The following is a 56582-nucleotide window of genomic DNA, read 5'->3' as shown; positions in this document are numbered from 1 at the left end:
AGACGGTCGAGCTGCAGGAGGAGGCGCGCCGGCTGCGCGGCGAGGCCGAGCAGTTGCGCGCCGACGCGGTCGCCGAGGGCGAGCGGATCCGCAGCGAGGCCCGGCGCGAGGCCGTGGGGCAGATCGAGGAGGCCGCGAAGACCGCCGAGGAGCTGCTCGCCAAGGCGAAGGCGGACGCGGACGAGCTGCGCACCGCGGCCACCAACGACAGCCAGCGGGTACGTACCGAGGCCATCGAGCGCGCCACGACGCTGCGCCGGCAGGCCGAGGAGACGCTGGAGCGCACGCGCAAGGAGGCCGAGCGGCACCGCGCCGAGTCGGTCGAGCAGTCCGAGGCGATCAAGGCCGAGGCCGAGCAGGCGGCGCGGGAGCTGCGCGAGGACACCGAACGCGGCGTCGCCGCCCGGCGCGCGGAGGCCGCCGACGAGCTGACCCGGCTGCACACCGAGGCCGAGGAGCGGCTCGCCGCTGCCGAGCAGGCGCTGACGGACGCCCGCGCGGAGGCCGAGCGGCTCCGCCGCGAGGCCGCCGAGGAGACCGACCGGCTGCGCTCCGAGGCCGCCGAGCGGATCCGTACGCTCCAGGCGCAGGCCGAGGCCGAGGCCGACCGGCTGCGCAACGAGGCGGCGGCGGACGCGTCGGCCTCGCGGGCCGAGGGCGAGAACATCGCCGTACGACTGCGTTCGGAGGCCGCGGCGGAGGCCGAGCGGCTGAAGTCGGAGGCCCAGGAGTCGGCCGACCGCGTACGAGCCGAGGCGCAGGCCGCGGCCGAGCGGCTGGCGACCGAGGGTGCCGAGACGCTGGCCGCCGCCCAGGAGGAGGCCGTCCGGCGCCGCCGTGAGGCCGAGGAACTCCTCGGTTCGGCGCGCCAGGAGGCCGACCAGGAGCGCGAGCGGGCCCGCGAGCAGAGCGAGGAGCTGCTGGCTTCCGCGCGCACCCGTGTGGAGGAGGCGCAGGCCGAGGCCGTACGGCTGGTCGAGGAGGCCGACCGGCGCGCGACCGAGATGGTCACGAACGCCGAGCAGACCGCGCAGCAGGTGCGCGACTCCGTGGCCGGGCTGCACGAGCAGGCGCAGGAGGAGATCGCCGGCCTGCGCTCGGCCGCCGAGCACGTCGCGGACCGTACGCGGACCGAGGCACAGCAGGAGGCGGACCGGGTCCGCGCCGACGCGTACGCCGAGCGGGAGCGCGCCTCCGAGGACGCGGCGCGTCTGCGGCGGGAGGCGTCCGAGGAGACCGAGGCCGCCAAGTCCCTTGCGGAGCGCACCGTTTCGGAGGCGATCGCCGAGTCCGAGCGGCTGCGTTCGGACGCCGCCGAGCACGCCCAGCGGGTCCGCACCGAGGCGTCCGACGCCATCGCCAACGCCGAGCAGGACGCATCGCGTACCCGGGCGGAGGCCCGTGAGGACGCGAACCGGATCCGTTCGGACGCGGCCACGCAGGCGGACACCCTGATCACCGAGGCGAGCGCCGAGGCGGAGCGGCTGGCGAGGGAGACGAACGCGGAGGCCGAGCGGGTCCGTGCGGAATCCGTGGCCAAGGCCGAGAAGCTGATCTCGGACGCGACCGGGGACGCCGAGCGGCTGCGTGCCGACGCCGCCGAGACGGTCGGCTCCGCGCAGCAGCACGCCGAGCACATCCGCAGCGAGTCCGAGCGCGTCAAGGCCCAGGCGGCCGCGGAGGCCGAGCGGCTCACGTCGGCCGCCCGCGAGGAGGCGGACCGCACGCTGGACGAGGCGCGCCAGGAAGCCAACAAGCGGCGTTCCGAGGCGGCCGAGCAGGTCGACACGCTCATCTCCGAGACGGCGTCCGAGGCCGACAAGCTGCTCTCCGAGGCGCAGCAGACCGCGCAGAAGACCACGGCGGACGCCGAGGCCCAGGCCGACACGATGGTCGGCGCCGCGCGGAACGAGGCCGAGCGGCTGGTGTCGGAGGCGACCGTCGAAGGCAACTCCCGGGTGGAGCGGGCGCGTACGGACGCGGACGAGCTGCTGGTCGGCGCGCGCCGGGACGCGACCGCGATAAGGGAGCGCGCGGAGGAGCTGCGCGACCGCATCACCTCGGAGATCGAGGAGCTGCACGAGCGGGCCCGCCGCGAGTCGGCCGAGACGATGAAGACGGCGGGCGAGCGCTGTGACGCGCTGGTGAAGGCGGCCGAGGAGCAGCTCGCCGAGGCCGAGGCGAAGGCGAAGGACCTGGTCGCGGAGGCCAACTCCGAGGCGAGCAAGGTGCGGATCGCCGCCGTGCGGAAGGCCGAGGGGCTGCTCAAGGAGGCCGAGCAGAAGAAGAACTCGCTCGTCGCCGAGGCCGAGAAGATCAAGGCGGACGCCGAGCAGGAGGCGCGGCGCACGGTCGACGAGGGCAAGCGCGAGCTGGAGGTCCTGGTGCGCCGCCGCGAGGACATCAATGCCGAGATCTCCCGTGTCCAGGACGTCCTGGAGGCGTTGGAGTCCTTTGAGGCCCCGTCGGGTACGAAGGACGGCGGGGTCAAGGCGGGAGCCGCAGCCGGCGCAACTCGTTCGGGTGGCAAGCCGTCAGAGGGGTAGCCATCAGCACCGATTCCGTGCTTGGCAAGACCCCTGACGGAGCCGCTGGCAAGCCCTCCGGCGGTTAGCCACCCAAAAGGAGTGTCATTCTCCAGATCAAACACGTATCCGCTCGATGACACACCGCTTTGACCCCTAGGATTCCCCCTATCACCTCACCGGTCTCATTCGACAGGAACCCCATGAGCGACACTTCCCCCTACGGCTTCGAGCTTGTGCGGCGTGGGTACGACCGCGCTCAGGTGGACGAACGCATTTCGAAGCTCGTCTCCGACCGTGACAGCGCTCTGGCCCGTATCACTGCTCTCGAAAAGCGCATCGAGGAACTCCATCTCGAGACGCAGAACGCCCAGGCCCAGGTCAGCGACGCCGAGCCGTCGTATGCGGGTCTCGGCGCGCGCGTCGAGAAGATCCTCCGCCTCGCCGAGGAGGAGGCGAAGGACCTGCGCGAGGAGGCCCGTCGCGCGTCCGAGCAGCACCGCGAGCTCGCCGAGTCGGCGGCCCAGCAGGTGCGCAACGACGCAGAATCGTTCGCTGCGGACCGCAAGGCCAAGGCGGAGGACGAGGGCGTCCGGATCGTCGAGAAGGCCAAGAGCGACGCCTCCCAGCTGCGTTCCGAGGCGCAGAAGGACGCGCAGTCCAAGCGCGAGGAGGCGGACGCCCTCTTCGAGGAGACCCGTGCCAAGGCCGCGCAGGCCGCCGCCGACTTCGAGACGAACCTCGCCAAGCGCCGCGAGCAGTCCGAGCGCGACCTCGCCTCGCGTCAGGCCAAGGCCGAGAAGCGCCTCGCGGAGATCGAGCACCGCGCGGAGCAGCTGCGCCTGGAGGCCGAGAAGCTGCGCACGGACGCCGAGCGCCGCGCCCGTCAGACGGTGGAGACGGCTCAGCGCCAGGCCGAGGACATCGTCGCCGACGCGAACGCCAAGGCGGACCGGATCCGTTCGGAATCCGAGCGCGAGCTGGCGGCCCTCACCAACCGCCGCGACTCCATCAACGCGCAGCTGACGAACGTCCGCGAGATGCTCGCGACGCTCACCGGCGCCGCGGTGGCCGCGGCCGGCACGCCCGCCGAGGACGAGCCGATCACCCGCGGGGTCCCGGCCCAGCAGTCCCGGTAACCCCGGACAGCCCGCGACACCGAGGCCCGCACCCCCGCCGGGGGCGCGGGCCTTCGCGCTGCGCACGCAAGGGGAGCGCCCTGCAGGGGTGCGAGGAACTGCGCGCCCGGTCCCCACGCCGTGCCGCAGGTCGCCCACGTCGGCGAGCACCCCCAGGGGCGCGGGCAACCGCGCGCCCGGCCACGACGCCGCCGCACCCGGCAACAGCGCACCCCTGGCAGGACAGACACCGCCCCCGCGCCCGGGCCGCCGCGGCCCGGCCGAAAAGGCACGCCACTCAAGTGGCAGGGCCCCCGGCCCCGACTAGGCTGACGGCATGATCGAGCTCGAGGGGCTGACCAAGCGATACGGCGAGAAGGTGGCGGTCAACAACCTCACGTTCGCCGTCAGACCCGGCATCGTGACGGGCTTCCTGGGCCCCAACGGCGCCGGGAAGTCCACAACGATGCGGATGATGCTCGGTCTTGACCGGCCCACGGCGGGCGACGTCCGGATCGACGGTCAGCACTACGACCGGCTCAAGGACCCGCTGTCGTACATCGGCGCCCTGCTGGACGCCAAGGCCATGCACGGCGGCCGCAGCGCCTTCAACCACCTGCTGTGCCTCGCGCAGAGCAACGGCATTCCGAAGGCGCGGGTGCACGAGGTGCTCGACACGGTGGGACTCACGGCGGTCGCCCGGAAGAAGGCGAAGGGCTTCTCGCTCGGCATGGGCCAGCGGCTCGGCATCGCGGGCGCCCTGCTCGGTGACCCGCGGATCCTGATGTTCGACGAACCGGTCAACGGCCTCGACCCCGAGGGCATCCACTGGATCCGCAATCTGATGAAGTCGCTGGCCGCGCAGGGCCGCACGGTCTTCGTCTCCTCCCATCTGATGAGCGAGATGGCACTGACCGCCGATCATCTCGTCGTCATCGGCCAGGGCCGGCTGCTCGCCGACACGTCCATGGCGGACTTCATCCAGCAGAACTCGCGGTCGTACGTCCGGATCCGCTCCCCCCAGCGGGAGCGGCTGCTCGATCTGCTGCACGATGCGGGGGTCACCGCCGTCGAGGCGGGCAACGGGACGCTCGAGGTGGACGGCGTGCCGGCGGAGAACATCGGTGAGCTGGCCGCGCAGCACCGGATCGTGCTGCATGAGCTGAGCCCCCAACAGGCTTCCCTCGAAGAGGCGTTCATGCAGCTGACCGCCGAGTCCGTGGAGTACCACGCGCACAGTGACACCCCGCTCGGGGCGGCCCAGGCACCGCCGCCGCACTCCGACACCCCCCTCGGGGCGGCTCCGGCGCCGCCACCGCCCGAGCGGCAGCAGTGGGGCAGCGACTGGAAGAAGGGCTGACCATGGCGGTGATCCAGGTCGTCAGGTCCGAGTGGACGAAGATCCGGTCCGTGGCGTCCACGGTGTGGACCCTCAGTCTCGCCGCGGTGGTGACGGTCGCCCTCGGCATTCTGATCTCGCTGCTGTCCAAGAACGACTTCGACAACATGAGCGAGAAGGACCAGCTCTCCTTCGACCCGACCTTCATCAGCTTCGCGGGGATGAGTCTCGGTCAGCTGGCGATGATCGTGTTCGGCGTCCTCGTCGTCTCGAACGAGTACAGCACCGGCATGATCCGCACCTCCCTCGCCGCCGTCCCGCAGCGCGGCACCTTCCTCTTCTGCAAGATCGCGGTGGCGACCGCACTGGCACTCGTGGTCGGTCTCATCACCAGCTTCGTCGCCTTCTTCCTGGGCCAGGCGATGCTCGGCTCGCACAAGGCCTCCATCGGCGACCCCGGTGTCCTGCGCGCCGTGATCGGCGGCGGGCTGTACATGACGCTCATCGCCCTGTTCTCGATGGCGGTCGCGACGATGCTGCGCAGCCCGATGCTCTCGCTCGGCATCCTGATGCCGTTCTTCTTCCTGATCTCCGCGATCCTGGGCAATGTCTCCGCCACCAAGAAGGTCGGCCAGTATCTGCCCGACCAGGCCGGCAGCAAGATCATGCAGGTGGTGACCCCGCTGGACGACGACACCCCGTACGGCCCCTGGGGCGGGCTCGGCATCATGGTGCTGTGGGTGGTGGTCGCCCTGATCGGGGGGTACGTGCTGCTCAAGAGGCGGGACGCGTAGGGCCGCCGGGCCCGGTCGGGACCTGCCCCACCGGGCGGTCACTCCCGAAGGGCGCCACGTGACGACGAAGGACCGAAGTCTCGCAGCCCTCGGCCTGGACGACGTGCCGGTCGAGCGGCCGCTCACGTATCCGGGCCGCCCCGCGCCGGAGCCCGCGCTCCTCGACGGTGACGAGCTGCTGCGGCTCGACGTACGGCCGCTGCGGCTCGGCGGGTGGCCCGTGGCGGACCACCCGGACCGGCCGTCGCTCGACGAGGCGCTGACCGCCCTCGGCCGGCCCGTCACCGGCCGCCGTCACCCGGTGGTCTCCGTCGGCTCGAACTCCTCCCCCGGACAGCTCGCCCACAAGCTCACCCGGCTCGGCATCGCGACGACCGTTCCGATGGTGCCGGTCCGGGTGCGGGGCATCGGGGTCGGCTGCGCGGGGCACATCAGCCCGGCGGGTTACGTGGCGGGGACGCCGTACATCGAGCGGACCGCGGACACCACCCTGGTCGTCTCCTGGCTGGACTCGACGCAGCTCAGGGCCCTCGACAGCACCGAGTTCCCCCGTTACCGGCGGGCGGTCCTGCCGGGTGACGTCTTCGAGCTGACGATGCCGTCCGGGGAGCGGCTCGGCGGGGCGTACATCTACTTCGGCGTGCGCGGGGTGCTCGCCGACGCCGACACCCGGCGGCCGGTCCCCGGCGGCGGCGACCAGTCCGAGCTGCTCGCCGGTCTGCTGAGCCGGTCGGCGCGGCTGCGGGAGCTGCTGGGCCCCGACCCGGCCGGCTGGACCCGCCGGATCCGGGCGGACGAGGCGCTGCGGGTGCGCGCCACGCAGGTCCTCGGCGAGGCGGGCTGGGTCCTGCCGCAGACGGATTTCCTGCCGTACGCCGACGAATCGGCCGCGCTGTGGTCCTACGACGACCTGCCCGCGCTGGACGGTTCGCTTCCGGATCTCGCCTGACCTGGGAGGACACGTACCTGTCAAAACAGGGGCCCCTCCGACCGCCTCGTCACCCACGTGACCTGCGTATTTTTGCCTTCTCTTGAGTGGAACCGTCAGCGCCCGGATATCCTCCTAACCCTTACGGGGGCGTGTGCCCCGTCGTCCTGAACCTTTCGATGGGTGCGGAGCATGATCGAGGCAGTCGGCCTGACGAAGCGCTATGGCGCCAAGACGGCCGTGTACAACCTTTCCTTTCAGGTGCGGCCCGGTGCCGTCACCGGCTTCCTCGGGCCCAACGGGTCGGGCAAGTCGACGACGATGCGCATGATCCTCGGCCTGGACAACCCCACCTCGGGGCAGGTGACGATCGGCGGCTACCCGTACCGCAAGCTGCCCAACGCTCCTCGTCAGGTCGGTGCGCTCCTCGACGCCAAGGCCGTGCACGGCGGCCGGCACGCCCGCAACCACCTGCTCTGCCTCGCCCAGCTCTCGGGCATTCCGGCCCGGCGGGTGGACGAGGTGCTGGGGGTCGTCGGACTGCAGGAGGTCGCGAGGAAGCGGTCCAAGGGCTTCTCGCTCGGCATGGGCCAGCGCCTCGGCATCGCCGCGGCCCTGCTCGGCGACCCCCAGGTGCTCCTCTTCGACGAGCCGGTCAACGGGCTCGACCCCGAGGGCATCCTGTGGGTCCGCAACCTCATGAAGTCCCTTGCCGCGGAAGGCCGTACGGTCTTCGTGTCGTCGCACCTGATGAGCGAGATGGCACTCACCGCCGACCAGCTCATCGTCATCGGACGCGGGCAGCTGCTCGCCGACATGAGCGTCCGGGACTTCATCTCGCACAACTCGGCCGACTTCGCCCGGGTCCGCACCCCGGACACCGAGCCGCAGCAGCGCGAGAAGCTGACGGCCTCGCTGACCGAGGCCGGGGGCCAGGTGCTGCCCGAGGTGGACGGCGCGCTGCGCGTCATGGGCCTGCCGCTGCCGCGCATCAGCGAGCTGGCGCACTCCGCCGACGTCCGCCTGTGGGAGCTGTCGCCGCACCAGGCCTCGCTGGAGGAGGCGTACATGCGGATGACCCAGGGTGCCGTGGACTACCGCTCGACCATCGACCAGAAGGCGGGCCTCCAGCAGCAGCTGCCGCCGGGTGCGGTGCCGCCGGTCCAGATGCCCGTCCCGGGCCAGGGCCAGCCGGGGTGGTACGCCCCGCCGCCGCCCCAGCACGGCGGGCAGCCGTTCGCCATGCCGCAGCCGGGGCCCCCGGCGGGCCCGTACGGCGGCCCGGCCGCGCCCGGCGCCCCTGCCACCGCCCAGCCCAACCCGTACGCGCAGCCCGCGCCCCAGGCCCCCGCGCAGCCCGCTCCGGCCCCCGCACAGCCCTCCGCGGCCCCCTCCGCCGCACCCGCCGCCGCTCCCGGCCTGACCAAGCGCGACAGCGAGGACCCCCGATGAGCACGCCCCAGCCCCCGATGCCGCAGCAGACCGCGCCCGCCCCCACCTGGCAGGCGGGACCCGGCACTTCGTACACCTCGCCGATCCCGGTCACCCGGACCCATCTGGGCCACGCGCTCACCTCCGAGTGGACGAAGATCAAGTCGGTGCGCTCCACGGTGTGGACGCTGGGCGTGTTCCTGGTGCTCGTCTTCAGCAGCGGACTGCTGGTCGCCACCCAGACCCGGGACAGCGACTTCGTCGACCTGCCGTACACGTTCACGGCCTTCATCGGCCTGATGCTGGGGCAGATCTGCCTGATCACCCTGGGTGTGCTCGTGGTCTCCTCGGAGTACGGCACGGGCATGATCCGTACGACGTTCACCGCGTCCCCGCAGCGCCACCGGGTGCTCGCCGCCAAGTTCCTGATCTACTTCGCGCTCGCGTTCGTCGTGTCCACCGGTTCGGTGCTGCTGATGGGCGCCGTCACCGCCGGGATGCACAGCGGACCGGAGGCCGGCGACGTGCCGTGGGTCGGCACGGCCTTCAAGGGCGGCCTGTACGTGTCCCTGCTCGGCATCCTGTCCCTCGCCGTGGGCTCGATGCTGCGGCACTCGGCGGGTGCGATCACCGCGATGCTCGGCCTGGTGCTGCTGCCCGCGATCCTGCCGGCCTTCCTGCTGATCTCCGAGTCCACCCGGAAGATCGGCGAGAAGATGATGGACTACAACGCGCCCAACTCGCTCGCGAAGATCTTCGGCGCGGACCAGGGCAGCAGCGGGACTCCTCAGCTGATCCTGCTCATCGTGCTCACCGTGGCCGCGGTGGCCGGCGCCTTCGTCCTGCTGGAGAAGCGGGACGTGTGACCCGCGCCGAGCTCGACCCCGCTAGAACTTCGGGGCGTTTCGGGACCGCTGCACCCGCGAGGTGCGGCGGTCCTTCGCGTTCCAGCACGCCTTGTGCCAGTGGCGCCGCTCGTCCACGCCCGAGTGCTCCGGCCAGGCCACCACGTGCGGAACGCCGGAGGGGATCATCTGGTCGCACCCCGGGCAGCGGTAGGTCTTGCCCTGGGCACTCGCGCCCGCGACATGGCGCACGCTCCACTCCTCGCCCTGCCAGCTTTCCGTGGACTGCCAGCCGCCGTAACGGCCGGACCGGTCCGCCTCCGCGCTCGGGCCGTACGAGCCGGCGCCCTTCGGACGGTTGCGACGCGGGGACACAGGACACCTCACGGAGCTATACAGGGAGCAGGAGCCGCGTCCAGCCTACGCGGCGCCCCCACGGGTAGGCGTACTCCAGCAACCCGCTCGGATCTCCGGCTGACCGGCCCATTCAGCAGACAATCCGCAAATCTCCCCGACAAGCCGTGACTTCGGCACGTGTCAGGGGGTTATGCCGGTGGGGAGCTTCGCGTCGGCGCCAAGGAGGCAGGAGTGCGATGCGCGTAGGAAGTTTTGTACTGGCGGCCCAGTTCCCGGGCCAGGGGCAGGGGGAGGCGCTGCACCGCGCGGTGCGGTCGGCCGAGGTCGCCGAGGAGGCCGGGCTCGACTCGGTCTGGCTGGCCGAGCACCACTTCGTGCCGTACGGGACGTGTCCTTCCGCCGTCTCACTCGCCGCCTTCCTGCTCGGCCGCACCCGGCGGATCCGGGTCGGCACGGCGGTGAGCGTGCTGCCCACCGCGCACCCGGTCGCGCTCGGCGAGCAGGCCGCGCTGCTGCATCTGACCTCCGGTGGACGCTTCTCGCTGGGCGTCGGCCGCGGCGGCCCCTGGGTCGACCTGGAGGTCTTCGGCGCCGGCCTCGACGCGTACGAGAACGGGTTCCCGGAATCACTCGATCTGCTGGTGCGCTGGCTGCGCCAGCCGTCGGTGGAGGGCACGGGCGAGCGGTTCCCCTTCCGTGAAGTCCCCGTCGTCCCCAGGCCGTCGGAGGATCTGAGCGGCGCGCCGGGCCCGGAGGTCGTCGTCGCCTGCACCTCACCCGCGAGTGTCCGGCTCGCTGCCGAGCGCGGTCTGCCGATGCTCCTGGGGATGCATGTGGGCGACGAGGAGAAGGCCGAAATGGTCGCACTGTGGCGGCGGTTCGCACGCGCCGCGGGCCGCCCGGCGGACGAGGTCTTCTCAGCCGCCCACGTCTCGGCGGGCGTCTGCCAGATCGCGGACCGCCGCGCCGACGCGGTGGAGACGCTGCTCAAGTCGATGCCCGGCTGGCTGAAGCAGGGCCTGGAGGCCCATGTGACGGTCGACGGCCGCGCCCGCTCCATGCGGGACCCGTGGGCGTACACCGAACTGCTCTGCGGACTGCACCCGGTGGGGACGCCGAGGCTGTGCGCCGACCGGCTCGCGGCGACGTCGGAGCGGACCGGCATCTCCCGCTTCGCGCTGCTGGTCGAGGGTTCGGGCGACCTGGCGGCGACAGAGGAGAACGTACGACGGCTCGGCGCCGAGGTGCTCCCTCACCTCGGCTGAGCGAACCGGTCGTGCGGGGAGCTTGCCGCCCCGTACTCATCGCACCTCCCGCGTAAGGAGCGGCAAGCCATGCGCCATCGCCGCGTCAGCAGTCCCGGAACTCCGGCGACTGGTTCAGCAGCTGGCTGCGGACCGAGGTGAAGCGTGCCAGCTTGTCGTCCACTGAAGCGTCCAGCGGGAACACCGCAACCCGGTGGCAGTTCTGGAAGGCCAGTCGCACTCCGAAGTGCCGCTGCAGCGCGCCGCGTATCGCGTCACTCGCCAGCGCACGCAACAGCTGGCCACGTGCCTGCTCGTCCGGTGGCGGCGTCTGGTTGTCGGCGAACGATCCGCCGTCCACCTTCAGCTGGGCCACCAGGGAGCTGATCATCTCCCATGCGTAGGGCAGGGAGGTCCGGACGCAGTCGACGAATTCAGCTTCGTCGACCTCGCCTCGCTCGGCCTGTTCGAGTAGGGCCGGTGAGACGTCGAGCGACATGGGTTCTCCTCTCGCACCCCCAGACCAACGGGGGTTGACGGACAGGGCGGGAGTCCGCGACATCAGACACGCTGCGTACACGCATCGCGACCTCCTGTTTATACGGTAGGCAACGGACGATGACGGCACCAGGAGAATGCCCACACAGCGGACTCCTGGTAGGGACACAATCGGCCACTGCCGAACAGGTGACTTCCAGGGACAAGAGGGGCAGTCCGGCGGGCTCGGGTGGCGGGGGTGACGGGTGGGCGAATCGCGTACAGCCGTGCCGGTCGAGTAGCGTTGCCCACCATGCGTCTCGTCATCGCCCGCTGCTCCGTGGACTACGCGGGCCGGCTCACCGCCCATCTCCCGTCCGCCCCCCGCCTGATCCTCGTGAAGGCCGACGGCAGCGTCTCCATCCACGCGGACGACCGGGCCTACAAGCCCCTCAACTGGATGTCGCCGCCCTGCACGCTGAAGGAGGGTTCCGGCGACGAGGAGGGTGTGTGGACCGTCATCAACAAGGCGGGTGAGAAGCTCATCATCACGATGGAGGAAGTCCTCCACGACTCCTCGCACGAACTGGGCGTGGATCCCGGCCTGATCAAGGACGGCGTGGAAGCGCACCTCCAGGAACTGCTCGCGGACCGCATCGAAACGCTCGGCGAGGGCTATTCGCTCATCCGCCGCGAGTACATGACGGCCATCGGGCCCGTCGACATCCTGTGCCGGGACGCGGAGGGCCAGACCGTGGCCATCGAGATCAAGCGGCGCGGTGAGATCGACGGCGTGGAGCAACTGACGCGCTATCTGGACCTGTTGAACCGCGACCCGCACCTGGCGCCGGTCCGTGGCATCTTCGCCGCCCAGGAGATCAAGCCGCAGGCCCGCGTCCTCGCCACCGACCGCGGCATCGGCTGCACGGTCCTGGACTACAACGCGCTGCGCGGCATCGAGGACGACAAGCTGCGGCTGTTCTGACCGGCGACTCCCATGACGGCCAGGAGGGCCGGGTCCGACAACGGACCCGGCCCTCCTCCCGTACGTGCGGACGTCGTGCCGTCAGATCACCGAGCCGCTGGGCGACTCGGCGGCGGGGCCGCTCGCCGGAGCGCTGGCGGAACTGCTGGTCGCGGGGCCGCTGGCGGAGTCCGAGGTGGACGGGGTGGTCGACGGCGAGGTGGACGGGGAATCCGACGGCGCCGGGCTGGTCGGGGGTTTGCTGGTGGGCGGCTTGCTCGACGGCGGCTTCGACGTCGGCGGCTTCGAAGTGGGCGACTTCGACGGCGTCTTCGTCGGCCCGCTCGTCCCCTTCGTCCCGCTCGGGTCGTCCGACGGCCGGCCACTGGAGGACGGCGTCGGGTCGTCCGAGGTGCCGTAGGTGCCGTCCGGGCCCGGATCGGTCGGCTCGCTGGACGCCCCGGCCTCGCCCGAGCCCTTCTTGGCCTTGTCCGCGCCGAGGCTGTCGTCGTTGGCGCCCTGGCTGGCCGACGGGTTCACACCGACCTTCTCGGCGGGATCGTCGGTGTTGTCGCCCGAGGTCATGCCGAGCGTGACCACCGTGCCGAGCACGGCGGCGAGCAGCGCACCCGACCCCGCGGCGACCAGATTGCGGCGGGTGCCGCTCACCAGCCGGCTCCCGATCCCGCCGGATCGCCGGACGGGTGCGGACGCGGCGGGCCGGTGGGTGACCAGGGTCGTCGGCTCGGGCGGTGCCGGCAGCGCGAAGCCGGCCGGTACGCCACCGGGCGGCGACGCCGACTCCTCGTACCGCGCGTCGGACACCTCCTCGCCCGCCGTCGTGCGCCCGCCGGGCAGCGCCGCCCCTGAGCGGTCGGCGACCAGCGCGAGGGCACGGCGGCCGGCGACGGTGCCGCGCTTGTCGGCGAGAGCGCCGCGCAGCCCGATGGAGGCCTCCAGCTCGGCGCGGGCCCGGTCCAGCTGGCCGCCACAGAGTGCGAGGACGCCCAGTTCGTGGTGGAAGTAGGCCTGATCCGGGACCTCGCCGGCGAGCTTGGACGCCTCGGCGCCGGAACGCAGCGCGCGCTCCCAGGCGCTCCAGTGCAGCCCGGCGGCGAACGCGGGCGCGGCCGTGCGGGCCAGCTGGACGGAGGGGCTCTCCTCGTCGTCGAGGGGGGCCGTGGTGAGCGGCACCAGCACGCTCAGCGCGGCGAGGACGGCGTCCGCCTCCGCGCAGACCCGCTCCGGGGTGACCGAGGGGTGCCCGGCCCACCAGGTGTAGTGCCGGGCCGCGCTGAGCGCCCGGTCGTCGATGTCGTCGGTGTATCCGGCGGTCTCCAGCTGGGCCTGTACGCCGGCCGCGAGCCGGTAGCGCGAGCCGACCGGCGAGACGAGCCCGCAGCCCGCCAGCTCGGCGAGCGCGGCGTCCGCGTGGGTGTCGCCCACGAGAGCCGGCAGGTGCGCCTGGTGGGGCACCTCGCCGCCGAGTGCGACCGCGAACCGCAGGGTGGCGCGCGCCGACTCGCTGAGCCGGGAGGCGAGCAGCGAGGCGGGTGCCGCACCCTCGGCCAGGGAGGGCAGCGGTACGTCGTGTCCGTCCTCGGCGTCGAAGGGCGCGTCGACGGGGGTGTCCTCGTAGTACCCGAACTGGTCGAAGGCGCCCGGGTCGGCGCGCAGCTGGTCGCGCTGCCGCAGCAGTGCGCCGGCCTGCACGAAGCGGAGCGGGAGTCCCTCGGACTCGAACCAGAGGTCGCCCGCCCAGTTCGACTCGTCCTCGGTCAGGACGCGGCCGACGGCCCGCTCCAGGAGTTCGAGGCTGCCGCTGCGGTCGAGCCCGCCGAGGAACACCTCTTCGAGGAGGGAGTCGGCGGACGGCGCGGCGACGTCGGGGGTCGCGGCGACCAGGAAGGCGCACTCGGGGGTGGCGTCGAGCAGCTCGTCGAGCGCGCTGCCGCCGAACTCCAGGTCGTCGAGGACGACGACCGCGCCGATCTCATGGACGAACCCGAGCAGTTCGTCCCGTTCGGGGCGGTGCCGGGGTGCGTTGTACACGGTGGCGAAGAGGTCGTGCAGCAGGTCGTTCGCCGTGCGCCGGTAGCCGCTGAGGCGGACGACACCGTCGGGCGCGAGGTCAGCGCAGTCGTCGGCGACGGCGTCCAGAAGCGCGGTGCGGCCCGAGCCGGCGGGGCCGGTGAGCCGTACGGAGCGGCCGCGCGCGAGGAGGCGCACGAGCCGCTCGCGGACCTCCTGGCGCTCCAGGAGCGGCAGGCGCGGCTGGGCGGGGCCGGGGGGTACGGGCGGATGGGCCGCGCGGGCCGGGTCGGCGCGCTCGGCGGCGCTGAACTTCGCCGGCCGCGCGGGCCGCTCCCCGGGCGGGCAGGTCTCTATCTCGCTGCCGTCGACGGGGTTGACGGTGAGCAGGAAGTCACCCGCGACGAGCTGAACGGTGCGGGCGAGCGTCGGTGTGGGCTGGCCGAAGTCGGATGTGAGCGCTTCGCGCGGCGGGCGCTGCCTAGGCGCCTGGCCGTCGTCGTGCCCGTACTCTTCGGGCCCCCGGTTGATCGGGTCCATGGTGTCCTAGCCCCCCAAAAGCGTCGTGTGCCGAGCCCCTCCCGGCCTTTGCACACCGCGCTGTCGCTTCTGGTCCGGTGCCCGCCTCAGGGTTGCAGACGGCGGGCAGCCGAACCCTAAACCTTCGCACAGTATCTATGCACGGCCGGGGTACCGCGCCGCCCGAGACGTCACAGCTTCGTGAGGATTGGGCGCGACGCACGGTTCGCGCGTCGTGTCGGACCGTGGCGGACCGGGTCAGACCCGGGGCAGCGATTCGACCCCGATGCCGCCTTCGATCGCCAGGATCCGGTGCAGCCGGGTGGCCACCAGCAGGCGCTGCATCTGTGGCGGTACGCCGCGCAGCACGAGCCGTCGGCCGCACCGCCCGGCCCGTCGGTGGGCTCCCATGATGACGCCGAGTCCGGTGGCGTCCCAGGAGTCCAGCTCGGACAGGTCGAGCACCAGATCGCCGACTCCGTCGTCGACGGCCGAGTGCAGGACCGTACGGGCGTCCGCCGCGCTGCGGACGTCGAGGCGGCCCCCGACGACCAGCTCGGCGTGGTCGCCCCTGATGTACATATGCGCTCCCCGAGAGTGCGTCTCGTACTCTGCGTCAGTCTGCCTATGCCTGTGTGCACCGTCTGACTGCCCCAGGGGCGCAGAGGTTGCCGTCTGTAAGCGAACCGATACCCAATTCACCCTGGCGGGTGATGGCCGAGAGGGCCGTACGGATTTCAGTGCTTGTAGAAGCCCTGCCCGCTCTTGCGTCCGATGTCACCGGCGTCAACCATCCGGCGCATCAGCTCGGGCGGTGCGAACTTCTCGTCCTGGGACTCGGTGTAGATGTTGCCGGCGGCGTGCAGGAGGATGTCGACGCCCGTCAGGTCGGCGGTGGCCAGGGGTCCCATGGCGTGGCCGAAGCCCAGCTTGCAGGCGAGGTCGATGTCCTCGGCGGTGGCCACGCCCGATTCGTACAGCTTGGCCGCCTCGACCACGAGGGCCGAGATGAGACGGGTCGTCACGAAGCCGGCCACGTCACGGTTCACCACGATGCAGGTCTTGCCGACGGACTCGGCGAACTCCCGCGTGGTGGCGAGGGTTTCGTCGCTCGTCTTGTAGCCGCGCACCAGCTCGCACAGCTGCATCATCGGGACCGGCGAGAAGAAGTGCGCACCGACGACGCGCTCCGGCCGCTCCGTCACGGCCGCGATCTTCGTGATCGGGATGGCGGAGGTGTTGGAGGCGAGGACGGCGTCGTCGCGGACGATCTTGTCGAGCGTCCGGAAGATCTCGTGCTTGACTTCCAGCTTCTCGAAGACGGCCTCGACGACGATGTCGGCGTCGGCGGTCGCGTCGAGGTCGGTGGTGGCCGTGATGCGCGCGAGCGCGGCGGCGGCGTCCTCGGCCGAGAGCCTGTCCTTGCTCACGAACTTGTCGTACGACGCCTTGATGCCGTCGGTGCCACGGGTCAGCGCCTCTTCGGTGACGTCGCGCAGCACGACGTCCCAGCCCGCCTGCGCGGATACCTGGGCGATACCGGACCCCATGAGTCCGGCTCCGATGACGGCGAGCTTCCGTGCCACTCCGACTCCCCTTAACACGCTGTTCAAAATGCCTCTTCGGCGGACCCTAGCGCTCGTGAGGTCCGCTGTGACCGGTAAGTAATGCGCGTCACGTCTCATCTGACGGACATCACACCGGCACGGCTCATTGCGCCGCCCGTACGGCGTAGTTGAGGACCTTCTCGCTCATGAGGTCCTCCATGTCGTCGAGAAGCGCGAGTACTTCACGTGACACTTCGCCCGGATTGCGACCCGCCATCATCTCCCGTCCGATGACGGCCATGACCGTCTGGTGGACCCAGTTGATCTGGCCCGCGATCAGACCGGGCAGCGGATCGCCGTCGGGCGCGCCGGTCTCCTCGCGCAACGCCTGTTCCAGGTTCTCGAGGACCTCCTGGCCGATCGCCCACAGCCGGGAGCGGAGCGCGGGGGCGTCGTGGATGACCCGCATGAAGCGCGCGTAACCAGGCATCAGGCCGAGCCGGGGCGAGACCGCTTCGAGTTCCTCGCGCAGTTCGCGCAGTACGGCGGCCGCGGCCGACTCGCCCTTCTCCCGGCCGCGCACCCAGCGGGCGAGCCGGAGGACGACGCCCCGGCTCTGGTCGAGGAAGAGGTCCTCCTTGGCCGGGAAGTAGTTGTAGACGGTGTTCACGGAGACGTCGGCGGCGTCCGCGATCTCCGCGATGGTCACCGCGTCGAAACCGCGCTCCAGGAACAGACCCGTGGCCACGTCCGAGATGTACTGCCTGGTCTGCCGCTTCTTCCGCTCCCTGAGCCCTTCTGCCATGCCCTCATCGTAGCTTTGCTGGGCCCACTGAAACTTTGGGGTCATTGCAAATTTTCAGGGACTCTGTTTTTCTGGGCGCATGCCAATCATCAGTACGGCCGGACTGGCGCGTACCTTCCAGACGAAACAGGGCCCGGTCGAGGCGGTGCGGGGCGTCGACCTGACCGTCGCGCCGGGCGAGATCCTCGGCTTCCTCGGGCCGAACGGGGCGGGCAAGACGACCACGCTCCGGATGCTCACGACGTTGCTGGCACCCACCGGCGGCGCCGCCACGGTGGCGGGCCACGATCTGGCCACGGATCCGAACGGGGTACGGCGGGCCTGCGGTTACGTGGCCCAGTCGGGCGGCGTCGACCCGCACGTCACCGTGCGGGAGGAGCTGGTGACCCAGGGACGGCTGTATCGCCTCACGAAGTCCCGGGCCATCGAGCGCGCCGCCGAGCTGGCCCGCGATCTGGACCTGGCCGAGCTGCTGGACCGCCGGACCGCGGCCCTCTCCGGCGGCCAGCGCCGGCGGCTCGATATCGCGCTCGGGCTGACCCACCGCCCGCAGGTGCTGTTCCTCGACGAACCGACCACCGGTCTCGACCCCGGCAGCCGGGCCGACCTCTGGGACCTGGTCCGCCGGCTGCGTGACCGGCACGGCACCACCGTCTTCCTGACCACCCACTACCTCGACGAGGCCGACGCCCTCTCCGACCGGCTCGTGATCGTCGACAAGGGAGTCGTGGTGGCCGAGGGAACCCCGTCCGCCCTGAAGCTGGCGCACGGCGGCTCGATCGACGCGACGCTCCAGGACACGTTCCTCGCCGTCACCGGCCGCGTCCCGGCGCCGGCCGACTCCACCCCCGTAGCCGTATAGGAATCCGATGCTTCTCCGGCCGTACAGGAATCCGATGCTTCTCCACGACACCGCGCTGATCTTCGGGCGCTACGCCCGCCAGACCCTGCGCTCCAAGTTCGCGATGCTCTTCGGCGTGCTGATGCCGCTGCTGTATCTGCTCTTCTTCGGCCCGCTGCTGACGGACCTGCCGCTGGGCTCGGGCAGCTCCTCCTGGCAGCTCCTGGTACCCGGGCTGCTGCTCCAACTCGGCTTGTTCGGGGCCTCGTTCGCCGGTTTCAGCATCATCATCGAACAGGGCCAGGGCGTGGTGGAGCGGATGCGGGTCACCCCTGTGAGCCGGCTCGCGCTGTTGCTCGGCCGAGTGCTGCGCGACGCCGCCCTCTTCGTCTTCCAGGCGGTGCTGCTGGTCCTGGCGGCGCTGGCGATGGGGCTGCGCGCGCCGGTCGCCGGCATCCTGATCGGCTTCGCCTTCGTGGCGCTGCTGACGGTCTCGCTCGCCTCGCTGTCGTACGCCCTGGCCATGCGGGTCCATACGCCGCAGGAGTTCGGGCCGGCCGTCAACGCGCTGACCATGCCGTCGATGCTGCTGTCCGGTCTGATGCTCCCGATGACGCTGGCCCCCGGCTGGCTGGACGTGCTCTCGCACTTCATGCCGTTCCGCTATCTGGTGGACGCGGTGCGGGACGCGTACACCGGCCAGTACGCGACCACCGCCATGCTGTACGGGGTGCTGGTCGCCGTCGGCTTCGCGGCACTCGCCGTGACGGTCAGCACACGTGTCTTCCGGACGGCCGGAGCGTAACTAGGCTGGCCGCATGGTCAATCTGACGCGCATCTACACCAGGACCGGCGACCAGGGCACGACGGCCCTCGGAGACATGAGCCGCACCGCCAAGACCGATCTGAGGATCTCGGCGTACGCGGACGCCAACGAGGCCAACGCGGTGATCGGCACGGCGATCGCGCTCGGCGGGCTCGACGAGGAGATCGTCAAGGTCCTCACCCGCGTCCAGAACGACCTGTTCGACGTGGGCGCGGACCTGTCGACGCCGGTCGCCGAGAACCCGCAGTTCCCGCCGCTGCGCGTCGAGCAGTTCTACATCGACCGGCTCGAGGCGGACTGCGACCGCTTCAACGACCAGCTGGAGAAGCTGCGCTCCTTCATCCTGCCCGGCGGCACGCCCGGCGCGGCCCTGCTGCACCAGGCCTGCACGGTCGTCCGCCGGGCCGAGCGCTCCACCTGGGCGGCGCTGGAGGCACACGGCGAGGTGATGAACCCGCTCACCGCGACCTACCTCAACCGGCTGTCGGACCTACTGTTCATCCTGGCCCGCACGGCCAACAAGGGGCCCGGGGACGTGCTCTGGGTCCCGGGCGGGGAGCGCTGACCCCGGCCCCGCCTTCGGCTTCTTCGGCCAGATCAGATAGGTGAGCGCGATCACCCCGTGACTGCCTGCCGCGCGCAGCGCCCCCCGCTGGAAGCCGCGCAGCGACTCGGCGCCGCCCTCGCCGACGTACCAGATCGCAGCCTGCAGAAGGGCGCAGGCGACGGCCGGCCCGGCCCTCCTGGAAGCCCTCACGCGACGGGAACGCGAGGTGCTCTCCTGCCTGGGTCAGGGGCTCTCCAACGCGGAGATCGCGGCCTCCCTCGCGATGGCGGAGGCGACCGTGAAGACCCACGTCAGCCGGCTGCTGGGGAAGCTCGAGCTGCGCAGCAGGGTCCAAGCCGCCGTCCTTGCGCAGGAGTTGGGCGTCCAGCCCGTCACGGCCGGCCGCGCGGGCCCGCCCGAACCTCAGTGGTCCAGACCTATTGACCTGTGGTCCAGACCTTTCTATTCTCGCCGCACTGCGCTTAGCCATGCCCACGACATCCCCGCGCCCCGAAGGCGACTCAAAAAGAGGAGAGGCAGCATGCGCTTCAGACACCGAGCCAGGCAGAGAACAGTGGCGGGGCTCACCACCCTGCTGCTCCCGCTGGCCGCGCTCGTCGGCCTCGCGAGCCCGGCCCACGCGGCCACCACGGCCACCGCCACCTACTCCAAGACCCAGGACTGGGGCTCGGGCTTCGAAGGCAAGTGGACCGTCAAGAACACCGGGACCACCAGCATCAGCTCCTGGACGGTCGAGTGGGACTTCCCCTCCGGTACGACCGTCACCTCGGCCTGGGACGCGGACGTCACCAGCTCCGGCACCCACTGGACCGCCAAGAACAAGTCCTGGAACGGCGCCCTCGCCGCGGGCGCCTCCGTCTCCTTCGGCTTCAACGGCTCGGGCACGGGCTCGCCCTCCAACTGCAAGCTCAACGGCGACAGTTGTGACGGCACCACGGTCCCCGGCGACGCGGCTCCCTCCGCGCCCGGCACCCCGACCGCGTCCGCCATCACCAACACCTCGGCGAAAATCTCCTGGAGCGCGGCCACCGACGACAAGGGCATCAAGAACTACGACGTCCTGCGCGACGGCGCCAAGGTCGCGACCGTGACGACGACTTCGTACGCGGACACCGGCCTGACCGCCGGCACCGACTACTCCTACACCGTCCAGGCCCGGGACACCGCCGACCAGACCGGTCCGGCGAGCGGCGCGGTCCGGGTGCACACCACGGGCGGCGGTACGACTCCCCCGCCGACCGGCTCCAAGGTCAAGCTCGGCTACTTCACCGAGTGGGGCGTCTACGGCCGCAACTACCAGGTCAAGAACCTGGTGACGTCCGGCTCCGCCTCGAAGATCACGCACATCAACTACGCCTTCGGCAATGTCACCGGCGGCAAGTGCGCGATCGGTGACTCCTACGCCGACTACGACAAGGCCTTCACCGCCGACCAGTCGGTCAGCGGCGTGGCCGACACCTGGGACCAGCCGCTGCGCGGCAACTTCAACCAGCTGCGCCAGCTGAAGGCCAAGTACCCGAACATCAAGGTCCTCTGGTCCTTCGGCGGCTGGACCTGGTCCGGCGGCTTCGGTGAGGCCGCGGCCAACCCGGCGGCCTTCGCCCAGTCCTGCTACGACCTGGTCGAGGACCCGCGCTGGGCGGACGTCTTCGACGGCATCGACATCGACTGGGAGTACCCCAACTCCTGCGGTCTGTCCTGCGACACCAGCGGTGCCGCGGCCTACAAGAACCTGATGAGCGCCCTGCGCGCCAAGTTCGGTTCGAACAACCTGGTCACCGCCGCCACCACCGCGGACGGTTCCTCCGGCGGCAAGATCGACGCCGCCGACTACGCGGGCGCCGCGCAGTACGTCGACTGGTACAACGTGATGACGTACGACTTCTTCGGCGCCTGGGCGGCCCAGGGCCCGACGGCCCCGCACTCCCCGCTCACCTCGTACAGCGGCATCCCGACGGCCGGGTTCACCACGGCCGACGCCATGGCGAAGTTCAAGTCGAAGGGTGTCCCCGCGAGCAAGCTGCTGATCGGCATCGGCTTCTACGGCCGCGGATGGACCGGCGTCACCCAGGACGCCCCGGGCGGCACGGCGACCGGGGCCGCGGCAGGCACGTACGAGCAGGGGATCGAGGACTACAAGGTCCTGAAGACGTCCTGCCCGGCCACCGGCACGATCGCCGGCACGGCGTACGCGCACTGCGGCACCAACTGGTGGAGCTACGACACCCCGGCCACCATCGGCTCGAAGATGTCCTGGGCCAAGGACCAGGGCCTGGGCGGCGCGTTCTTCTGGGAGTTCAGCGGTGACACCAGCAACGGTGAACTGGTGAGCGCCATCAACAGCGGCCTCGGCTAGGAGTTACGCGACGTTGACGCTCCCCCCGGACTTCGCCGGGGGGGGAGCCCCACCCAGCGAGTGGATGTGGCCTCTCAGGCGACATTCACTCGCTGTCCGGGCGGGGCCGCCTCGAGCCACGCGAGAAAACCGGTCAGCGCGTCCTCGCTCATCGCCAGTTCAAGACGCGTACCCCGGTGCAGACAGGTCAGGATGGTCGCGTCGGAGAGCAGGGCCAGCTCCTCCTCGCCCTCCGGAGGGCGGCGGCCGGCCACCTCGATCGCCGAGCGCTCCAGGACGCGGCGCGGGCGGGGCGCGTAGGAGAAGACGCGGTACCACTCGATGCGGTCGCCGTTGTAGCGGGCGACACCGTAGCTCCAGCCCTTGCCGTTCCGCTCGCTCTTCTCGGGGACGTCCCAGCGGAGGCTGCAGTCGAACGTTCCGCCTGAGCGCTGGATCAGCCGGCGGCGGAGGCCGAAGACGAACAGCCCCACCACCACGAGCGCCACTACCAATCCGCACACAGTCAGAGCGAGGACCATCGACACCGACCTCCTCGTCTCCTAGGTAAAACAGGTAACGGAACGGAAAAAAGCACCCGCATCGCCTCAGCCGCGACCCGGTCTGGATTGCTCCAGTCCCGGCCGCGGCTGAGTCATTACATGGGGTCCGGCGTCAGCGCGCCGACACCGCACGCAGGCGGACGTCCGCACGACGCTCGGCGGAGGCATCACCCTCCGCCTTCGCGCGCTCGAGCTCCCGCTCCGCGCGCTGGACGTCGATCTCGTCCGACAGCTCGGCGATCTCGGCCAGCAGCGACAGCTTGTTGTCCGCGAACGAGATGAAACCGCCGTGCACCGCCGCGACGACCGTTCCACCATCACTCGTACGGATGGTCACCGGGCCCGACTCCAGCACACCGAGCAGCGGCTGGTGACCGGGCATGACGCCGATGTCGCCGGACGTGGTGCGCGCGACGACCAGGGTGGCCTCGCCGGACCAGACACTGCGGTCCGCGGCGACGAGCTCGACGTGCAGCTCAGCAGCCAAGGTGGGCTCCTCGGGTCACCACCCGGCTTTGCTGCCGGGTGTTGGGTCAAAGTCTAGTAGGCGTACGAAGAGGGGCGGGACGCACCCGCCCCTCTTCGATGAAGCAGTGCTCGATCAGAAGCGCTGGTTCAGGAGACGCCGAGCTCCTTGGCGTTGGCCTTGAGGTCCTCGAGGCCACCGCACATGAAGAACGCCTGCTCCGGGAAGTGGTCGTACTCGCCGTCGATGATCGCGTTGAAGGCCGCGATCGACTCCTCCAGCGGGACGTCCGAACCGTCGACGCCGGTGAACTGCTTGGCGGCGTGGGTGTTCTGGGACAGGAAGCGCTCCACGCGACGGGCACGGTGGACGACGAGCTTGTCCTCCTCGCCGAGCTCGTCGATACCGAGGATCGCGATGATGTCCTGGAGGTCCTTGTACTTCTGCAGCACCGTCTTGACGCGCATGGCGGCGTCGTAGTGGTCCTGCGCGATGTAGCGCGGGTCCAGGATGCGGGACGTGGAGTCCAGCGGGTCCACGGCCGGGTAGATGCCCTTCTCGGAGATCGGACGGGAAAGCACCGTCGTCGCGTCGAGGTGGGCGAACGTGGTGGCCGGGGCCGGGTCGGTCAGGTCGTCCGCGGGGACGTAGATCGCCTGCATCGACGTGATCGAGTGACCACGCGTCGAGGTGATGCGCTCCTGCAGCTGACCCATCTCGTCGGCCAGGTTCGGCTGGTAACCCACCGCGGACGGCATACGGCCGAGCAGGGTGGAGACCTCGGAACCGGCCTGGGTGAAGCGGAAGATGTTGTCGATGAAGAACAGCACGTCCTGCTTCTGCACATCGCGGAAGTACTCCGCCATGGTCAGACCGGCCAGGGCCACGCGCAGACGGGTGCCCGGGGGCTCGTCCATCTGACCGAAGACAAGGGCGGTCTTGTCCAGAACACCGGACTCTTCCATCTCCGCGATGAGGTCGTTGCCCTCACGGGTGCGCTCACCGACGCCCGCGAAGACGGAGACGCCCTCGTGGAGGTTGGCGACACGCATGATCATTTCCTGGATCAGCACGGTCTTGCCGACGCCGGCACCACCGAACAGACCGATCTTGCCGCCCTTGACGTACGGGGTGAGCAGGTCGACGACCTTCAGGCCGGTCTCGAACATCTCGGTCTTCGACTCGAGCTGGTCGAACGCCGGGGCCTTGCGGTGGATGGACCAGCGCTCGCCCTCGTACGTCTCGTCGACGTTCAGCACCTCACCGAGGGTGTTGAACACCTTGCCCTTGGTGAAGTCGCCGACCGGGACGCTGATGCCCGAGCCGGTGTCGGTCACCGTGGCCTGGCGGACCAGACCGTCGGTGGGCTGCATCGAGATGGTGCGGACCACGCCGTCACCCAGGTGCTGGGCGACCTCGAGGGTCAGCGTCTTCTTCTCGCCGGCGTTGGCCGGGTCGGCCACCTCGACGTGAAGGGCGTTGTAGATCTCCGGCATCGCGTCGACGGGGAACTCCACGTCGACGACCGGGCCGATGACCCGGGCGACGCGGCCCGTGGCAACGGCCGTCTCAACAGTGGTCGTCATTACTTGTCACTCCCCGCGGTCGCGTCGGCAAGGGCTGCGGAGCCACCGACGATCTCGCTGATTTCCTGGGTGATTTCGGCCTGGCGGGCCGCATTGGCAAGGCGGGAGAGCGAGGTGATCAGGTCTCCCGCGTTGTCGGTCGCCGACTTCATCGCGCGGCGGGTGGCGGCGTGCTTGGAGGCAGCCGACTGGAGCAGCGCGTTGTAGATACGGCTTTCGACGTACCGCGGCAGCAGGGCGTCCAGGACGTCCTCCGCCGACGGCTCGAACTCGTACAGCGGAAGGATCTCGCCCTTGGGCGCGACCTCTTCCGCCACCTCTTCGAGGCGAAGGGGCAGCAGGCGGCTGTCGAGGGCCGTCTGCGTCATCATCGAGACGAACTCGGTGTAGACGATGTGGAGTTCGTCCACGCCGCCGTCCGCCGTCTCCTTCTCGATGGCCTCGATCAGCGGAACCGCGACCTTCTTGGCGTCCGCGTAGCTGGGCTCGTCGGTGAAGCCCGACCACGACTCCGCGACCTTGCGCTCACGGAAGTTGTAGTGGGCCAGACCACGGCGGCCGACGATGTACGTGTCGACCTCCTTGCCCTCCGCCTCGAGGCGGGCGGTCAGCTGCTCCGCCGCCTTGATGGCGTTGGAGTTGAAGGCGCCGGCCAGTCCGCGGTCGCTCGTGAGGAGCAGCACCGCGGAACGGCTCGCCGTCTCCGCCTCCGTGGTCAGCGGGTGCTTGGTGTTCGAACCCGTTCCGACCGCCGTGACCGCGCGGGTGAGCTCGGTCGCGTACGGCGTGGAGGCCGCCACCTTGCGCTGCGCCTTGACGACGCGCGAGGCGGCGATCATCTCCATCGCCTTGGTGATCTTCTTGGTCGCGGTGACGGATTTGATGCGACGCTTGTAGACCCGGAGCTGGGCTCCCATGAGTCAGGTCCCTTCCGTCGTCACTTGCCCGAAGCGGCAGGGGTGTCCTCGCCGAGGAGCTTGCCGTCCGACGTCTCGAACTGCTTCTTGAAGTCCGCGATGGCGTCGGCGATGGCCTGGAGCGTGTCGTCCGACATCTTGGCGCCCTCCTTGATGGAGGTCATGAGGCCCTGCTCCTTGCGGTGCAGGTACTCAAGGAGCTCCTTCTCGAAGCGGCGGATGTCGTTGACCGGTACCTCGTCCATCTTGCCGGTGGTACCGGCCCAGACGGAGACGACCTGGTCCTCGGTCGGCATCGGCTGGTACTGCGGCTGCTTGAGCAGCTCGACCATCCGCTGACCGCGCTCCAGCTGGGCCTTCGACGCGGCGTCCAGGTCGGAACCGAAGGCGGCGAACGCCTCCAGCTCACGGAACTGGGCGAGGTCCACGCGGAGCCGGCCGGACACCTGGCGCATCGCCTTGTGCTGCGCGGAACCACCGACTCGGGAGACGGAGATACCGACGTTCAGCGCGGGACGCTGACCGGCGTTGAACAGGTCCGACTCCAGGAAGCACTGGCCGTCGGTGATGGAGATGACGTTGGTCGGGATGAACGCCGACACGTCGTTCGCCTTGGTCTCGACGATCGGCAGACCCGTCATCGAACCGGCGCCCATCTCGTCGGAGAGCTTCGCGCAGCGCTCCAGCAGACGGGAGTGCAGGTAGAAGACGTCACCGGGGTAGGCCTCGCGCCCCGGCGGACGACGGAGCAGCAGGGACACGGCGCGGTAGGCGTCGGCCTGCTTCGAAAGGTCGTCGAAGATGATGAGGACGTGCTTGCCCTCGTACATCCACTGCTGACCGATGGCCGAACCGGTGTACGGCGCCAGGTACTTGAAGCCGGCCGGGTCGGACGCCGGGGCGGCGACGATGGTCGTGTACTCGAGCGCGCCGGCCTCTTCCAGGGCACCGCGCACGGAGGCGATGGTGGAACCCTTCTGACCGATGGCGACGTAGATGCAGCGGACCTGCTTCTTCGGGTCGCCCGAGCGCCAGTTGTCGCGCTGGTTGATGATCGTGTCGACGGCCAGAGCGGTCTTGCCGGTCTGCCGGTCGCCGATGATCAGCTGACGCTGGCCACGGCCGATCGGGGTCATCGCGTCGACGGCCTTGTAGCCGGTCTCCATCGGCTCGTGCACCGACTTGCGGTCCATGACCGTGGGGGCCTGCAGCTCGAGGGCGCGGCGGCCGGACGTCTCGATCTCGCCGAGGCCGTCGATCGGGGTGCCGAGCGGGTCGACGACGCGGCCGAGGTAACCCTCGCCCACCGCGACGGACAGGACCTCGCCGGTACGGGTGACCGGCTGGCCCTCCTCGATACCGCTGAATTCACCGAGGACGACCGCACCGATCTCGCGCTCTTCCAGGTTCAGCGCGAGACCGAGGGTGCCGTCCTCGAACTTCAGCAGCTCGTTCGCCATGGCCGAGGGCAGACCCTCGACCTTGGCGATACCGTCGCCGGCGACGGTGACCTTACCGACCTCCTCGCGCGAGGCCGCGTCCGGCTTGTACGACTGGACAAAGTTCTCCAGCGCGTCCCGGATCTCCTCCGGCCGGATCGTGAGCTCCGCCATCTGGGTTCCCTGCTCTCCTTGTTGGGCCCGAAGTTTTCTTGGGGGGTCTGGGGTCAGCCCCCAGGAATCCTCTGCACGGCCCAACCAGGGCCGTAAGCACTGCGTTCTTGCGTATTGAGTTGCTGCTAGCCCGCCATGCGGCGACTTGCGTCCTCGATCCGGTCCGCGATCGAACCGTTGATGACCTCGTCACCGACCTGCACCCGGATCCCGCCGAGGACCTCGGGGTCCACGTCGAGGTTGAGGTGCATCTGCCGGCCGTAGAGCTTCGCCAGAGCGGCGCCGAGGCGCTGCTTCTGTCCGTCGCTCAGCGGTACCGCCGAGGTCACGACGGCGACCGTACGGTCCCGGCGCGCGGCGGCCAGCTTGGAGAGGGACTCCAGTCCCGCTTCCAGGCTACGTCCACGCGGCGCGGTCACCAGGCGCGTCACCAGACGCTCGGTGGCGGCGTTGGCCCGGCCGCCGAGCAGGCTGCTCAGCAGCTCGCCCTTCGCGGCCTTGCCTGCGGTGCGGCTGGTCAGCGCGGCACGCAGCTCGGTGCTCGAGGTGACGATCCGGCCGAACCGGAACAGCTCGTCCTCGACGTCGTCGAGCGCACCGGCCTGCTGCGCGGCGGTGAGGTCGGCGGTGTTCGCCAGGTCCTCCAGCGCGTCCACCAGGTCGCGGGGCTGCGACCAGCGGGAACGCACCAGGTCCGACACCAGTTCGGTGGTCGTGCCGCTGACCTGGCCGCCGAACAGGCGCCCGGCCAGCTCGGCCTTGGCCTCACCGGGCTGCGCCGGGTCGGTCAGGACCCGACGCAGCGACACCTCGCGGTCGAGCAGCGCGGTGACGGCGGCCAGCTCGTCGGCGAGCTGCGCCGCGTCCACGGACGTACTGTCCGTCAGCGCGTCGACACGCTCACGTGCGGCTGCCAGGGCCTCGCGGCTCGCTCCGTTCATCGCGCGGCCTCGGCCTTCTCCTCGAGCTCGTCGAGGAAACGGTCGATCGTGCGGCTCTGCCGGGCGTGGTCCTCGAGGGACTCACCGACGAGCTTGCCGGCCAGGTCGGTGGCGAGCTTGCCGACGTCCTGACGCAGCGAGGACGCGGCGGCCTTGCGGTCGGCCTCGAGCTGCGAGTGACCCGCGGCGATGATTTCCTCACGCTGCCGCTGGCCTTCCGCACGCATCTCGGCGATGAGCGTGGCGCCCTGCTCCTGCGCCTCCTGGCGCAGACGCGCGGCCTCGTGCCGGGCCTCGGCGAGCTGAGCCTTGTACTGCTCAAGCACGCTCTGGGCCTCGGTCTGAGCGGCCTCGGCCTTCTCGATACCGCCCTCGATGGCCTCGCGACGCTGCTCCAGAACCTTGTTGATGTTCGGAAGCAGCTTCTTGGCGAGGAAGCCGAAGACGATGACGAAGGCGATCAAGCCGATGACAAGCTCGGGGATCGGCGGGATGAGAGGGTTTTCCTTCTCGGCCGCCAGAATGAGCAGCTGGCTCATTTCAGTGCCTTTCGTCTAGTGGGCTGTCGTGAATCCGACGTCACACGCCGTAGACGAACGGCATAACCAGACCGATGAGGGCGAGCGCCTCACAGAAGGCGAAGCCGAGGATCTGGTTGGCGCGGATCAGACCGGCGGCCTCGGGCTGACGGGCGAGGGCCTGGGTGCCGTTACCGAAGATGATGCCGACGCCGACGCCAGGACCGATGGCGGCGAGGCCGTAGCCGATGGAACCGAGGGAGCCGGAGACGGCGGCGAGGGTCTCAGTGGCAGCCATGCTGATTCTTCCTTCTCTGTACGGACCGGCGGGGGTTGGCCACCGGACGCTTGGGGGGTTTTGCAGGAGGGTTGGCTCAGTGGTGCTCGGCGAGCGCGCCCTGGATGAAGGTGCAGGTCAGGAGCACGAAGACGTACGCCTGCAGGGCCTGGATGAAGAGCTCGAAGGCCGTCATCACGATCACCATGATGAAAGAGACGCCGGCGTAGGCGATGCCGATGCCGTTCAGCAGGTACCAGCTGGCGATCGTGAAAAGCAGCAGCAGGGTGTGACCCGCGAACATGTTCGCGAAGAGTCGCACCGCGTGCGTGAAGGGCCGGACGATCAGGTTCGAGAGGAACTCGATGAACATGGCCAACGGGAGAACCGGGCCGAGCGACTTGTCGTATCCGGTGAAGTTCTTGAACGCACCGACGAACCCGTGCCGCTTGAAGGTCAGCGAGACCCAGAGGATGTAGACGATCGCCGCGAGAACCGCGGGATACGAGATGATCGCCGTCACCGGGAACTGGGCGACCGGCACGATCGACCACAGGTTCATCATCCAGATGAAGAAGAACAGCGTGACGACGAGTGGTACGTACTTCTCGCCTTCCTTCTTCCCAATCGTCTCGTAGACGACGCCGCGGCGTACGAAGTCGTAGCCCGCCTCGGCGACCATCTGGAGCTTGCCCGGGACGACCTTCGGCTTGCGGAAGGCGGCCCAGAAGAACCCGACGATGATGATCGAGCCGAGCAGCGCCAGCAGCATCGTCTTGTTGAAGTACACGTTGCTGTCCCCGTCGCCCCAGAGGGGTTCGAACAGGAACGAGTGCAGGCCGGGAGCCGGGAAGCCACAGCCGTCGAAGATGTGGCAGTCGGTCTCGAAGGCGAGCACCTGCGTCGGGTCAGCACTCACCGCGGGCTCCTTCAGCGTGGCGCATAGGTACGGCAACCTCGTTGTGTCGGCGCGGCGCGCAGCCGCGGTTCGGCACTGGACTGGTGTTTCGGATGTGGGGGCGGCTGTCGGGCATCAAGCCTCGCGTTTGAGCAGGCGTCAGCTCAGATGCCCGCGCCCGCGATGCCGCAGTTGGCACCGGACGATAGCAGGATCTCCTGGGCGCCTTTATCCCGGCCCTACCCCTCACGACGAGTGCCCGGTCTTTTCGGGCTTGTCGCCCTTCGAGGAGTCGGGTTCGACATAGAGGATCTTGGCCTTCATGAAGGCGCGCGCCTGTGCGCCGATCCACGCGAGGGTGGCGGCGACGAGCGTGATGGCGAAAGCCTTGGGGTTGAACAGCGATGTGTTCTTGAACGCGGCGACGAAGATGAACAGCAGAAGAATCTGCGCCGCGTAGAGCATGAGGCCCATCGCCTGGAACAGGTGCGGAAGCGATTTGGCAGTGCGCTGCAGTACGTAGAGCCCGATGCCCATGAAGAGGATCACGACCAGCGTCGCGACGAGCGCCCCGATCGCTCCCTTGCCACCCGCGACCACACCGCTGACGACGGCGGCAATCGCGCCGACGGCAGCCGTGGGTACGGCAGCCTGAAGGAGAATCCGGACGTCATTGGACGGCATGGCGGCAACTCCGCTTGTAAGGGGGGCGTGTCGTCATGGACGAGCGTAGTCCCGGGATGAGAGAGAACCTCACGCCAAGGGACCCTCGCACTACGGTCCTTCGGCTCTGTCCCGGGTTCTCGTGAACCGTATCACAAACTATTTGATGAGGTCTTTACCTGGTTGGTGTGCCAACTGTCACACATGAGAGTGAAGCTGCGCGTCTGTGCACCGCGGGGGTCAAGTTGTCTGATATTGGGGCGGTTTGCCATCGCCGTCTCTTGCAAGATTCTTACCTTGCGTCAACGTGAGGAGCCGGCCCCGCGCCTGTCCGCCAACCGCGAACGAGCGCCAACTGCCGTCGCCCCATTGACTCCTGAGACCCCCGCCGCGACCGGAGCACGGTGCTCCTCCTCGCTCGGCACACGGACCGCGGACGGTACGCCGTCCCCCAGGGCCTCCGACTCGCCCTGGCCGCCACGGCGGTAGCGGGGCGGCACGAAACGCTCGGCCCAGCGCGGGGTGCGCGGAGTGAAGCGCGGCAGCAGGAGCAGTACGAGCCCGACCGCGCTGAATCCCATGATCCCGAGCACGATCCACATGGACGCCGAGTTGACCGAGAAGGCGAGAGCGCCGAAAGCGATCACCGCCGACCAGAAGTACATGATCAGGACGGCCCGGCTGTGCGAGTGGCCGACCTCCAGCAGACGGTGGTGCAGATGTCCGCGGTCGGCGGCGAACGGCGACTGTCCGCGCCAGGTGCGCCGCACGATGGCGAGCACCAGGTCGGCGGCCGGCACCGCGATGATCGTCAGCGGGAGCAGCAGCGGGATGTACACGGGCACCGTCTGGTGCACGGTGTTGCGCTCCGAGCCGGAGAACAGGTTCATCGCGTCCGGGTCGATCTGCCCGGTGATGGAGATCGCGCCGGCCGCGAGCACCAGCCCGATCAGCATCGAGCCGGAGTCGCCCATGAAGATCCGCGCGGGGTGCATGTTGTGCGGCAGGAAGCCCAGGCACATGCCCATCAGGATCGCCGAGAAGAGCGTCGCGGGGGCGGCGGCCTCGATGCCGTAGCTGTACCAGATGCGGTACGCGTACAGGAAGAACGCGGCGGAGGCGATGCACACCATGCCGGAGGCGAGGCCGTCGAGGCCGTCCACGAAGTTCACCGCGTTGATGGTGATGACGACGAGCGCCACGGTGAGCAGGGTGCCCTGCCACTGGGTCAGCGCGACCAGGCCGACACCCGGGATCGGCAGCCACAGGATCGTCAGACCCTGCATGACCATCACGCCGGCGGCGATCATCTGCCCGCCCAGCTTGATCAGGGCGTCGATCTCGAACTTGTCGTCCAGGACGCCGATCAGCCAGATCAGCGCGGCTCCGGAGAGCAGGGCCCGCGGTTCGTTCGAGTTGGCGAAGACCTCGTTCAGGTTCTCCAGGTGATCGGCGACCAGCAGGCCGGCGCAGAGCCCGAAGAACATGGCGATCCCGCCGAGTCGCGGAGTGGGTTCCCGGTGCACGTCACGTGCCCGGATCTCCGGCATGGCTCCGGCCACGATCGCGAACTTCCGTACCGGCCCTGTCAGCAGATACGTCACCGCGGCCGTGATGCAGAGCGTCAGCAGGTATTCACGCACGGGCTTCCCCACAGGTCTCGCTGGCCATCTCAGCCCCACACCCTAGCTTCGCGCGCATATGAGTGAGGACATCCGGGTAGCGACGATGGTTGCACGAGAGACTGTGGGCGTGATCCCGGCCACCCCTCGCTAGCCGGGATACGGCGGAAATCCGCCGGTCAGCTCCCGCACTTCGTCACGTGCGCGCTTCCCCTCGATCTCGTCACGCAGCACACCCCCGAAGAGTACGGCGATCCGCGCCATCTCCGTCGCGCCCATGCCCTGGGTGGTGATCGCCGCGGTGCCCAGGCGCAGCCCCCGGGCGTCTCCATGGGGCAGCGCGCAGGTGTCGAGGACCATGCCGGCGGCGGCGAGCCGGCCGCGCGCGGTGCGTCCGTCGACGCCGAGCGGTGCGGGGTCCACGGTCAGCAGATGGGTGTCGGTGCCGCCGGTGGTGACGCCGAGCCCCTGCCCGGCCAGCGCCTCGGCGAGCACCCGCGCGGAGGCGACCACCTGATGGGCGTACGCCGTGAAGGCCGGTGTTGCCGCCTCGCCGAACGCGACCGCCTTCGCGGCGATGGTGTGCATCTGCGCGCCGCCCTGCGTGAACGGGAAGACCGCCCGGTCGACCCGCTCCGCCAGCTCGGCGCCGCACAGGATCATCCCGCCGCGCGGGCCGCGCAGCACCTTGTGGGTGGTGGCACAGACGACATCGGCGTACGGCACCGGATTGGGCGCCGCTCCCCCGGCGACGAGCCCGATGGGATGGGCGGCGTCGGCGATGAGATAGGCGCCCACCTCGTCGGCGATCTCCCGGAAGGCCGCGTAGTCGATGTGCCGCGGATAGGAGATGGAGCCGCACACGACGGCTTTGGGGCGGTGGACGCGGGCGAGCGCGCGCACCTGCTCGTAGTCGATCAGGCCGCTCTCCGCGTCGACGCCGTAGCCGACGAAGTCGAACCAGCGGCCGGAGAAGTTCGCGGGCGAGCCGTGGGTGAGGTGGCCGCCGAAGGGCAGGCCCATCGCGAGCACGGTGTCGCCGGGGCGCAGCAGGGCGGCGTACGCGGCGAGGACGGCCGAAGACCCGGAGTGGGACTGCACGTTGGCGTGTTCCGCACCGAAGAGGCCCTTGGCGCGGTCCACGGCGAGGCGTTCCGCGACGTCGACGATCTCGCAGCCGCCGTGGTGCCGGGCGCCGGGGTAACCCTCGGCGTACTTGTTGGCGAGGGGCGACCCCAGGGCGGCGAGGACGGCCGGCGAGGTGAAGTTCTCGGCGGCGATCAGCTGCAGCGTCGTCGACTGCCGGTCGAGCTCGCCCAGCAGGATCTCGGCGAGTTCGGGGTCCTGGCGACGCAGGGCATCCGCTTCCAGTGTTTGTGTGACCGGCATGGTGGACTCCGGACCTCGGCGGGGGGTGCGCTACGTCCAATGTAGAACCGCGACCGCCCGGGCGCCCGGTGTTACGTCCGTGCAGGTACACCCGTCAGGCCGGCCGCACCGGATGGCCGCGGCCGGATCACGTCCGTGCCGGCACACCCGTCAACGCCGTCACCACCGGATCCAGCGCTTCGTTGATCTCGTCCCCGATCGAGCGGAAGAACGGCAGCGGGGCTCCGTACGGGTCGTACACCTCGTCCGCCTCCGCGGTCGGCGCCAGCAGCCAGCCGCGCAGCGCCGCGGCGGCCCGCACCAGGGCGCGGGCCCGCTCGATCACACCGTCCTCCAGGGGCGGCAGAGTGGCTGGATCTATGGCCCTGACGAGGCGGGTGAACTCCTTCAGGGTGAAGGTGCGCAGGCCTGCCGAGTGGCCCATGGAGATGACCTGGGCCCGGTGGTCGCGGGTGGCGGTGAGGACCAGGTCGGCCCGGATGACGTGCTCGTCGAGGAGTTCGCGGCCGACGAAGCCGGAGGCGTCCGCGCCGAAGTCCGCGAGGACGGTCTCGGCGTTGGCCTCCATGGGCGCGCCCTCGTGTCCCCAGGTGCCCGCGCTCTCCACGGTCAGACCGCCCCACGTCGGGTCGCCCAGCCGGTCCGCCAGGGCATGGCGGGTCAGCCGCTCGGTGATCGGCGAGCGGCACACGTTGCCGGTGCTGACGTGGAGGATGCGGAAGGACCCCCTGGGGGACCCGTTGGCCCCCGTGATCCCCGTGCCTATGCCACGCCCCGCGTCAGGGGCTGTCAATTCGCCACCTCGAGGTCGGGTACGACCTTCCGCAGCTCCTCGGCCGACAGTGCCCCCTCGCGCAGCAGCACGGGCACCCGGCCGGTCACGTCGACGATCGAGGAGGGCACGATGCCCGGGGTCGGGCCGCCGTCGAGGTAGACGGAGATGGAGTCGCCGAGCATCTCCTGCGCGGCGTCACAGTCCTCCGGCGAGGGGTGGCCCGTGAGGTTGGCGGAGGAGACGGCCATCGGGCCGACCTCGGTGAGCAGTTCGATGGCGACCGGGTGCAGCGGCATGCGCACGGCGACGGTGCCCCGGGTGTCCCCCAGGTCCCACTGCAGGGACGGCTGGTGCTTGGCGACGATCGTCAGCGCGCCCGGCCAGAACGCGTCGACGAGCTCCCAGGCCATCTCGGAGAAGTCCGTGACGAGCCCGTGCAGCGTGTTCGGGGAGCCGATCAGGACGGGGGTGGGCATGTTGCGGCCCCGGCCCTTGGCGTCGAGGAGATCGGCGACGGCCTCCGAGGAGAACGCGTCGGCGCCGACGCCGTACACGGTGTCCGTCGGCAGCACCACGAGCTCGCCACGGCGGACGGCGGAGGCGGCCTCGCGCAGACCCGTCGTGCGGTCGGTCGCGTCGTTGGTGTCGTATCGCCGTGCCATCTAGCGGGCCTCCTCGTACACGTACTGCTGGCTTGAAGTAACGGTGGGCGTGCTCACGGCATCGCCCTGCGTGCGGTCGCGAACCGCGGCCGGTTGTTGAGGTCCGGGTGATCGGCCGCGTCGGCCCAGCCCCGCTCCTCGGTGAAGATCCACGGCACCTGTCCGCCCTGGGTGTCGGCATGCTCGATGACGACGACACCGCCCGGGCGCAGCAGGCGATGTGCGGTGCGCTCGATGCCCCGGATCAGGTCGAGGCCGTCCTCCCCTGAGAACAGGGCGAGTTCGGGATCGTAGTCCCGGGCCTCGGGCTGGACGTACTCCCACTCCGTGAGCGGGATGTACGGCGGGTTGGAGATGACGAGGTCCACATGGCCGTCGAGGTCGGGGAAGGCCTCCAGGGCGTCTCCCTGGCGCAGGTCGACCCTGGACCCCTCGACGTTCTTGCGCGTCCACTGGAGGGCGTCCTCGGACAGCTCCACGGCGTGTACCCGGGAGCGCGGGACCTCCTGCGCGAGGGCGAGCGCGATGGCGCCGGAGCCCGTGCACAGGTCCACGATCAGCGGTTCCACGACGTCCATCGCGCGGACGGCGTCTATGGCCCAGCCGACGACGGACTCGGTCTCCGGCCGGGGCACGAACACCCCTGGCCCGACCTGGAGTTCCAGATAACGGAAGTAGGCCCGCCCGGTGATGTGCTGGAGCGGCTCGCGGGCCTCGCGGCGCGCGGTCACCTCCCAGTAGCGGGCGTCGAAGTCCGTGTCCTTGACGGTGTGCAGCTCGCCCCGCTTCACGCCGTGCACGAACGCGGCGAGCTCCTCCGCGTCATTGCGCGGCGAGGGCACGCCGGCGTCGGCCAGCCGCTGGGTGGCCTGGGCCACTTCCGCGAGCAGCAGGTTCACGCTGGTCCTCCGGGGGCTGAGCTGTTGTCGTCGTACGGCTACGACTGTTGTCCACGTGCCTGGTCGGCGGTACGGCTCTTACGCGGCGGCGAGCTTGGCAGCCGAGTCCGCGTCGACGCACGCCTGGATCATGGCGTCGAGGTCCCCGTCGAGCACCTGGTCCAAGTTGTACGCCTTGAAGCCGACGCGGTGGTCCGAGATGCGGTTCTCCGGGAAGTTGTACGTACGGATCTTCTCGGAGCGGTCGACGGTGCGGACCTGGCTGCGGCGGGCGTCCGCGGCCTCCCGCTCCGCTTCCTCCTGGGCCGCCGCGAGGAGCCTGGAGCGCAGGATACGCATCGCCTGCTCCTTGTTCTGCAGCTGGCTCTTCTCGTTCTGGCAGGAGGCGACGACTCCGGTGGGAATGTGCGTGATGCGTACCGCGGAGTCCGTGGTGTTGACGGACTGGCCACCGGGGCCCGACGAACGGTAGACGTCGATGCGCAGGTCGTTCGCGTGGATCTCGACGTCGACCTCCTCGGCCTCGGGCGTGACCAGGACGCCGGCGGCGGAGGTGTGGATCCGGCCCTGTGACTCGGTCGAGGGCACGCGCTGCACCCGGTGCACTCCGCCCTCGTACTTCAGGCGGGCCCAGACGCCCTGTCCCGGCTCGGTGGCACCCTGGCCGCCCTTGGTCTTCACGGCGACCTGGACGTCCTTGTAGCCGCCGAGCTCGGACTCGGTGGAGTCGATGATCTCGGTCTTCCAGCCGACGCGCTCGGCGTAGCGCAGATACATGCGCAGCAGGTCACCGGCGAACAGCGCCGACTCGTCGCCGCCCGCGCCCGCCTTGATCTCGAGGATGACGTCCTTGTCGTCGCTGGGGTCGCGCGGGACCAGCAGCAGGCGCAGCTTCTCGGTGAGCACCTCGCGCTGCTTCTCCAGGTCCTTGACCTCGGCGGCGAAATCGGGGTCGTCGGCGACGAACTCCTTCGCCGTCTCGATGTCCTCCCCGGTCTGCTTCCAGGAGCGGTACGTCGCGACGATCGGGGTCAGCTCGGCGTAGCGCTTGCCCAGCTTGCGCGCGTTGGCCTGGTCGGCGTGGACCGACGGGTCAGCGAGCTTCGTCTCCAGATCGGCGTGCTCGCCGATGAGTTCCTCGACCGCCTCGAACATCTCCGGCTCCAATGGGCTGTCCCGCGGCTCGTCAGGAGCGTGGGGACGTAGGTACTACGACGAATGGGGGCTGCACCGCAAAGCGCCGGTCCCGATGCCCCCTGCGCGGGGGCACCGGAGACCGGCGCTGTGGGCTCGCTACTTCTTGGCAGCGGCAGCCTTGCCGAAGCGGGCCTCGAAGCGGGCCACACGGCCACCGGTGTCGAGGATCTTCTGCTTGCCCGTGTAGAACGGGTGGCACTCGGAGCAGACCTCGGCGCGGACGGTGCCGCTGGAGATCGTGCTGCGGGTGATGAACGACGCGCCACAGGTGCAGCTGACCTGCGTCTCGACGTACTCGGGGTGGATGTCGCGCTTCAAGGTGTCTCCTAGTTTCGGGAGGGCGCCGGGTCGCCGCCGCGGATTGCGGGAGCGTGAACCGGAGCCGACGTACCAGTCTGCCAGGACTGGCGTCATCCCCCAAAACCGGGGGGACGGATGATCTATTCCCGACGCGGGTCCGAGGACGGTCCGGCGGGAGTCCTACGAGGGTCCGCCGGCGGTCCGACGGAGGCGCGCGCGGCTCAGCCGGAGCTGACGACGCCCTTCGCGTCACCGCCGGCCGTGCCCTCGGTGGCCGCCTTCGGGATCGCCCGGTCGTTCTTGAGCGCGTCCCAGACCAGCTGCGCCTTGGACTTGTCGACCAGGACGCGGTTGGCGTTCGCACTGTCGTACTGGACCGGCATCGTCACCATGTTCATCTTCGACGAGCTGATGCCCTTCAGGCCGCTCGCGAAGGACGCGAGGTCCTTGACGGAGGCGAGGTCGGAGTCGGTGGTGACCGTCTTCGTCGCCGTGTCGGCGAGGTCGTACAGCTTCTTCGGGCTGGTCAGCACGCCGAGGTCCTTGACCTGGTTGACCAGGGCCTTGATGAACGCCTGCTGGAGCTGGATGCGGCCGAGGTCGGAGCCGTCGCCCACGCCGTGCCGGGTGCGGACCAGGCCGAGTGCCTGCTCGCCGTCGAGCGTGTGCTTGCCGGCCTTCAGGTTCAGATGGCTGTCCGGGTCGGCGATGTCCTTGGTGGTGGTGATGTCCACCCCGCCCAGGTCGTCGATGAGCTTCTGGAAGCCGCTGAAGTCGACCTCGACGTAGTGGTCCATGCGGATGCCGCTCATGGACTCGACGGTCTTCACCGCGCAGGCGGCGCCGCCGGTGGAGTACGCCGAGTTGAACATGACGCTCGACGCGGCGTCGTGCGTGGTGCCCTTGGAGTCCGTGCAGGAGGGCCGGTCGACGAGGGTGTCGCGGGGTATGGAGACCACGCTGGCCTTCTTGTGGCCCTCGTAGACGTGCACGATCATCGCCGTGTCCGAGCGGGCGCTGCCGTCGTCCGTACCGCCGCCGAGCTGCTTGTTCGTGCCGGAGCGGGTGTCCGAGCCCAGGACGAGGATGTCCTCGGAGCCGTTGTCGACGTTCTGCGGCCGGTCACTGCCGAGTGCCTGGTTGATGTCGACGCTCTTGATGTTGCCGTTGAGCTTGAAGTACACGTAGCCGACACCGGTGCCGCCCAGGACGACGACGCCCGCCGCGGCCCAGGCCGTGATCAGCAGGGCCTTGCGGCGCTTGCTGCGGGTCTTGCGACGGCGGCCCTTCGCGCGGCGGCGCGGCCCGGTGGTACCGGGTTCGGGCGGTGTGCCGGGTTCCGGCATGCTCTCGGCAGACATGTGCTCCTCAGTCCTCGTTCGGTCGGTTACCCCCTGCTTTCAGGGCTAGGCCCGGTCGGGCCTTCGGCCCGGTCCGTCGTGACGCGTACGGCTCCATGGTCACTCCGTACGGTCAGACGGCGAAACTCGGAAAAGGGTTGCACAACGCCGCATGTCCGCCGGGTATGGCGGTGGCCACGCAGCGTGATCACGAATCCGCGCGAAACGGCGCTCACCTGCGATTTCAGGCCACCGAGCCGACCCCCCGACGACCCGCCCCGCTCGTCATCCCTGTGGCACAGATCTCGGTCATGGCCTTACCGGTGGTCTTGTCCGGCCGGCACGCCGAGGGCCGCCCCCCATGAAGCGGGAGCGGCCCTCGGCGTGGATCAGCAGGGAAAGCGTCAGTCGTTGCCGTTGCCCGGCGACGGCGTCGTCTTCGCGATCTGCATCAGGAACTCGGCGTTCGACTTCGTCTGCTTCATCTTGTCCAGCAGCAGCTCGATGGCCTGCTGCGAGTCGAGCGCGTGCAGCACCCGGCGCAGCTTCCAGACGATCGCCAGCTCCTCGGGGTTGAGGAGGATCTCTTCCTTACGGGTACCGGACGGGTCGACGTCCACCGCGGGGAAGATGCGCTTGTCGGCGAGCTTCCGGTCGAGCTTGAGCTCCATGTTGCCGGTGCCCTTGAACTCCTCGAAGATCACCTCGTCCATGCGCGAGCCGGTGTCGACGAGCGCGGTGGCCAGGATGGTCAGCGAGCCGCCGTCCTCGATGTTGCGCGCGGCACCGAAGAAGCGCTTCGGCGGGTACAGCGCGGTCGAGTCGACACCACCGGACAGGATGCGGCCGGAGGCCGGGGCGGCGAGGTTGTACGCACGGCCCAGACGCGTGATCGAGTCCAGGAGCACGACGACGTCGTGGCCCAGTTCCACCAGACGCTTGGCGCGCTCGATGGCGAGCTCGGCGACCGTGGTGTGGTCCTCGGCCGGGCGGTCGAAGGTCGAGGAGATGACCTCGCCCTTGACCGACCGCTGCATGTCGGTGACCTCTTCCGGACGCTCGTCGACCAGGACGACCATCAGGTGGCACTCGGGGTTGTTGTGCGTGATCGCGTTGGCGATCGCCTGCATGATCATGGTCTTACCGGTCTTCGGCGGGGCCACGATCAGACCGCGCTGGCCCTTACCGATCGGCGACACGAGGTCGATGATGCGGGTGGTCAGCACGCCCGGGTCGGTCTCCAGACGGAGCCGGTCCTGCGGGTAAAGGGGCGTCAGCTTGTTGAACTCCGGGCGGCCGCGGCCGGATTCGGCGGCCATGCCGTTCGCGGAGTCGAGACGGACCAGCGCGTTGAACTTCTCGCGGCGCTCGCCGTCCTTGGGCTGGCGGACCGCACCGGTGACGTGGTCACCCTTGCGCAGGCCGTTCTTGCGGACCTGGGCGAGGGAGACGTACACGTCGTTCGGGCCCGGCAGGTAGCCGGACGTACGGATGAACGCGTAGTTGTCGAGGATGTCCAGGATTCCCGCGACGGGGATCAGCACATCGTCGTCGGCGACCTGCGGCTCACCGGCGGCGAACTCGTCACGGCCGCGACGGCCCCGACGGTCCCGGTAGCGCCCGCGACGGCCGCGGCGGCCGCCCTCGAAGTCGTCGTCGTCCTGCGGGCCGTTGTCACGCTGCTGCCGGTCCTGGCGGTCCTGACGGCCGCCGCCCTGCTGCTGCCGGTCCTGGCGGTCCTGACGCTGCTGGCCGCCACCACCCTGGCCCTGCTGCTGCTCGTCGCCCTTGCCACGGCGGTCGCGGTCACGGCCACCGCGGTCTCCGCGGTCACTCCGGTCCCCGCGCTGGCGGTCGCGACGGCCCTGCCGGCCGTCCTCGCCGGCGTCGCCCTTGGCGTCGACGGACGCCTCGGTCCGGGTGTCGTTCTTCGCCTCGGCGGCGACCGTCTCGGGGCTGCCCGCCTCGGCGGTGGCCCGGCGCCGGCGGCGGTCACCCGCGGGGGCGTCGTCTCCGCCACGCTCGGCTTCGCTCGCGCGGGCGGGGCCGCCGGCCGGCTGGCCGGGAATGTCGATCTGCTGCTGGGCCACGGCCTTGTCGGCCTTCTCCGCCTGCTTGTCGGCGGTCTTCGCGGCGGGCGCGGCCTCGTCACCCGTACGGGCCTTGGAGGTGGCCCGGCGCTTCGGCTTGGTCTCGTCGGCGGTCTTGGCCGACGCGCCCGAAGCGGCCTGGGAGCCCCCGGCCTGCGCCTCCTTGATGACCTCGATCAGCTGGCTCTTGCGCATCCGCGCGGTGCCCCTGATGCCGAGGCCGGATGCGACCTGCTGCAGCTCGGCCAGCACCATGCCCTCGAGGCCGGTACCGCGGCGCCGCCGGGAGCCGGCACCGGTGGCAGGCGCGGAGGCGTCCGTGGCGGGCGCGGCAGCGGTCTCCTCGACACGTGCGCCCATCAGATCGGTGGTGTCGCTCACGAAGGGTCCTTCCCTGGAGCGGACGTCGGCCTGTCTGGCTCGGCGACCGGTTGTGCTGTCCGGCTTTGGTCCTGTCTCTGTGGACCGTGCCGGGGCGGTGGTCCGCCTAAGCGGCGGAAGAAATATCTGGTGATGACGATTCCTGAGGCGTGGCACGGAGTGTCTGTGTCACGTGGCTCGGTCACGCCGGTTCCGGAGCGTGCTCGGCAAACCGCTCAGTGTCCTCGTACGACGTACGCAACACAGTGCGGCTTGGGAGGCTCCCGGAAGAATGGTTGTCCCGGACGGGGACGTGAAGCACCTCGCCATGGCTGGGGCAGGTGCAGACTTGAGGTTAACACTACCGGATCCAACAAACATTCCCCCTCTCGAAATCCGGCAACCGTGGCTCCTAATGCACGCTGACAGGCGCGAGCGGCAGCACGCTGGCCCCCTCCACGTCGAGGTCCAGCCGGTTGGCCGCCCAGCCCTGACCGGCGAGATCGGCGACCTTGTCGGCGCTCGCCTCGTCGACCAGTGCCAGCACCGTGGGTCCGGCGCCGGAGATCACCGCGGGCACCGAGTCGGCCCGCAGCCGCTCCACCAGAGCCGCGCTCTCCGGCATGGCCGGGGCGCGGTAGTCCTGGTGCAGTCGGTCTTCGGTGGCGGGCAGCAGCAGCTCGGGGCGCCTGGTGAGGGCCTCGACGAGTAGTGCGGCGCGGCCCGCGTTGGCGGCGGCGTCGACGTGCGGGACGGTGCGCGGCAGCAGTCCCCGGGCGGTCTCCGTGAGGACCGGCTTTCCGGGTACGAAAACCACCGGAACGATGGAATCCGCGGGGTCCAGCCTGATCGCGCGGGCCGCGCCGCCCTCCATCCAGGAGAGCGTGAAGCCGCCGAGGAGACAGGCCGCGACATTGTCGGGGTGTCCCTCGATCTCGGTGGCGAGCTCCAGCAGGGCCGTGTCGTCGAGCCTGCTGTCACCGCCTATGGTCACGGCGCGCGCGGCGACGATGCCGGCGCAGATGGCGGCCGACGAGGAGCCGAGGCCGCGGCCGTGCGGGATGCGGTTGGCGCAGACGATCTCGAGGCCGCGCGGCTGTCCGCCCAGCAGGTCGAAGGCGGTGCGCAGGGAACGTACGAGCAGGTGGTTCTCGTCGCGCGGGAGGGTCTCGCCGCCCTCACCCGCGATGTCGATGTGCAGCCCGGAGTCGGCCACCCGGACGACCACGTCGTCGTACAGCCCCAGTGACAGGCCGAAGGCGTCGAAGCCCGGGCCGAGGTTGGCACTGGTGGCGGGGACGCGCACCCGGACGGCGGCGGCGCGGAACGCTGGACCGGCCATCGCTCGATGACTCTCCTTGAGCTGCGTGATGTGCGAGATTTCCGAAGAACTGCGAGACGTACGAAGACCCGGAGGCCGCTATGACGGCGCGGCACCGCGGCATATGCGGCGGGCGGGTTCGGTACAGCCTATCGAAGGAAGGTTCTGTGGCGACATAGGGCGCACGGGAGGCGCACGATGCGTGTCGTAAGCCCCCTGTGCACCCCCCGTCGGGTGTTCCCTCGTTATGCGAGACCGAGGCGTTCGGCGGCGGTGACCGCGTCCACCGGAACCGTCACCGGCTGCGGGGCGCCCGCGACGGCCCAGTCCGGGTCCTTGAGCCCGTTTCCGGTGACCGTGCAGACGATCCGCTGGCCGGGGTCGACCAGGCCGCGCTCGGCGGCCTTCAGCAGACCGGCGACGGACGCGGCGGAGGCGGGCTCCACGAAGACGCCCTCCTGCGCGGCCAACAGCCGGTAGGCGCGCAGGATCTCACGGTCCGTCACCTCGTCGATGAGGCCCCCCGATTCGTCCCGCGCGGCCAGCGCGAACTTCCAGGACGCCGGGTTGCCGATGCGGATCGCGGTGGCGATGGTCGACGGGTCCTTGACGACCTCGCCGCGCACGATGGGCGCGGAACCGGAGGCCTGGAATCCCCACATGCGGGGGGTCCGCGCGGCGATCCCGTCGGCGGCGTACTCGGTGTAGCCCTTCCAGTACGCGGTGATGTTGCCCGCGTTGCCCACCGGGAGGACGTGGATGTCGGGCGCGTCGCCGAGCATGTCGACGATCTCGAAGGCGGCCGTCTTCTGGCCCTCGATGCGTACCGGGTTCACCGAATTGACCAGCGCGACCGGGTAGTTGTCGGAGAGCGCGCGCGCCAGCGTCAGGCAGTCGTCGAAGTTTCCGTCGACCTGGAGGATCTTCGCGCCGTGGATGAGGGCCTGGCCCATCTTGCCGAGCGCGATCTTGCCCTGCGGCACGAGGACGGCGGAGACCATCCCCGCGCGGACGGCGTAAGCGGCCGCGGACGCCGACGTGTTGCCGGTGGAGGCGCAGATGACGGCCTTCGCGCCCTCCTCCTTGGCCCGGGTGATGGCCATGGTCATACCGCGGTCCTTGAAGGACCCCGTCGGGTTGGCGCCCTCCACCTTGAGGTGGACCTCGCAGCCCGTGCGCTCGGAGAGAACCTGCGCGGGCACGAGCGGCGTACCGCCCTCGCGGAGCGTCACGACCTCCGTGCTGTCGGACACCGGAAGCCGGTCCCGGTACTCCTCGATGATTCCGCGCCATTGGTGGGTCATTGCTGGTTACTCTCCTTCAACCCGCATGATGCTGGCGACACCCCGGACGGTGTCGAGGCTGCGCAGCGCTTCGACGACCCCGTTGAGAGACGCGTCGGACGCTCGATGGGTGACGACGACGAGAGAGGCCTCACCGTCCTTGCCCTGCTGCCGCACGGTATCGATGGACACCCCGTGCTCGGCGAAGACGGTGGCCACCTGGGCGAGAACACCCGGTTTGTCGGCCACGTCCAGACTGATGTGGTAGCGCGTGACGACCTCGCCCATGGGGCTCACCGGAAGCTGCGCGTAGGCGGAGTCGCCCGGTCCGGTCGCTCCGCTGAGCCGGTTGCGGCATACGGCGACCAGGTCACCGAGGACGGCGGAGGCGGTCGGCGCGCCACCCGCGCCGGGGCCGTAGAACATGAGCTGACCCGCGGCGTCCGACTCGACGAACACGGCGTTGTACGCGCCGCGCACGGAGGAGAGCGGATGGCTGAGCGGAATCATGGCCGGGTGCACGCGCGCCGTGACGGAGCCGCCGTCGGCCGCCCGCTCACAGATGGCGAGCAGCTTGATGGTGCAGCCCATCTGCCGCGCCGAGGCGAAGTCGGCGGAGGTCACCTCGATCATGCCCTCGCGGTACACGTCGTCGAGGCGTACGCGCGTGTGGAAGGCGATTCCGGCGAGGATCGCGGCCTTGGCGGCGGCGTCGAAGCCCTCCACGTCGGCGGTGGGGTCGGCCTCCGCGTACCCGAGCGCGGTGGCCTCGTCGAGGGCCTCCTGATAGCCCGCGCCGGTGGAGTCCATCTTGTCGAGGATGAAGTTCGTCGTTCCGTTGACGATGCCGAGCACCCGGTTGACCTTGTCGCCGGCGAGGGACTCGCGCAGCGGGCGGATGAGCGGGATCGCGCCGGCGACGGCGGCCTCGTAATAGAGGTCCCGGCCGTGCTCCTCGGCGGCAGCGTGCAGCGCGGCGCCGTCCTGGGCGAGCAGCGCCTTGTTGGCGGAGACGACGGAGGCGCCGTGCTCGAAGGCGGTGGTGATGAGCGTACGAGCCGGCTCGATGCCGCCGATGACCTCGACGACGACGTCGATGTCCCCGCGCTTGACCAGGGCGGTCGCGTCCGTGGTGACCAGCGCGGAGTCGATGCCCTCGCGCACCTTGGAGGGCCGGCGGACGGCGACACCGGCCAGTTCCACCGGGGCCCCGATGCGCGCGGCGAGGTCTTCGGCGTGCGTCGTCATGATGCGCGCCACCTCTGAGCCGACAACCCCACAGCCCAGCAGCGCCACCTTCAGCGGACGCGTACGCATCATCCGACCTCGTTTCCTCATACCGTCTACGGTGGGACCAGTCTCACTCACCGGACGGGAGTTTCTATCCCATGTCCGGATCCTGAGACATCTATTTCATTTTCGCCGGGGCACGGGACCGAAGATCTTCCGTCGGCCCCGCGGCCACCGGCCGGCAGCTGTCAGCCGACATCCAGGCGGAGCAGATCCTCCTCCGTCTCCCGGCGCACGATCACCCGGGCCGCTCCGTCGTGGACGGCGACGACCGGCGGGCGCAGCGCGTGGTTGTAGTTGCTGGCCATGGACCGGCAGTACGCGCCGGTCGCGGGGACCGCGATCAGATCGCCGGGGGCCAGGTCGGACGGCAGGAAGGCGTCCTTCACGACGATGTCCCCGCTCTCGCAGTGCTTGCCGACGACGCGGACGAGCATGGGCTCGGCGTCACTCGTGCGCGACACCAGAGCGACGCTGTACTCGGCGTCGTACAGAGCGGTGCGAATGTTGTCGGACATGCCCCCGTCGACGGAGACGTAGGTGCGCAGGCCCTCGAGCGGCTTGATGGTGCCGACCTCGTACAGCGTGAAGGCGGTCGGCCCGACGATGGCGCGCCCCGGCTCGACCGAGATGCGCGGTGTGCGCAGCCTGGCGGCCTCGCACTCGCGGGTGACGATCTCGCTGAGCGCCTTGGCGATCTCGTGCGGCTCGCGCGGGTCGTCGTCGCTGGTGTACGCGATGCCGAGACCGCCGCCGAGGTCGATCTCGGGCAGCTCGACGCCATGCTCGTCGCGCACCGCGGCGAGCAGCGCCACGACCCGGCGGGCGGCGACCTCGAACCCGGCCATGTCGAAGATCTGCGACCCGATGTGGCTGTGGATGCCGATCAGTTCGAGCCCGTCGAGCGTGAGCGCACGCCGTACGGCCTCGGCGGCCTGGCCGTCCGCGAGCGCGATCCCGAACTTCTGGTCCTCGTGCGCCGTGGCGATGAACTCGTGGGTGTGCGCCTCCACGCCCACCGTCACCCGGATCTGCACGCGTTGCCGCTTGCCGAGGGACTGGGCGATGTGGGCGACGCGGACGATCTCCTGGAAGGAGTCGAGGACGATGCGTCCCACACCGCTCTCGATCGCCTCGGTGATCTCGCGGACGGACTTGTTGTTGCCGTGGAAGGCGATGCGGTCGGCGGGCATGCCGGCGGACAGCGCGGTGGCGAGCTCACCGCCCGAGCAGACGTCGAGGTTGAGTCCCTCTTCATGCAGCCAGCGCACGACGGCCCGGGACAGGAACGCCTTCCCGGCGTAGAACACGTCGGCGTCGTGCCCGAAGGCGGTACGCCAGGCACGCGCGCGTGCCCGGAAGTCGGCCTCGTCGACGAAGTAGGCGGGGGTGCCGAACTCCTCGGCGAGCCGCTGCACGCCGATACCTCCGACGCTGACGACTCCGTCCGGGTCACGGGTGACCGTCTGGGCCCACACCTTGGGGTCGAGGGCGTTGAGATCGGCGGGCGGGGCGCTGTAGTGCCCCTCGGGCAGCACATCGGCGTGACGGGGCCCGGCGGGGTGTGCGGAACGGCTCATTCTTCTCTCACAGGTAGTCAGGGGCGCTGATGCCGAGCAGGGACAGGCCACCGGCCAGCACCGTCCCGGCGGCTTCGGCGAGCGCGAGCCGGGCACGGTGGGCGGCCGAGGGTTTCTCGTCGCCGAGCGGCAGCACGGTGTGCTGAAAGCCGAGAAACGCGTCGGCGACGGCGACCAGCTGCCGGGCGACCCGGTCGGGCGCCCGATGGGTGGCGGCGGCACGCAGTGCACGGGGGTGGTCGGCGAGCGCGCGGAGCAGGTCTTCTACGGGGGTGGCCGGCTGGGGGGTGGCCGGCTTGGGGGTGGCCGACTTGGGGGTGGGGGGCGGTTGTACGTCGCCGGGGTGCGGCCGGTTTGCTGAATCGGCGGGTGCTTGTACGTCGCCGGGGTGCGGCTCGCGGGGTGCCGTCGCCCGTACGTCACCGGGGGTGCTGTGGAATCCCAGGTCGGCGGCGTTGCGCGTGAGGGCCCGGGTGCGGGCGTGGGCGTAGCGGACGCGGAAGAGGGGGTTGGCCGCGCGCTGCACGAGATGATCGGCGGTGATCCGCGGCCGGTCGTGGGCGGCGGGGTGGAGCAGGGCCCACCGGGCGGCGTCGGGGCCCAGGGGGGTGGGGTCTTCGGGTGCGGGGACCGGGCGCAGAACAACGGGCTCGGGTTCGCCCGCGCGCACGGCCCCGCGACCGGCGTCGCTCGTGCGCAGATGCTCGACCTCGGTGCGGCCACCCTGGGTCGCGATGATCCGGACGAGGGAGTCGGCGACGACCTCGGCTCGGATGTCGTACGGGATCCGCAGCCGCAGGATCTGACCGGCGAGGGCGTCGCTGTGGCCGTAGGAACCGCTCTGGATCTCGCTTACGAGACGGGCGGCGGCGTCGGCAGGCCCGTCGAGGTGGATGTTGAGGAACCCGGGCCCGGTGATCTCGACGTCGGCGACACCGTCGGTGCGCGTGAGGTGGGGCCGCAGGATCTCGGCGACCTGCAGGGGCGGCCGCCCGGAGGGCCGCGCCAGCTGCAACGCGATGGTGGTGGCGTAGTCCCCACGCCCGCCCGGCCCCGGCACGCTCACCACGGCCCGCGAGGGCACGGCCACGCTCAGCTCCCCCGCGTCCACAGCACGACGCACCGCGCGCAGCACGGTACGGGAGAGCTCGACGGGGGTCACGGGACAAGCGTAGGGGAGGAGGGGGGTGGGTATGCGAGTCGGTTTGGCGGAGGGTCCGGGATGTGGACGGGTGGGGGCGGGCGTACCGGCGTCGGCCGGTGTTGTTGCCTGGGCGCTGCCGCCTTCGACGTCAGTTACCGGCGCGGCCGGCGCGTTCGGGACCGCCGGCGGCGCGGGAGCTGCTGTGGGAAGTCCCGTGCGAGGTCCCATGGGGGCTTCCGTGGATGCTTCCGTGCGGGCTCGCGTGGGAGGTCCCATGAGAACTCCCCAGGGGGGCCAGCGCTCCGACGACCCCGCTCCCCCATTCCCCGTCCAGCTCCGGGCCCGCGCCCTCCCTGCTACCTCGCTCCATCAACTGCCGTACGAGCCGGACCAGTTCGGCGGGCTCGAAGGGCTTGGCGAGGAAGGCGTCGACACCGACGTCGAGCCCGCTCTCGACCTCGTACTGCGTACAGGCGCTGACGATGGCGAGGGGAACGCTCCGGGTGCGGGGGTCGGCACGCAGCCGGGCGGCGGTACGCAGTCCGTCGAGCCGGGGCATCACCACGTCCAGGGTGATGACGTCGGGCCGCACCTGATGAACGATGTCCAGGCACTCGGCACCGTCGGCAGCGGTCACGACCTCGATGCCCTCCAGCTCGAGGTTGACCCTGATCAGCTGCCGGATGACCTTGTTGTCGTCCACAACAAGCACCCGGCCGGACGCGCCTGGCACAACTCGAGAGTAGGTCCGCACCCACCACCGCGTCCGGGTTTTCCCGACTTCCACCCCTCCGGGTGACACCCCCCAGCTCAGGGCACCGCCCCCCACGGAAACCTGTTCATGGCACCCCCTCACTAGCTGGTAGGGTTCTACCCGTCGCCGCACACCAAGTGCCAGACACGCCCCCGTAGCTCAGGGGATAGAGCAACGGCCTCCGGAGCCGTGTGCGCAGGTTCGAATCCTGCCGGGGGCACTTCGCTTCAACCAGTCAGATCATGCGGTTGACCAGCGCAAGTGCCATGCATGAAGAGCGGGAACCAGTCTCACTGGGTCCCGCTCTTTGTCGTTGTTACGCGTTGATCGCGATAGACCTGCGCTAGACGGCCGTGCTCCGTCCGGCTTGTGACCGCGTGCATCCCCGCGAGACGATCGCGGCGAATCTTTGCTGCGAGGGGGTCCGAAGGTGCGGGCAAGGTCAGCGGTGGTTCGGGCGGTCGAAGCCCGGTGGAAGAGAAGCCGACGATGGGTAGCCGCGGCCGTTGCCACGATTCTCGCGACAGCGGGTGCCCTATTACTAATATTGGGTCCGGTCTCATGGTTCGTTGCTGGCAAAACAGTGCAGCACCTGTCCGGATCCGACCGGGCTGATGCGATAAACGCGGTCCGGCAAACAATCCTAGCCGCCCTAGCCGGCGCAACAGTCTTCGCTGGCCTTTCCTACACAGCACGCACATATCTCTTGTCGCGTCGAGGACAGGTTACTGAAAGATATCGGGGGGCAGTCGAGAACCTCGCCTCAGACAAGCTGGAGGTGCGCCTGGGAGCCGTCTACAGCCTCGAACATGTGCTATCCGAGTCTGCGATGGACCATGAAGCGATCGTCAGAGTGCTGGCAGGGTTCGTAAGGCACAAAACCCATAGAGGTAGGACAGGCGCCCCGTCCACTCTTCCTGAGCAACGGAACGATCTTGAGATCGCACACGATCTGAGCGGCCCTGAACTTTCCGCCGATATACAAGCTGCGATTGAGGTTCTGGCTCGCCGCCCTAAGCGGCCTGAAAACCGACGCCTCGATCTTCGCCATGCCAGCTTGGCCAGGCTCAGTCTGCGCCACTTCGAATTCGAGTCTCCGCCGCGCCTGGAATGGATGTTCCTTACCAGAGCAGACCTTCGGAATGCTGATCTACGAGGCGTGGTCATGAAGGGCAGCATTCTCAGTTCCGCAGATATGTGCTTTGCGTGGCTTTCCGACGCACGATGCGACCGGGCAGTCATGTATAGAGTTGACCTACGTGGCACCATGCTGAACAAAGCAACATTTGTCGAAACTTCCCTCGACGGAGCCGACCTGCGGGAAACGACTGGCCTGACAGCTCAGCAGCTTGCCTCAGCATTCATCGATGCGGAGACCCGCCTACCTGACCATTTGGTGCATGATCCCTGGGTGACCGCCAGGCTAGCTGACTGTGTAGCGTGGGCGGAGGGAAACCATACGAAGACCTGCCCTCCGCCAACGCCACAACCTCAACTACCGACTTCCGCATCTATTTGACGCCATTTGCGTCTGATAGACGCTCCGCACTTTGAACTCGACACTCACTCCTGCCGGGCAAGCTCCGCCTCGATCTTCCTGTTCATCACCTCTTCTTGACCATAGATACACCCTTCGTAGACGCGATGGATCACCTCAGGTGAATTGCCGACCCTCCGCGCCACCTCGGCCACGGGCACTCCAGCGTTCAACCATGTGGTGATGCAGGTATGCCGCAGGTCGTACGGCCGTCCTCCGAGGATGGACGCCTGAAGGTCCGGTGGAAGCGCGTACTCCCGAGCGTCCCGCCACACTCGCCAATAGGTACTGCTGCCCACGAGACCGCCCCTCTCGTTCGTGAAGAGCCGTCCGTCCTTGGCCGTGCCGAACTCCTTCAGGTGGGCGCGGAGCATGGCCACGAGCGGCGGGGGGATCGGGACCGGCCGGTCTTCCTTGGCTTCCCTGGACTTCAGACCGCGCTTGTCGTGGCGCTTTCCGCTGTCTGTCCACTGCTTGCCCGACACGGGGTGTGTGTCGTGAAGCGTCAGAACACCCCACCCCTTTTCGGGAAGGAAGCAATCAGCATTCCTGAGGCCCACAGCCTCACTCGGGCGGAGCCCCGCGAAGTACATGACCGCGTAGAAGCCCACCAGGCGCCGACCCCTCTTACGGTCCCATGTCCCGACGTACGAGACCGAGGCGAGGAGTTGAGCAGCCTGAATCTTGTTCACGAGAACGCGCGGGTCCACTCGGTCCGATGAAGCGCTCTTCACCCTCTTAATGGCGGTGAGTGGGTTCTCCATCAGAAGCTTGCGCTCTATGGCGTATTCAACTGCTGTGTTGAGCGCACGCCGACGGCGACGGGAAGTCTCCCCCGCCGCGGGGGTACCGTCCAGCTTGAAGGAGATCCGATACTGAACATCGCGAAGAATCTTCGGGTCCTCCAGCGAGGAGACGAGAAGCGACTTCTTGGATATCCACCCGTAGGCGTCTTCAAGTTCCTCCGGCGGGTCAAGTTCGGCGTGCTTGGGAATGACCGCCCATCGGAAGGCGAGACGCAACTCTTCCGGTGACGGCATTTTCTGTTCCTGCTCCACCAGTGCCAGCGTCACCGCGGCGAGCCCGTCGGCGATGCCCTCACGGGTCTTGGCCGCGGCGGTCGGCCAGCGCATCGCCATGTACTCGCGACAGAACGAGAGCCAGGGCAGTTCCTCACGGGCTTGCTCCGCGCTGACCTCGGCCCGTACCTCGGATTCAGGCAGACCACCCGTGATGCGGAATGCCTCGCCACGGCGCATTGCCTGCCACAGTTCAGATCTACGGCTCTCTGCGAGCGCCACCGTGGCGAAGGTGGCGCTACTGACCTTCCCTCCGACTTTCCAACGCAGTTGGTAGGGACGGGTCTTGCTCTGCGCTTTGGACACCTTCCACAGGCGGACATCGAGCGAAAACCCGTCCGGGGCCGAGCTGTTGTTCTGCTCGGCCCCGCTGTCGGTGTCCTTCGTCACGCGCTCTCCTCCAGCGTCTGGAGCCACCGACTGAGTTCGGACCGCCGGATTCGCACCGCGCCGTTCGGGAGCTTGATGGACTTCGGGCCCTTCTTGTACTGCCGCCAGCGGTAGAACGTCGCTCGCGGTACGCCTATCTCTTCGATCACTTCGGGGATGGTCAGCATCTCGTCGCGGGACTTGGCCACGACTCCTCCTTGGGCGAGAGAGCAAGGGAAGGTGATCGGACCGGCCGGAAGCCGCCACAGAAACCACGAAATACACAGAAACCCTGGATTGGCGGGCTGACCTGCGGCGATGCCCCACAGTGGAGGCTGCCACAGAAATCGCAGGAACTTCCACAGAAACAAGCGGCCGGACCGGCGGGACCGGTGCCGGGCTATTTCTGTGGCTTCTCGGTTCGTTTCTGTGGCAGACCACTGGAAGCCCCTGACGCGGCTGTCTGTGCTGGTCAGGGGCTTGCCGGGGGTATTTCTGTGATTCTGTGGTTTCTGTGGCGGGGTCAGGCGGTCGGTTCGGTCAGGCGGGGGTGGACCAGGTAGCGGGGGGAGGGTGGCCGGCCGCGTCCTCCGGTGCGGTGGACGGCTTGGGCTCGCACGTATCCGTGGTCTTCCAACAGGGCCAACACGGGGTCCAGGTCGTTGGCGGTGCGGAACTCGGAGCGGGAGAGCTTGACCATCAGGTCCCGCTTGCTGACCTCGCGCCACCCGTGGGTGCGCAGGGCTTCCAGCACGGTGCGGGCGCGTTCCGTGATGCGGTCGGCGCCCATCGAGTCGAACGCGGCGAGGCTGTGGCTGATGAAGTACTCAGCCAGTGCGATCGCGTCGCGCATGGTCGCTGCCGCCACGGGCACCGTGTGCCCCTTGGTGAGGTGTTCGGCGAGGTGGAGCAGGGCGGCCATGCGGGCGGTGGCGCCGACCAGCTTTCCGCCCCAATCGCCGATCTGGCCCATGATGCCGCCGCGGGCTTCGAGCATCGGTTCCACCCGGGCCTGGAAGGCGGTGAGGGTGATGACGGCCTCGGGGGTGAGCTGGATGGAGGCGGGGTCGGTCCACTCGGCGAGGAACAGCGTCAGGTCCAGGACGTGGCGCCGGTAGGTCTCCATCACCTGCTCGGGGATGGGGTCGGGCTCGATCTTGCGGCTGCCCACCAGCGATTCGGGAACCGAGTAGAGGAACCTGCCGAGCAGGCCGCGGCCCTTGAATCCGTCCTGCTTTCCGATGTCGTCCAGGACCTGCGGCTGGACGCACAACCCCATGGTGAGGGCGGGGTGTTCGATGTATTCCTCGCGGGTCTGCCGGTCGACCTTGAGACGGTCGCCGGCGTGGCCTTTGAGGAAGACACCCATGTTGGGCTTGCCGGAGTACCGTCCGGCGATGATGTCGAAGATGTCGCCCTCGGCGGACATGACGGCGATCCGGCCGCCCTGCTCCGCCATCCGTGAGGTGACCGTCTCGGCAGTGGTGTCGTCGGCGAGCAACTGCGGTTTGACCGGCACGCGGACGCTGTCCGCGGTCTGCGCCAGCGCGATCGCCGTAGCGACCATCTCGTCACGCTCATCCGCGCTCGCGGATGCCGCCTTGGCGGTGGCCTTGTCGGCCGCTTCCTTGGCGAGGCGTGCGGTCATCTCCGCTTCCACGATGGCCGGTTGGATCAGCGTGCGCAGTTGCTGCTCTGCCTCATACAGCGGGTCCGTGAGCAGGCCGAACACGGCCGATTTGCGGTTGGCGGGCGGCAGCGAGACGACAATGTAGAGGTTGGTGGGCTCGCGCCAGTGCCCGCGCACCTGCACCACCGACCGGCCGCCGGCCGCCGTGGCGAGCACCGACAGGGCGATGCAACCGGCGAGGTCGACGGGGGTCTGTGTCTCCTCGGCGACCGCAGCCACGAACTCCCGCAGCCAGCCCGGCAGCGAGCCCACGGGGAAGGGAGTGAGCTTGCGCGGACCGGCGAGAGGAACGGGCTCTTCCCACACGGGTGCGGGCGGCTCTTCCAGGGCGGGCAGTCCGGCCCACAGGTCGGGACTGTCCACGGACTGTGTGGTCATGAGGCTGCCCTCCCTTCGAGGGTCGTCAACAGCGGGCACGCAGTGCGGTGTTCGCCGTGGAGCTCCACGAGCCGCACCACCGTGGCGCGGCCGTCGTCGCCCTGCGGGTCAGGACCAACAGCAGTGCGGACGCCTTCGGCGACGTCCTTTCGGTCGCCTACGGCCACCCGTGATGGGTGCTGTATGGCGTTCTGAGGCTCTTTGAGGGAAATGGCGGGCTTACTGGTCACGCCGCGCCCCTCTCGGCCGTCTGGAGGCCGTTGGCGACCGCGCGGCGCGCGTAGTCCTCGGGCACACCCACGGAGACGGCCGCGGCGACGATCTGCCAGCCGATGGCGTCCAGTCCGCACGGTCCGGGGCACTGTGCATGCTGGGCTCCCAGGAACCGGGCGACACCGAACGCCTGTGAGGCGGCCCCGGATTCGGTGCGGGCGCGCACGAGGGTGAGGCCGCGCTCCAGGCCGGTGGTCACGTACTGCCCGGTGTGGCGGCAGCCGGTGGCGACTGTGTGATCCCAGGTAGCGCGTTCGGGGAGGGAAGAGACCACCTTCCCCGGGGCGGAGGTGGTCTCTTCCTTCACGACCAGGGCGAGGGCGGCAGGCGGCAGAGCGGCCATGGTGCCGGTGCCGGGTCCGAGCCAACGGGCATACTGCATGAGCGACTTGACGTCCACGCCAGGCCGAACCGCGTTGGCTGACTGCATCGCCCCTCGGTAGATCCAGTGCTCACCGCGGGTGGTCGACACGGTCCGCGTACCGGGCAGCGCCTGCCGCGCCCACGCGATCGCGTCCGCGTTATCGAGGTCCACGACCGTCAGCCCGGCGCCCCCAGGGTGGTAGGCGACAGCCGCAGCCTGCCGCCACGCCGGCGCCCACGCGCGGGAGGCGAGCACGGTGGTATCGGTGGTGGCTGCGGCCCAGGCGTGGCACACCGCGGGGCACTGGCAGGGGCCCGCGCTCTTCATGTGCGCGCGTCCACCGCACGCGCCATCCGCGCACGTCCGGCAGTTCCCGAACGGCACCTTTCCGGCTCGCAGCGGCAGGACCGGCACGCCTGCAGCGGCGAGTTCCAGGGCCGTCCGCAGGTGGGTCCCCGCCGGATTCGCGCCGGGCAGCGTGGTCTTGCGATCAGGTGTCATGCTTGAGGTCTCCTGTTTCTGTCGAAGGGACGGAGAACCGGGGCGGTCGCGGTCTTTGGCGAGAGGCGACCGCCCCAGCCACGTCTAGCCGTGGAAGGTGTTGCGCTTGATCACGGCCTTGCGGATGTGGACCGTGCTTCCACGTCCGCCACTGATGGCGCGGACCGGGGTGCGCCAGGCGAGAACGGCGAGGGCGATCCACATCGCGGCTCCGGAACTGAATCCGGCGACGGCGTTGATGACCTCACCGATGCCGTAGCCGACGCCGGCCGACAGGGCTCCCCCTCCGATCCCGGCGCCGATGAAGCGCTGAGCGATCGGGTCCAACAGCGGCAGCGGGGTCAGGTCGCGCGGCTCCGGGCGGACCATCGGGAGCGGAGCAAGATGCTTGGGCATGGGAACCATGCGGCCGTAGGCGTCCGGCACCCACACCACCGGGCCCCGTTCCGCGGCCAGTTCGACGGCCGACGGGTCCGGCGCGTACAGGTCCAACGCTGCCGGGTCGTACGCGGGAGCGGTCGGGGTGTTCGGCCGCAGGGCGGGAACGTACTCGTTCACTTCGCACCTCCGGCGAGGTGGGCACGTCCAGCGTCGGTGATGGTGGCGGCAACAGCCAATGGGTCGTCTCCGCTGACTTCGAGCAGGCCACCAGTGGTCAGCGGGTAGAAGGTGCGTGCCTGCACGGCATAGCCGCGCCGGTGCCCGGCCAGCCGCCACCGGCCGCGCGGGATCGCGCGGAAGGTGACGCCCTCGCCGGAGTCGTAGGCAGCCACCGTGCTCAAGAGCTTGAGCACGTGCTTGGGCATGCGGGACATGGGGATCTCCTGTCAGTTGCCCAGGGCGGACAGGGCGTCGGCGGACGCCTGCACGAGGTTGTGGATGGGCTCGTACGCGCCGGTCCCGGCGACGAAGAACCCGAACAGGAACAGCACGATGGCCGCGCCGCCACCGGCGGACTTCGTCTTGACAGCGAGAGCGGACGCGGCGCCGAACAGCAGCACGGCGGAGATGTTCAGGATCATCGCGAGCCCTCCGGGCGCGGGGTGTCGGTGCCGGCGCGGTAGATGCGGGCCCACCGGTTGTAGAGCCAGCGGCCGACGCGTATGCGCTTGCCGGTGGCCTTGCAGCGGCGGCAGTCCTTGCCGCGCTTCTGGCGGCCCTTGCGGTCGGTCTTCATCTGGAAGCCCCAGCCGTTGCACTTGCGGCAGTTGCCGAACGGCGAGGCAGCACACACAGCTACGTAACACAGCGTGACGCCGAGCAGGAGCGTGATAGCGAACAGGACAGGGGTCATGACGGGCCCTCCAGGGCGGTTTTCAGGGGTTTCCGCAGGTGGGCCGCTATGCGCTAGCGACCTGATCAGGGCTGGTTTGGGGCGCTAAGCGAGCCGCTAACGCTAGCGGGGTGTGCCGCTAGCGCTAGCGGCCCGTGACGGTCAGCCCGCGTCCCGCTTTCCGTCACGCTCCGCAACCGCGGCCGTGACGTGGGAGCGGTCGACACCGCGCCGGTTGACGACCTTGCCGTCCACGCGGCGGCCCACCTGGATCGTGGACAGGCCGCGCGGCTTCAGGGCCGCGGCGAGGGTCTCCGGTTCCCATCCGTCGTAGACCTCGGGGCGCAGTTCGGCGAGCCGCGCGACGACGGTCTCGGACCACACCTTGGTCTCCTTGACGGGGATCACGGCGAGGATGTCGGCGAGCAGGTCGTACGCGCTCGCCACGGTCTCCGGCTCCTCCCCCAGCGCGTGACCGGACAGCAGTCCGGCCTTCTCGCGCGCCGTGCGGGCGCGGGCGGCGATGCTGTCGGCGCCGGGTCCGTCGACGTAGACAGAGCCCACGATCCGGGCATCGGAGCCTTCACCGATGAAGTAGTGGATGCCCTTGTCTCCCCAGCTGAACATGGTCGCCCGCACACCGCGCTTGTACGCGGAGGTGCCGAGCACCATGTCGTTCTCCAGCTGGCCCATGACCTTCAGGCACCAACGCGCCGACGCGTTCGCGGAGATGCCGGTGGGCAGCGCCTTCGCGTCCGGCCGCTGCGTGGCCAGCAACAGCACGATGCCGGTAGCCGGACCGCGTTTGACCAGGTCGGTGGCGATCTCCTCGAACTCGTCCTTGTGCTTGGGGTGCTCGAACAGCACCTGGCACTCATCCACCCCGATCACGATGGGGTGCAGGCCGAGCGAGCGCTTGTCGGCGAGTTCGCTGGTCACCTTCGACTCCGGGCAGATGTCCCGCGGAAGCGAGCGGATCACCTTGGTACGCCGGCGCAGTTCCTCACGCAGCGCCCGGAAGTCATTCAGGCAGTACTCGATGGCGTCGTCATCGTCGCCCGCGGCGTGCCGGTGCGAGACGGCATTGCCGACCGGGTCCAGGTCGCCGGTGCCCTTCATGTCGTAGGTGTGCAGCTCCGCCCGCGGGTCCAACGCGGCGATCAGCAGGAGCAGGCG

Annotated in this window: 54 protein-coding genes, 1 tRNA gene and 1 pseudogene (2 of these 56 only partly in view); 16 read left to right on the top strand and 40 right to left on the bottom strand. The window is 69.6% G+C overall.

Annotated elements, in window-relative coordinates; genetic code table 11:
• The 7 genes from scy to ACFVYF_RS21725 form a co-directional block, all read left to right on the top strand.
• Positions 1 to 2546, top strand: the 3' portion of a protein-coding gene (scy, locus tag ACFVYF_RS21755) for a polarized growth protein Scy (protein WP_389457607.1). 1303 nt of this gene lie to the left of the window's left edge; 2546 of the gene's 3849 nt are visible here — the last part of the coding sequence; its start codon lies beyond the left edge, outside the window; its stop codon occupies positions 2544 to 2546.
• 182 nt (positions 2547 to 2728) lie between these two features.
• The gene (locus ACFVYF_RS21750) at positions 2729 to 3664 is read left to right on the top strand and encodes a cellulose-binding protein (protein ID WP_389457606.1); all 936 of its coding nucleotides are present in this window, start codon (positions 2729 to 2731) and stop codon (positions 3662 to 3664) included.
• A gap of 316 nt (positions 3665 to 3980) precedes the next feature.
• On the top strand, positions 3981 to 5003 hold the full coding sequence (locus ACFVYF_RS21745; protein ID WP_389457605.1) for an ABC transporter ATP-binding protein: 1023 nt from the start codon (positions 3981 to 3983) through the stop codon (positions 5001 to 5003).
• 2 nt (positions 5004 to 5005) lie between these two features.
• Positions 5006 to 5776 carry an ABC transporter permease gene (locus tag ACFVYF_RS21740; RefSeq protein ID WP_389457604.1) on the top strand — a complete coding sequence of 257 codons (771 nt, stop codon included), beginning with the start codon at positions 5006 to 5008 and terminating at the stop codon, positions 5774 to 5776.
• Positions 5777 to 5834: 58 nt separating this feature from the next.
• A complete protein-coding gene (locus ACFVYF_RS21735; RefSeq protein ID WP_389457603.1) occupies positions 5835 to 6725 on the top strand; it encodes a hypothetical protein in 891 nt (296 codons plus the stop codon).
• A 171-nt stretch (positions 6726 to 6896) separates the two neighbouring features.
• Complete coding sequence (locus ACFVYF_RS21730) at positions 6897 to 8156, top strand: ABC transporter ATP-binding protein (protein ID WP_389457602.1); 1260 nt, start codon at positions 6897 to 6899, stop codon at positions 8154 to 8156.
• Positions 8153 to 9001, top strand: coding sequence for an ABC transporter permease (locus tag ACFVYF_RS21725; protein ID WP_389457601.1), 849 nt, complete (start codon positions 8153 to 8155; stop codon positions 8999 to 9001). The genes ACFVYF_RS21730 and ACFVYF_RS21725 overlap by 4 nt, the downstream gene beginning before the upstream one ends.
• Positions 9002 to 9022: 21 nt before the next feature.
• Here the strand turns inward: ACFVYF_RS21725 and ACFVYF_RS21720 are convergent, their stop codons facing one another.
• On the bottom strand, positions 9023 to 9355 hold the full coding sequence (locus tag ACFVYF_RS21720) for an ATP/GTP-binding protein (protein WP_389457600.1): 333 nt from the start codon (positions 9353 to 9355) through the stop codon (positions 9023 to 9025).
• 218 nt (positions 9356 to 9573) lie between these two features.
• Here ACFVYF_RS21720 and ACFVYF_RS21715 point away from each other — a divergent pair, with 218 nt between their 5' ends.
• Positions 9574 to 10602: an LLM class flavin-dependent oxidoreductase gene (locus tag ACFVYF_RS21715; protein ID WP_389457599.1), complete on the top strand. Its 1029-nt coding sequence runs from the start codon at positions 9574 to 9576 to the stop codon at positions 10600 to 10602.
• 85 nt (positions 10603 to 10687) lie between these two features.
• Here ACFVYF_RS21715 and ACFVYF_RS21710 read toward each other — a convergent pair whose 3' ends face one another.
• Positions 10688 to 11080: an SCO5389 family protein gene (locus ACFVYF_RS21710; protein WP_383290720.1), complete on the bottom strand. Its 393-nt coding sequence runs from the start codon at positions 11078 to 11080 to the stop codon at positions 10688 to 10690.
• 291 nt (positions 11081 to 11371) lie between these two features.
• Between ACFVYF_RS21710 and nucS the strand changes: the two genes are divergently transcribed.
• Entirely contained in the window at positions 11372 to 12043 is a 672-nt protein-coding gene (nucS, locus tag ACFVYF_RS21705; protein WP_389457598.1) for an endonuclease NucS, read from the top strand.
• 81 nt (positions 12044 to 12124) lie between these two features.
• Here nucS and ACFVYF_RS21700 read toward each other — a convergent pair whose 3' ends face one another.
• The 4 genes from ACFVYF_RS21700 to ACFVYF_RS21685 form a co-directional block, all read right to left on the bottom strand.
• Positions 12125 to 14593: an ATP-binding protein gene (locus ACFVYF_RS21700; protein WP_389457596.1), complete on the bottom strand. Its 2469-nt coding sequence runs from the start codon at positions 14591 to 14593 to the stop codon at positions 12125 to 12127.
• Positions 14594 to 14830: 237 nt separating this feature from the next.
• A complete protein-coding gene (locus tag ACFVYF_RS21695) occupies positions 14831 to 15154 on the bottom strand; it encodes an STAS domain-containing protein (RefSeq protein WP_030672301.1) in 324 nt (107 codons plus the stop codon).
• 155 nt (positions 15155 to 15309) lie between these two features.
• Complete coding sequence (locus tag ACFVYF_RS21690) at positions 15310 to 16158, bottom strand: 3-hydroxyacyl-CoA dehydrogenase family protein (RefSeq protein ID WP_389457595.1); 849 nt, start codon at positions 16156 to 16158, stop codon at positions 15310 to 15312.
• A 124-nt stretch (positions 16159 to 16282) separates the two neighbouring features.
• Positions 16283 to 16924, bottom strand: a complete 642-nt coding sequence (locus ACFVYF_RS21685; RefSeq protein ID WP_389457593.1) for a TetR/AcrR family transcriptional regulator — start codon at positions 16922 to 16924, stop codon at positions 16283 to 16285.
• 79 nt (positions 16925 to 17003) lie between these two features.
• Here ACFVYF_RS21685 and ACFVYF_RS21680 point away from each other — a divergent pair, with 79 nt between their 5' ends.
• The 5 genes and pseudogenes from ACFVYF_RS21680 (at position 17004) to ACFVYF_RS21660 (ending at position 21515) form a co-directional block, all read left to right on the top strand.
• Positions 17004 to 17786, top strand: coding sequence for an ABC transporter ATP-binding protein (locus tag ACFVYF_RS21680; RefSeq protein ID WP_389457591.1), 783 nt, complete (start codon positions 17004 to 17006; stop codon positions 17784 to 17786).
• A 34-nt stretch (positions 17787 to 17820) separates the two neighbouring features.
• Entirely contained in the window at positions 17821 to 18570 is a 750-nt protein-coding gene (locus ACFVYF_RS21675) for an ABC transporter permease (protein ID WP_389457589.1), read from the top strand.
• Positions 18571 to 18583: 13 nt separating this feature from the next.
• Positions 18584 to 19156, top strand: a complete 573-nt coding sequence (locus ACFVYF_RS21670) for a cob(I)yrinic acid a,c-diamide adenosyltransferase (protein ID WP_389457588.1) — start codon at positions 18584 to 18586, stop codon at positions 19154 to 19156.
• A gap of 61 nt (positions 19157 to 19217) precedes the next feature.
• A pseudogene (locus tag ACFVYF_RS21665) lies at positions 19218 to 19496 on the top strand (response regulator transcription factor); the annotation flags it as partial.
• Positions 19497 to 19679: 183 nt separating this feature from the next.
• Positions 19680 to 21515 carry a glycosyl hydrolase family 18 protein gene (locus tag ACFVYF_RS21660; RefSeq protein WP_389457586.1) on the top strand — a complete coding sequence of 612 codons (1836 nt, stop codon included), beginning with the start codon at positions 19680 to 19682 and terminating at the stop codon, positions 21513 to 21515.
• A 74-nt stretch (positions 21516 to 21589) separates the two neighbouring features.
• On the opposite strand, the gene ACFVYF_RS21655 is transcribed toward ACFVYF_RS21660, so the two are convergent.
• The 25 genes from ACFVYF_RS21655 to ACFVYF_RS21535 form a co-directional block, all read right to left on the bottom strand.
• Positions 21590 to 22036 (bottom strand): DUF2550 domain-containing protein, encoded by a 447-nt coding sequence (locus ACFVYF_RS21655; protein WP_389457585.1) that lies wholly within the window; start codon positions 22034 to 22036, stop codon positions 21590 to 21592.
• A 133-nt stretch (positions 22037 to 22169) separates the two neighbouring features.
• Complete coding sequence (locus tag ACFVYF_RS21650; protein WP_389457583.1) at positions 22170 to 22544, bottom strand: F0F1 ATP synthase subunit epsilon; 375 nt, start codon at positions 22542 to 22544, stop codon at positions 22170 to 22172.
• 128 nt (positions 22545 to 22672) lie between these two features.
• Positions 22673 to 24109: a F0F1 ATP synthase subunit beta gene (gene atpD, locus ACFVYF_RS21645; RefSeq protein WP_389457581.1), complete on the bottom strand. Its 1437-nt coding sequence runs from the start codon at positions 24107 to 24109 to the stop codon at positions 22673 to 22675.
• On the bottom strand, positions 24109 to 25026 hold the full coding sequence (locus ACFVYF_RS21640; RefSeq protein ID WP_389457579.1) for a F0F1 ATP synthase subunit gamma: 918 nt from the start codon (positions 25024 to 25026) through the stop codon (positions 24109 to 24111). The genes atpD and ACFVYF_RS21640 overlap by 1 nt, the downstream gene beginning before the upstream one ends.
• A gap of 20 nt (positions 25027 to 25046) precedes the next feature.
• A complete protein-coding gene (atpA, locus tag ACFVYF_RS21635) occupies positions 25047 to 26639 on the bottom strand; it encodes a F0F1 ATP synthase subunit alpha (protein WP_389457577.1) in 1593 nt (530 codons plus the stop codon).
• A gap of 125 nt (positions 26640 to 26764) precedes the next feature.
• Entirely contained in the window at positions 26765 to 27580 is an 816-nt protein-coding gene (locus ACFVYF_RS21630) for a F0F1 ATP synthase subunit delta (protein ID WP_389457575.1), read from the bottom strand.
• Positions 27577 to 28119 (bottom strand): F0F1 ATP synthase subunit B, encoded by a 543-nt coding sequence (locus tag ACFVYF_RS21625; protein ID WP_389457573.1) that lies wholly within the window; start codon positions 28117 to 28119, stop codon positions 27577 to 27579. The genes ACFVYF_RS21630 and ACFVYF_RS21625 overlap by 4 nt, the downstream gene beginning before the upstream one ends.
• A 40-nt stretch (positions 28120 to 28159) precedes the next feature.
• Positions 28160 to 28396, bottom strand: a complete 237-nt coding sequence (locus ACFVYF_RS21620; RefSeq protein ID WP_067273352.1) for a F0F1 ATP synthase subunit C — start codon at positions 28394 to 28396, stop codon at positions 28160 to 28162.
• A gap of 76 nt (positions 28397 to 28472) precedes the next feature.
• A complete protein-coding gene (gene atpB / locus ACFVYF_RS21615) occupies positions 28473 to 29294 on the bottom strand; it encodes a F0F1 ATP synthase subunit A (RefSeq protein ID WP_389457571.1) in 822 nt (273 codons plus the stop codon).
• Positions 29295 to 29519: 225 nt separating this feature from the next.
• Positions 29520 to 29957, bottom strand: a complete 438-nt coding sequence (locus ACFVYF_RS21610) for a hypothetical protein (RefSeq protein ID WP_383290662.1) — start codon at positions 29955 to 29957, stop codon at positions 29520 to 29522.
• Positions 29958 to 30238: 281 nt separating this feature from the next.
• A complete protein-coding gene (locus tag ACFVYF_RS21605) occupies positions 30239 to 31579 on the bottom strand; it encodes an MraY family glycosyltransferase (protein WP_389457570.1) in 1341 nt (446 codons plus the stop codon).
• Positions 31580 to 31708: 129 nt separating this feature from the next.
• Entirely contained in the window at positions 31709 to 32947 is a 1239-nt protein-coding gene (glyA, locus tag ACFVYF_RS21600) for a serine hydroxymethyltransferase (protein WP_389457568.1), read from the bottom strand.
• Positions 32948 to 33074: 127 nt separating this feature from the next.
• Positions 33075 to 33740, bottom strand: a complete 666-nt coding sequence (locus tag ACFVYF_RS21595) for a protein-tyrosine-phosphatase (protein ID WP_389457566.1) — start codon at positions 33738 to 33740, stop codon at positions 33075 to 33077.
• Complete coding sequence (locus ACFVYF_RS21590; protein WP_389457564.1) at positions 33737 to 34384, bottom strand: L-threonylcarbamoyladenylate synthase; 648 nt, start codon at positions 34382 to 34384, stop codon at positions 33737 to 33739. The genes ACFVYF_RS21595 and ACFVYF_RS21590 overlap by 4 nt, the downstream gene beginning before the upstream one ends.
• A 53-nt stretch (positions 34385 to 34437) precedes the next feature.
• Positions 34438 to 35283, bottom strand: coding sequence for a peptide chain release factor N(5)-glutamine methyltransferase (gene prmC / locus ACFVYF_RS21585; RefSeq protein WP_389457563.1), 846 nt, complete (start codon positions 35281 to 35283; stop codon positions 34438 to 34440).
• Between the two features lie 78 nt (positions 35284 to 35361).
• Positions 35362 to 36438, bottom strand: coding sequence for a peptide chain release factor 1 (gene prfA, locus ACFVYF_RS21580; RefSeq protein WP_389457561.1), 1077 nt, complete (start codon positions 36436 to 36438; stop codon positions 35362 to 35364).
• A gap of 138 nt (positions 36439 to 36576) precedes the next feature.
• Positions 36577 to 36798, bottom strand: a complete 222-nt coding sequence (rpmE, locus tag ACFVYF_RS21575) for a 50S ribosomal protein L31 (protein WP_383290642.1) — start codon at positions 36796 to 36798, stop codon at positions 36577 to 36579.
• Positions 36799 to 37001: 203 nt separating this feature from the next.
• Positions 37002 to 38141: an LCP family protein gene (locus tag ACFVYF_RS21570; RefSeq protein WP_389457559.1), complete on the bottom strand. Its 1140-nt coding sequence runs from the start codon at positions 38139 to 38141 to the stop codon at positions 37002 to 37004.
• 383 nt (positions 38142 to 38524) lie between these two features.
• Positions 38525 to 40591: a transcription termination factor Rho gene (gene rho, locus ACFVYF_RS21565; RefSeq protein WP_389457557.1), complete on the bottom strand. Its 2067-nt coding sequence runs from the start codon at positions 40589 to 40591 to the stop codon at positions 38525 to 38527.
• Between the two features lie 391 nt (positions 40592 to 40982).
• Positions 40983 to 41912 carry a homoserine kinase gene (gene thrB, locus ACFVYF_RS21560; protein WP_389457555.1) on the bottom strand — a complete coding sequence of 310 codons (930 nt, stop codon included), beginning with the start codon at positions 41910 to 41912 and terminating at the stop codon, positions 40983 to 40985.
• 224 nt (positions 41913 to 42136) lie between these two features.
• Complete coding sequence (thrC, locus tag ACFVYF_RS21555; RefSeq protein ID WP_389457553.1) at positions 42137 to 43195, bottom strand: threonine synthase; 1059 nt, start codon at positions 43193 to 43195, stop codon at positions 42137 to 42139.
• Between the two features lie 6 nt (positions 43196 to 43201).
• Positions 43202 to 44494, bottom strand: a complete 1293-nt coding sequence (locus ACFVYF_RS21550; protein WP_389457552.1) for a homoserine dehydrogenase — start codon at positions 44492 to 44494, stop codon at positions 43202 to 43204.
• A gap of 158 nt (positions 44495 to 44652) precedes the next feature.
• Positions 44653 to 46044, bottom strand: a complete 1392-nt coding sequence (lysA, locus tag ACFVYF_RS21545) for a diaminopimelate decarboxylase (protein WP_389457551.1) — start codon at positions 46042 to 46044, stop codon at positions 44653 to 44655.
• Between the two features lie 7 nt (positions 46045 to 46051).
• Positions 46052 to 47206: an ArgS-related anticodon-binding protein NrtL gene (gene nrtL, locus ACFVYF_RS21540; protein WP_389457549.1), complete on the bottom strand. Its 1155-nt coding sequence runs from the start codon at positions 47204 to 47206 to the stop codon at positions 46052 to 46054.
• A 130-nt stretch (positions 47207 to 47336) separates the two neighbouring features.
• Entirely contained in the window at positions 47337 to 47942 is a 606-nt protein-coding gene (locus ACFVYF_RS21535) for a response regulator (protein ID WP_389457547.1), read from the bottom strand.
• A 148-nt stretch (positions 47943 to 48090) separates the two neighbouring features.
• Here ACFVYF_RS21535 and ACFVYF_RS21530 point away from each other — a divergent pair.
• Positions 48091 to 48162: transfer RNA gene (locus ACFVYF_RS21530), tRNA-Arg, on the top strand.
• A 609-nt stretch (positions 48163 to 48771) separates the two neighbouring features.
• The gene (locus ACFVYF_RS21525) at positions 48772 to 49461 is read left to right on the top strand and encodes a pentapeptide repeat-containing protein (RefSeq protein WP_389457545.1); all 690 of its coding nucleotides are present in this window, start codon (positions 48772 to 48774) and stop codon (positions 49459 to 49461) included.
• Between the two features lie 44 nt (positions 49462 to 49505).
• Here ACFVYF_RS21525 and ACFVYF_RS21520 read toward each other — a convergent pair whose 3' ends face one another.
• The 9 genes from ACFVYF_RS21520 to ACFVYF_RS21480 all read right to left on the bottom strand — a co-directional run.
• Entirely contained in the window at positions 49506 to 50948 is a 1443-nt protein-coding gene (locus tag ACFVYF_RS21520; RefSeq protein WP_389457544.1) for a tyrosine-type recombinase/integrase, read from the bottom strand.
• Positions 50945 to 51136, bottom strand: coding sequence for an AlpA family transcriptional regulator (locus ACFVYF_RS21515; RefSeq protein ID WP_093591720.1), 192 nt, complete (start codon positions 51134 to 51136; stop codon positions 50945 to 50947). Before ACFVYF_RS21515 ends, ACFVYF_RS21520 begins: the two co-directional genes overlap by 4 nt.
• 314 nt (positions 51137 to 51450) lie before the next feature.
• The gene (locus ACFVYF_RS21510; protein WP_389457542.1) at positions 51451 to 52995 is read right to left on the bottom strand and encodes a YfjI family protein; all 1545 of its coding nucleotides are present in this window, start codon (positions 52993 to 52995) and stop codon (positions 51451 to 51453) included.
• Between the two features lie 226 nt (positions 52996 to 53221).
• Entirely contained in the window at positions 53222 to 54133 is a 912-nt protein-coding gene (locus ACFVYF_RS21505; protein ID WP_389457540.1) for a bifunctional DNA primase/polymerase, read from the bottom strand.
• An 84-nt stretch (positions 54134 to 54217) separates the two neighbouring features.
• On the bottom strand, positions 54218 to 54691 hold the full coding sequence (locus ACFVYF_RS21500) for a hypothetical protein (protein ID WP_389457538.1): 474 nt from the start codon (positions 54689 to 54691) through the stop codon (positions 54218 to 54220).
• Positions 54688 to 54948: a hypothetical protein gene (locus ACFVYF_RS21495; protein WP_389457537.1), complete on the bottom strand. Its 261-nt coding sequence runs from the start codon at positions 54946 to 54948 to the stop codon at positions 54688 to 54690. The genes ACFVYF_RS21500 and ACFVYF_RS21495 overlap by 4 nt, the downstream gene beginning before the upstream one ends.
• Before the next feature lie 12 nt (positions 54949 to 54960).
• The gene (locus ACFVYF_RS21490; protein ID WP_389457535.1) at positions 54961 to 55155 is read right to left on the bottom strand and encodes a hypothetical protein; all 195 of its coding nucleotides are present in this window, start codon (positions 55153 to 55155) and stop codon (positions 54961 to 54963) included.
• A complete protein-coding gene (locus tag ACFVYF_RS21485; RefSeq protein WP_389457533.1) occupies positions 55152 to 55427 on the bottom strand; it encodes a hypothetical protein in 276 nt (91 codons plus the stop codon). Before ACFVYF_RS21485 ends, ACFVYF_RS21490 begins: the two co-directional genes overlap by 4 nt.
• 141 nt (positions 55428 to 55568) lie before the next feature.
• On the bottom strand, positions 55569 to 56582 hold the 3' portion of the coding sequence (locus ACFVYF_RS21480; RefSeq protein ID WP_389457531.1) for a cell division protein FtsK. 1224 nt of this gene lie beyond the right edge of the window; only the last 1014 of its 2238 coding nucleotides appear in the window; its start codon lies off the right edge, out of view; its stop codon occupies positions 55569 to 55571.

The sequence above is a fragment of the Streptomyces sp. NPDC058274 genome, from assembly GCF_042881375.1.
In the GTDB taxonomy this organism is placed as follows: Bacteria; Actinomycetota; Actinomycetes; order Streptomycetales; family Streptomycetaceae; genus Streptomyces.
This window is presented reverse-complemented; position numbering and strand designations above follow the sequence as displayed.

Excerpts from the sequence above, each read along its gene's own strand:
- ACFVYF_RS21750 (WP_389457606.1), top strand. The coding sequence starts at position 2,729 with ATGAGCGACACTTCCCCCTACGGCTTCGAGCTTGTGCGGCGTGGGTAC.
- ACFVYF_RS21745 (WP_389457605.1), top strand. The coding sequence starts at position 3,981 with ATGATCGAGCTCGAGGGGCTGACCAAGCGATACGGCGAGAAGGTGGCG.
- ACFVYF_RS21740 (WP_389457604.1), top strand. The coding sequence starts at position 5,006 with ATGGCGGTGATCCAGGTCGTCAGGTCCGAGTGGACGAAGATCCGGTCC.
- ACFVYF_RS21730 (WP_389457602.1), top strand. The coding sequence starts at position 6,897 with ATGATCGAGGCAGTCGGCCTGACGAAGCGCTATGGCGCCAAGACGGCC.
- ACFVYF_RS21725 (WP_389457601.1), top strand. The coding sequence starts at position 8,153 with ATGAGCACGCCCCAGCCCCCGATGCCGCAGCAGACCGCGCCCGCCCCC.
- ACFVYF_RS21715 (WP_389457599.1), top strand. The coding sequence starts at position 9,574 with ATGCGCGTAGGAAGTTTTGTACTGGCGGCCCAGTTCCCGGGCCAGGGG.
- ACFVYF_RS21710 (WP_383290720.1), bottom strand. The coding sequence starts at position 11,080 with ATGTCGCTCGACGTCTCACCGGCCCTACTCGAACAGGCCGAGCGAGGC.
- nucS (WP_389457598.1), top strand. The coding sequence starts at position 11,372 with ATGCGTCTCGTCATCGCCCGCTGCTCCGTGGACTACGCGGGCCGGCTC.
- ACFVYF_RS21700 (WP_389457596.1), bottom strand. The coding sequence starts at position 14,593 with ATGGACCCGATCAACCGGGGGCCCGAAGAGTACGGGCACGACGACGGC.
- ACFVYF_RS21695 (WP_030672301.1), bottom strand. The coding sequence starts at position 15,154 with ATGTACATCAGGGGCGACCACGCCGAGCTGGTCGTCGGGGGCCGCCTC.
- ACFVYF_RS21685 (WP_389457593.1), bottom strand. The coding sequence starts at position 16,924 with ATGGCAGAAGGGCTCAGGGAGCGGAAGAAGCGGCAGACCAGGCAGTAC.
- ACFVYF_RS21680 (WP_389457591.1), top strand. The coding sequence starts at position 17,004 with ATGCCAATCATCAGTACGGCCGGACTGGCGCGTACCTTCCAGACGAAA.
- ACFVYF_RS21675 (WP_389457589.1), top strand. The coding sequence starts at position 17,821 with ATGCTTCTCCACGACACCGCGCTGATCTTCGGGCGCTACGCCCGCCAG.
- ACFVYF_RS21670 (WP_389457588.1), top strand. The coding sequence starts at position 18,584 with ATGGTCAATCTGACGCGCATCTACACCAGGACCGGCGACCAGGGCACG.
- ACFVYF_RS21660 (WP_389457586.1), top strand. The coding sequence starts at position 19,680 with ATGCGCTTCAGACACCGAGCCAGGCAGAGAACAGTGGCGGGGCTCACC.
- ACFVYF_RS21655 (WP_389457585.1), bottom strand. The coding sequence starts at position 22,036 with ATGGTCCTCGCTCTGACTGTGTGCGGATTGGTAGTGGCGCTCGTGGTG.
- atpD (WP_389457581.1), bottom strand. The coding sequence starts at position 24,109 with ATGACGACCACTGTTGAGACGGCCGTTGCCACGGGCCGCGTCGCCCGG.
- ACFVYF_RS21640 (WP_389457579.1), bottom strand. The coding sequence starts at position 25,026 with ATGGGAGCCCAGCTCCGGGTCTACAAGCGTCGCATCAAATCCGTCACC.
- atpA (WP_389457577.1), bottom strand. The coding sequence starts at position 26,639 with ATGGCGGAGCTCACGATCCGGCCGGAGGAGATCCGGGACGCGCTGGAG.
- ACFVYF_RS21630 (WP_389457575.1), bottom strand. The coding sequence starts at position 27,580 with ATGAACGGAGCGAGCCGCGAGGCCCTGGCAGCCGCACGTGAGCGTGTC.
- ACFVYF_RS21625 (WP_389457573.1), bottom strand. The coding sequence starts at position 28,119 with ATGAGCCAGCTGCTCATTCTGGCGGCCGAGAAGGAAAACCCTCTCATC.
- ACFVYF_RS21620 (WP_067273352.1), bottom strand. The coding sequence starts at position 28,396 with ATGGCTGCCACTGAGACCCTCGCCGCCGTCTCCGGCTCCCTCGGTTCC.
- ACFVYF_RS21610 (WP_383290662.1), bottom strand. The coding sequence starts at position 29,957 with ATGCCGTCCAATGACGTCCGGATTCTCCTTCAGGCTGCCGTACCCACG.
- glyA (WP_389457568.1), bottom strand. The coding sequence starts at position 32,947 with ATGCCGGTCACACAAACACTGGAAGCGGATGCCCTGCGTCGCCAGGAC.
- ACFVYF_RS21590 (WP_389457564.1), bottom strand. The coding sequence starts at position 34,384 with ATGGCACGGCGATACGACACCAACGACGCGACCGACCGCACGACGGGT.
- prfA (WP_389457561.1), bottom strand. The coding sequence starts at position 36,438 with ATGTTCGAGGCGGTCGAGGAACTCATCGGCGAGCACGCCGATCTGGAG.
- ACFVYF_RS21570 (WP_389457559.1), bottom strand. The coding sequence starts at position 38,141 with ATGTCTGCCGAGAGCATGCCGGAACCCGGCACACCGCCCGAACCCGGT.
- thrB (WP_389457555.1), bottom strand. The coding sequence starts at position 41,912 with ATGGCCGGTCCAGCGTTCCGCGCCGCCGCCGTCCGGGTGCGCGTCCCC.
- thrC (WP_389457553.1), bottom strand. The coding sequence starts at position 43,195 with ATGACCCACCAATGGCGCGGAATCATCGAGGAGTACCGGGACCGGCTT.
- ACFVYF_RS21550 (WP_389457552.1), bottom strand. The coding sequence starts at position 44,494 with ATGATGCGTACGCGTCCGCTGAAGGTGGCGCTGCTGGGCTGTGGGGTT.
- lysA (WP_389457551.1), bottom strand. The coding sequence starts at position 46,044 with ATGAGCCGTTCCGCACACCCCGCCGGGCCCCGTCACGCCGATGTGCTG.
- ACFVYF_RS21525 (WP_389457545.1), top strand. The coding sequence starts at position 48,772 with ATGGACCATGAAGCGATCGTCAGAGTGCTGGCAGGGTTCGTAAGGCAC.
- ACFVYF_RS21510 (WP_389457542.1), bottom strand. The coding sequence starts at position 52,995 with ATGACCACACAGTCCGTGGACAGTCCCGACCTGTGGGCCGGACTGCCC.
- ACFVYF_RS21505 (WP_389457540.1), bottom strand. The coding sequence starts at position 54,133 with ATGACACCTGATCGCAAGACCACGCTGCCCGGCGCGAATCCGGCGGGG.
- ACFVYF_RS21495 (WP_389457537.1), bottom strand. The coding sequence starts at position 54,948 with ATGTCCCGCATGCCCAAGCACGTGCTCAAGCTCTTGAGCACGGTGGCT.
- ACFVYF_RS21490 (WP_389457535.1), bottom strand. The coding sequence starts at position 55,155 with ATGATCCTGAACATCTCCGCCGTGCTGCTGTTCGGCGCCGCGTCCGCT.
- ACFVYF_RS21485 (WP_389457533.1), bottom strand. The coding sequence starts at position 55,427 with ATGACCCCTGTCCTGTTCGCTATCACGCTCCTGCTCGGCGTCACGCTG.